This is a genomic window from Marinobacter sp. CHS3-4 (assembly GCF_030053415.1).
GTDB lineage: Bacteria > Pseudomonadota > Gammaproteobacteria > Pseudomonadales > Oleiphilaceae > Marinobacter.
Map to the genome: position 1 here is coordinate 1 of NZ_JASGBJ010000002.1, position 57,671 is coordinate 57,671.

48 protein-coding genes and 1 tRNA gene (1 of these 49 running past the window's edge) are annotated in these 57,671 nt (G+C 54.9%); 40 read left to right on the forward strand and 9 right to left on the reverse strand.

Features of this window, described 5'->3' with window-relative positions:
- Positions 1-183 precede the first annotated feature (183 nt).
- A complete protein-coding gene (locus QLQ17_RS08000) occupies positions 184-783 on the forward strand; it encodes a hypothetical protein (RefSeq protein WP_283209066.1) in 600 nt (199 codons plus the stop codon).
- 425 nt (positions 784-1,208) lie between these two features.
- On the opposite strand, the gene QLQ17_RS08005 is transcribed toward QLQ17_RS08000, so the two are convergent.
- A complete protein-coding gene (locus QLQ17_RS08005; RefSeq protein WP_283210133.1) occupies positions 1,209-2,255 on the reverse strand; it encodes a LysR family transcriptional regulator in 1,047 nt (348 codons plus the stop codon).
- On the opposite strand from QLQ17_RS08005, the gene QLQ17_RS08010 reads away from it, so the two are divergent.
- Together QLQ17_RS08010 and QLQ17_RS08015 are read left to right on the forward strand one after the other, a co-directional pair.
- Positions 2,227-2,640: a DUF2000 domain-containing protein gene (locus QLQ17_RS08010; protein WP_283209067.1), complete on the forward strand. Its 414-nt coding sequence runs from the start codon at positions 2,227-2,229 to the stop codon at positions 2,638-2,640. The genes QLQ17_RS08005 and QLQ17_RS08010 overlap by 29 nt on opposite strands.
- Positions 2,641-2,655: 15 nt before the next feature.
- Entirely contained in the window at positions 2,656-3,255 is a 600-nt protein-coding gene (locus tag QLQ17_RS08015; protein WP_283209068.1) for a LysE family translocator, read from the forward strand.
- 179 nt (positions 3,256-3,434) lie between these two features.
- Here the strand turns inward: QLQ17_RS08015 and QLQ17_RS08020 are convergent, their stop codons facing one another.
- Positions 3,435-3,851: an MAPEG family protein gene (locus QLQ17_RS08020; protein ID WP_283209069.1), complete on the reverse strand. Its 417-nt coding sequence runs from the start codon at positions 3,849-3,851 to the stop codon at positions 3,435-3,437.
- A gap of 369 nt (positions 3,852-4,220) precedes the next feature.
- On the opposite strand from QLQ17_RS08020, the gene QLQ17_RS08025 reads away from it, so the two are divergent.
- The gene (locus QLQ17_RS08025; protein WP_283209070.1) at positions 4,221-5,186 is read left to right on the forward strand and encodes a universal stress protein; all 966 of its coding nucleotides are present in this window, start codon (positions 4,221-4,223) and stop codon (positions 5,184-5,186) included.
- Between the two features lie 5 nt (positions 5,187-5,191).
- Complete coding sequence (locus QLQ17_RS08030) at positions 5,192-13,696, forward strand: glycoside hydrolase family 94 protein (protein ID WP_283209071.1); 8,505 nt, start codon at positions 5,192-5,194, stop codon at positions 13,694-13,696.
- A 69-nt stretch (positions 13,697-13,765) separates the two neighbouring features.
- Here QLQ17_RS08030 and QLQ17_RS08035 read toward each other — a convergent pair whose 3' ends face one another.
- Positions 13,766-14,461: a TSCPD domain-containing protein gene (locus QLQ17_RS08035; protein WP_283209072.1), complete on the reverse strand. Its 696-nt coding sequence runs from the start codon at positions 14,459-14,461 to the stop codon at positions 13,766-13,768.
- 29 nt (positions 14,462-14,490) lie between these two features.
- Entirely contained in the window at positions 14,491-16,629 is a 2,139-nt protein-coding gene (locus QLQ17_RS08040) for an adenosylcobalamin-dependent ribonucleoside-diphosphate reductase (protein WP_283209073.1), read from the reverse strand.
- Between the two features lie 707 nt (positions 16,630-17,336).
- On the opposite strand from QLQ17_RS08040, the gene QLQ17_RS08045 reads away from it, so the two are divergent.
- Complete coding sequence (locus QLQ17_RS08045) at positions 17,337-19,004, forward strand: AMP-binding protein (protein ID WP_283209074.1); 1,668 nt, start codon at positions 17,337-17,339, stop codon at positions 19,002-19,004.
- 75 nt (positions 19,005-19,079) lie between these two features.
- Positions 19,080-19,565 (forward strand): thioesterase domain-containing protein, encoded by a 486-nt coding sequence (locus tag QLQ17_RS08050; RefSeq protein ID WP_283209075.1) that lies wholly within the window; start codon positions 19,080-19,082, stop codon positions 19,563-19,565.
- Positions 19,566-19,570: 5 nt separating this feature from the next.
- Here QLQ17_RS08050 and QLQ17_RS08055 read toward each other — a convergent pair whose 3' ends face one another.
- A complete protein-coding gene (locus QLQ17_RS08055) occupies positions 19,571-21,259 on the reverse strand; it encodes an ABC transporter permease (protein WP_283209076.1) in 1,689 nt (562 codons plus the stop codon).
- 120 nt (positions 21,260-21,379) lie between these two features.
- Positions 21,380-22,396: a Fe(3+) ABC transporter substrate-binding protein gene (locus QLQ17_RS08060; protein WP_283209077.1), complete on the reverse strand. Its 1,017-nt coding sequence runs from the start codon at positions 22,394-22,396 to the stop codon at positions 21,380-21,382.
- A 162-nt stretch (positions 22,397-22,558) separates the two neighbouring features.
- Here QLQ17_RS08060 and QLQ17_RS08065 point away from each other — a divergent pair, with 162 nt between their 5' ends.
- The 3 genes from QLQ17_RS08065 (at position 22,559) to QLQ17_RS08075 (ending at position 24,948) form a co-directional block, all read left to right on the forward strand.
- The gene (locus tag QLQ17_RS08065) at positions 22,559-22,831 is read left to right on the forward strand and encodes a PilZ domain-containing protein (protein WP_283209078.1); all 273 of its coding nucleotides are present in this window, start codon (positions 22,559-22,561) and stop codon (positions 22,829-22,831) included.
- Positions 22,832-22,845: 14 nt separating this feature from the next.
- Entirely contained in the window at positions 22,846-23,436 is a 591-nt protein-coding gene (locus tag QLQ17_RS08070; protein ID WP_283209079.1) for a hypothetical protein, read from the forward strand.
- 201 nt (positions 23,437-23,637) lie between these two features.
- Positions 23,638-24,948 (forward strand): HD-GYP domain-containing protein, encoded by a 1,311-nt coding sequence (locus QLQ17_RS08075; protein ID WP_283209080.1) that lies wholly within the window; start codon positions 23,638-23,640, stop codon positions 24,946-24,948.
- Here the strand turns inward: QLQ17_RS08075 and QLQ17_RS08080 are convergent.
- On the reverse strand, positions 24,938-26,029 hold the full coding sequence (locus QLQ17_RS08080) for an organic solvent ABC transporter permease (RefSeq protein ID WP_283209081.1): 1,092 nt from the start codon (positions 26,027-26,029) through the stop codon (positions 24,938-24,940). The two genes, QLQ17_RS08075 and QLQ17_RS08080, sit on opposite strands and share 11 nt — an antisense overlap.
- A 277-nt stretch (positions 26,030-26,306) precedes the next feature.
- Here QLQ17_RS08080 and QLQ17_RS08085 point away from each other — a divergent pair, with 277 nt between their 5' ends.
- From QLQ17_RS08085 to queF, 3 genes are read left to right on the forward strand one after another with little or no spacing between them, the layout of a single operon-like run.
- Positions 26,307-27,257: an ABC transporter ATP-binding protein gene (locus QLQ17_RS08085; RefSeq protein ID WP_283209082.1), complete on the forward strand. Its 951-nt coding sequence runs from the start codon at positions 26,307-26,309 to the stop codon at positions 27,255-27,257.
- Positions 27,254-28,027: an ABC transporter permease gene (locus QLQ17_RS08090; RefSeq protein ID WP_283209083.1), complete on the forward strand. Its 774-nt coding sequence runs from the start codon at positions 27,254-27,256 to the stop codon at positions 28,025-28,027. The genes QLQ17_RS08085 and QLQ17_RS08090 overlap by 4 nt, the downstream gene beginning before the upstream one ends.
- A 23-nt stretch (positions 28,028-28,050) precedes the next feature.
- A complete protein-coding gene (queF, locus tag QLQ17_RS08095) occupies positions 28,051-28,872 on the forward strand; it encodes an NADPH-dependent 7-cyano-7-deazaguanine reductase QueF (protein ID WP_283209084.1) in 822 nt (273 codons plus the stop codon).
- Position 28,873: 1 nt separating this feature from the next.
- On the opposite strand, the gene QLQ17_RS08100 is transcribed toward queF, so the two are convergent.
- Positions 28,874-30,316: an adenylate/guanylate cyclase domain-containing protein gene (locus QLQ17_RS08100; RefSeq protein ID WP_283209085.1), complete on the reverse strand. Its 1,443-nt coding sequence runs from the start codon at positions 30,314-30,316 to the stop codon at positions 28,874-28,876.
- 267 nt (positions 30,317-30,583) lie between these two features.
- Here QLQ17_RS08100 and QLQ17_RS08105 point away from each other — a divergent pair, with 267 nt between their 5' ends.
- From QLQ17_RS08105 to secF, 18 genes are all read left to right on the forward strand, one after another.
- Positions 30,584-31,138 (forward strand): nitroreductase family protein, encoded by a 555-nt coding sequence (locus QLQ17_RS08105; protein WP_283209086.1) that lies wholly within the window; start codon positions 30,584-30,586, stop codon positions 31,136-31,138.
- Between the two features lie 206 nt (positions 31,139-31,344).
- On the forward strand, positions 31,345-31,743 hold the full coding sequence (gene flgB / locus QLQ17_RS08110) for a flagellar basal body rod protein FlgB (protein ID WP_283209087.1): 399 nt from the start codon (positions 31,345-31,347) through the stop codon (positions 31,741-31,743).
- 35 nt (positions 31,744-31,778) lie between these two features.
- Entirely contained in the window at positions 31,779-32,228 is a 450-nt protein-coding gene (gene flgC, locus QLQ17_RS08115) for a flagellar basal body rod protein FlgC (protein ID WP_283209088.1), read from the forward strand.
- An 18-nt stretch (positions 32,229-32,246) separates the two neighbouring features.
- Positions 32,247-32,921 (forward strand): flagellar hook assembly protein FlgD, encoded by a 675-nt coding sequence (locus QLQ17_RS08120; protein ID WP_283209089.1) that lies wholly within the window; start codon positions 32,247-32,249, stop codon positions 32,919-32,921.
- A gap of 27 nt (positions 32,922-32,948) precedes the next feature.
- On the forward strand, positions 32,949-34,847 hold the full coding sequence (locus tag QLQ17_RS08125; protein WP_283209090.1) for a flagellar hook protein FlgE: 1,899 nt from the start codon (positions 32,949-32,951) through the stop codon (positions 34,845-34,847).
- Positions 34,848-34,945: 98 nt separating this feature from the next.
- Complete coding sequence (locus QLQ17_RS08130; protein WP_283209091.1) at positions 34,946-35,698, forward strand: flagellar basal body rod protein FlgF; 753 nt, start codon at positions 34,946-34,948, stop codon at positions 35,696-35,698.
- An 84-nt stretch (positions 35,699-35,782) separates the two neighbouring features.
- On the forward strand, positions 35,783-36,571 hold the full coding sequence (gene flgG / locus QLQ17_RS08135; protein WP_283209092.1) for a flagellar basal-body rod protein FlgG: 789 nt from the start codon (positions 35,783-35,785) through the stop codon (positions 36,569-36,571).
- 37 nt (positions 36,572-36,608) lie between these two features.
- Positions 36,609-37,310 carry a flagellar basal body L-ring protein FlgH gene (gene flgH, locus QLQ17_RS08140; protein ID WP_283209093.1) on the forward strand — a complete coding sequence of 234 codons (702 nt, stop codon included), beginning with the start codon at positions 36,609-36,611 and terminating at the stop codon, positions 37,308-37,310.
- Complete coding sequence (locus tag QLQ17_RS08145; protein ID WP_283209094.1) at positions 37,307-38,404, forward strand: flagellar basal body P-ring protein FlgI; 1,098 nt, start codon at positions 37,307-37,309, stop codon at positions 38,402-38,404. Before flgH ends, QLQ17_RS08145 begins: the two co-directional genes overlap by 4 nt.
- Positions 38,405-38,412: 8 nt before the next feature.
- Positions 38,413-39,408 (forward strand): flagellar assembly peptidoglycan hydrolase FlgJ, encoded by a 996-nt coding sequence (flgJ, locus tag QLQ17_RS08150; protein WP_283209095.1) that lies wholly within the window; start codon positions 38,413-38,415, stop codon positions 39,406-39,408.
- A 3-nt stretch (positions 39,409-39,411) separates the two neighbouring features.
- Positions 39,412-41,460 carry a flagellar hook-associated protein FlgK gene (flgK, locus tag QLQ17_RS08155; RefSeq protein WP_283209096.1) on the forward strand — a complete coding sequence of 683 codons (2,049 nt, stop codon included), beginning with the start codon at positions 39,412-39,414 and terminating at the stop codon, positions 41,458-41,460.
- Between the two features lie 30 nt (positions 41,461-41,490).
- On the forward strand, positions 41,491-42,702 hold the full coding sequence (flgL, locus tag QLQ17_RS08160) for a flagellar hook-associated protein FlgL (RefSeq protein WP_283209097.1): 1,212 nt from the start codon (positions 41,491-41,493) through the stop codon (positions 42,700-42,702).
- Between the two features lie 131 nt (positions 42,703-42,833).
- Positions 42,834-42,920: transfer RNA gene (locus QLQ17_RS08165), tRNA-Leu, on the forward strand.
- 43 nt (positions 42,921-42,963) lie between these two features.
- On the forward strand, positions 42,964-44,040 hold the full coding sequence (queA, locus tag QLQ17_RS08170) for a tRNA preQ1(34) S-adenosylmethionine ribosyltransferase-isomerase QueA (protein ID WP_283209098.1): 1,077 nt from the start codon (positions 42,964-42,966) through the stop codon (positions 44,038-44,040).
- On the forward strand, positions 44,037-45,173 hold the full coding sequence (tgt, locus tag QLQ17_RS08175; protein ID WP_283209099.1) for a tRNA guanosine(34) transglycosylase Tgt: 1,137 nt from the start codon (positions 44,037-44,039) through the stop codon (positions 45,171-45,173). Before queA ends, tgt begins: the two co-directional genes overlap by 4 nt.
- Positions 45,174-45,242: 69 nt before the next feature.
- On the forward strand, positions 45,243-45,605 hold the full coding sequence (yajC, locus tag QLQ17_RS08180) for a preprotein translocase subunit YajC (RefSeq protein ID WP_283209100.1): 363 nt from the start codon (positions 45,243-45,245) through the stop codon (positions 45,603-45,605).
- 78 nt (positions 45,606-45,683) lie between these two features.
- Positions 45,684-47,561 (forward strand): protein translocase subunit SecD, encoded by a 1,878-nt coding sequence (gene secD / locus QLQ17_RS08185; RefSeq protein WP_283209101.1) that lies wholly within the window; start codon positions 45,684-45,686, stop codon positions 47,559-47,561.
- Entirely contained in the window at positions 47,554-48,510 is a 957-nt protein-coding gene (secF, locus tag QLQ17_RS08190) for a protein translocase subunit SecF (protein ID WP_283209102.1), read from the forward strand. Before secD ends, secF begins: the two co-directional genes overlap by 8 nt.
- Before the next feature lie 72 nt (positions 48,511-48,582).
- On the opposite strand, the gene QLQ17_RS08195 is transcribed toward secF, so the two are convergent.
- Positions 48,583-49,380: an inositol monophosphatase family protein gene (locus QLQ17_RS08195; protein ID WP_283209103.1), complete on the reverse strand. Its 798-nt coding sequence runs from the start codon at positions 49,378-49,380 to the stop codon at positions 48,583-48,585.
- 183 nt (positions 49,381-49,563) lie between these two features.
- Between QLQ17_RS08195 and trmJ the strand changes: the two genes are divergently transcribed.
- The 9 genes from trmJ to ispG all read left to right on the forward strand — a co-directional run.
- Positions 49,564-50,409 (forward strand): tRNA (cytosine(32)/uridine(32)-2'-O)-methyltransferase TrmJ, encoded by an 846-nt coding sequence (trmJ, locus tag QLQ17_RS08200; RefSeq protein WP_283209104.1) that lies wholly within the window; start codon positions 49,564-49,566, stop codon positions 50,407-50,409.
- Between the two features lie 4 nt (positions 50,410-50,413).
- Positions 50,414-51,187, forward strand: coding sequence for a serine O-acetyltransferase (cysE, locus tag QLQ17_RS08205; protein ID WP_283209105.1), 774 nt, complete (start codon positions 50,414-50,416; stop codon positions 51,185-51,187).
- Between the two features lie 76 nt (positions 51,188-51,263).
- A complete protein-coding gene (iscR, locus tag QLQ17_RS08210) occupies positions 51,264-51,761 on the forward strand; it encodes a Fe-S cluster assembly transcriptional regulator IscR (protein WP_283209106.1) in 498 nt (165 codons plus the stop codon).
- Between the two features lie 27 nt (positions 51,762-51,788).
- Positions 51,789-52,937, forward strand: a complete 1,149-nt coding sequence (locus QLQ17_RS08215) for an IscS subfamily cysteine desulfurase (protein ID WP_283209107.1) — start codon at positions 51,789-51,791, stop codon at positions 52,935-52,937.
- A 68-nt stretch (positions 52,938-53,005) separates the two neighbouring features.
- A complete protein-coding gene (ndk, locus tag QLQ17_RS08220) occupies positions 53,006-53,434 on the forward strand; it encodes a nucleoside-diphosphate kinase (protein ID WP_283209108.1) in 429 nt (142 codons plus the stop codon).
- Positions 53,435-53,495: 61 nt separating this feature from the next.
- Positions 53,496-54,608, forward strand: a complete 1,113-nt coding sequence (rlmN, locus tag QLQ17_RS08225) for a dual-specificity RNA methyltransferase RlmN (protein ID WP_283209109.1) — start codon at positions 53,496-53,498, stop codon at positions 54,606-54,608.
- A gap of 88 nt (positions 54,609-54,696) precedes the next feature.
- The gene (gene pilW, locus QLQ17_RS08230; protein ID WP_283210134.1) at positions 54,697-55,464 is read left to right on the forward strand and encodes a type IV pilus biogenesis/stability protein PilW; all 768 of its coding nucleotides are present in this window, start codon (positions 54,697-54,699) and stop codon (positions 55,462-55,464) included.
- Positions 55,457-56,566: a RodZ domain-containing protein gene (locus QLQ17_RS08235; RefSeq protein ID WP_283209110.1), complete on the forward strand. Its 1,110-nt coding sequence runs from the start codon at positions 55,457-55,459 to the stop codon at positions 56,564-56,566. Before pilW ends, QLQ17_RS08235 begins: the two co-directional genes overlap by 8 nt.
- Before the next feature lie 29 nt (positions 56,567-56,595).
- A protein-coding gene (gene ispG, locus QLQ17_RS08240; RefSeq protein WP_283209111.1) for a flavodoxin-dependent (E)-4-hydroxy-3-methylbut-2-enyl-diphosphate synthase crosses the window boundary here: on the forward strand, positions 56,596-57,671 show its 5' portion. The gene runs 43 nt beyond the window's last position; 1,076 of the gene's 1,119 nt are visible here — the first part of the coding sequence; the start codon lies at positions 56,596-56,598; its stop codon lies beyond the right edge, outside the window.

Consider the following 57,671-nt stretch of genomic DNA (forward strand, 5'->3'; position numbering starts at 1 on the left):
TTCAGGCAGGCTCTGAGCTAAACGTAACCATAAGGGGCAAAGTCTGCTTGGTTGGTGATGGAACGCTGCGACTTCCTAACCAATAGTTCCAGTGCGTTCCGGGCCTGAAGGCCCTCCACCGGACAGCCTTGTCGCCGCTTCGCTATGCCAAGGCTGCCGCTGAACAACGGCGTTAGGCAATAAATGAAAATCATTCTTTATATCGTGGTTTGTATATTTCTTTTGAGTCTTGTGCCTTCAATTGTAGGCACATATAGGCTTATTGAAGATGCGCATGGATTAGTTACGGTGGCTGGTTTAAATAGTGATGAAATAACAGTTAATCCTTATTCCAATAACAGCCTATTTTTCACTCCTCAAATGGCCGTATGGGTTTTGGAAAGCTTTGATTATCCATATGAAAATTGTAGCGATTCAAATCAAAGAATAGATATTTGTAGTGCACCTTTAATACAATGGGCTGGTAGAGGTATAGACCTTAATGGTAATGAATCTGATGAACGTCTCTATCATTTAATAAATGTATTTATATCCAGAGGGTTGCCGATTAATTCAATTCACGAAGGCAGTACATCAGTTCATGAAGCAATATTGTTCAATAATGCTCGATTGTTAAGTATGTTGTTAGCAAATGGCGGAGATGCTTCTATCAAGATGGTAAAACCTGGATCGAAATATCATGGTTTAAATGCTTACCAATTTCTTGAAGTGCTCAAACTAAAGAACAAAAGAGACACAACGGAAGTTGAAAAAGTACTATTAAGGTATAAAGAAAATGCCTAACCAGTGCAGCTTGCCGGACTTGGGTAAACTGTCACCTTTTTCGCGCTGTGCAGCAAAAAAGCCGCCAGTTCACCCAAGCCGCAACTGCAGGCGTTAACTCTAAATCTGAATGTTCGCTTTGCGACCAGACCAAGCTCCTCAACTCTCTGAAATAAAAGCAAGCGTCCGCAGCGATCAAAATTCCGGCTGAGCGCCGTCCGTGCCACCCAAGCTGGCGCGCCCTATACAATCTTTCTTCAAGAATTTGGGTGCGCTGTTCTGCTGGGAGGGTTCGATGGAGAGCTCATAGAACAGCTAGGGGTAGATTCGTGGCAGGCATTGCACCTGCATTGCGTTTGGTCGTCCAGTTACTCGACGACTTTACCCATTCAGGAGTAACGCCCTTGCCAATATCGGCTAATGAATTTAGTCAGTGGTAAGGTCGGCTAGAGCATCAATTGTGTTTCATTCGTCAGAAATTCAATCAATCGATGGCTCAGGCTTGTTCGAGTGGCGTTGCCCGGCCAAACCGCATAAACGCCGAGGCTTTCGATCTCCCAGTCAGGCAGGACCTCAATAAGCCGACCTTGCTGAAGATCATTCTCGATCATGAAGGTCGGCGGCGTCGAGAGTCCCACCCCTGCCAATGTCAGTCTGCGCACGGCATCGAGGCTGTCCACTGTAATCCGGGGCTGGAAATCCACTTTCACTTCCTCCCCGGTCGAGTGGATGAGTACCTTGTGATATGGACGCATTTGAACTCCGATCCAGTCCCAGTCCCTCAGTTGTTCTGGGTGTTTTGGCATTGGTTTTGAGTCGAAAACGGCCTGCGTGGCGACCAGCGTTCTGGGCATGTCGAATAGACGCCTGCATTTGAGCGCGCTGTCCTTAAGGCCGCCGATCCGTATCGCCAGGTCAATACCGTCCCGTATCAGTTCCTGGGCCGTGTCGCTGAAGATAATCGACAACCGGACCTTGCTGAAACGCAGGGCAAACAAGGCGATGGAATCCATTAACGTCGAGTTCGCAAACATCGCCGGAAGCGTCAAGATCAGGTTTCCAGAGGGCTCATCGGAGGCTTCGGTAATCTCACGGAGCCCCCTTTCTGCCGCTTCAAGCATTGATTGCGCGGCATTGAACAGCTTCTTTCCATCATCAGTGAGCGAGAGCCTGCGGGTAGAACGGTACAGCAGAGTTTTTCCCAGTTGTTGCTCCAACCTGGAAATATGATGGCTGATTACCGATGGACTCAGGCCGAGTTTGGCGGCAGCGGCCCGAAAAGAGCCGAGCTCTACCGTTTTCGCGAAAATGGCCAACGCCCGAAGATCATCGATCATTATTCGATTCCGTGAAACAGTGTCTATCAATAATACCATCTTATCGTTGTATGGCGATGCCTCTATTCTGAACAGGATCCGAAGTTCACCAACTGTTTCACTGACCCAACGTAAGAGAAGGCATCCGATGGAAAACCAGAAGTGCGTCATCATCATCAATCAGGATCTGCCTACTGGCATCATCGCCAATACCGCAGCCGTACTTTCCCTGAGTCTCGGGAAACTTCATCCCCAGCTCATTGGTGACGATTTGATCGACAGCAAGAACGAACGCCGGCATGGCATTACAACCCTGGCTGTTCCGGTGTTGAAGAGTAACGGGCCCCAGCTAAGCGAAGTGCGTGAAGCTCTCAGAGCACTTGAGAGTGAGATAACGGTTATTGATCTGACCACCGATACCCAGAGCACAAGAAGCTACCAGGAATACGCTGCGAAGCTCAGGGATACCCCGGTTGACCAGTTGCAGTACCAGGGCGTCGCGCTTTTGGGCAGCAAACAGCTGGTCAAATCAATTACCGGCAACATGGCCTTATTGCGCTGAAGGGGGGGGGCGGCTATGACCGTGTTTATCTCGATGTTCATTTTTGCCCTGATCGGTGCAATCTCTCCCGGTCCGGTCAATATCATTGCCAATGTGGCCGGCGCCAACTATGGCTTAAGGCGGGCGCTTCCCCACGTCCTGGGGGCGACTGTCGCCTACACCCTGATGGTGTTTCTGGTTGGCATTGGACTGAATGAAGTGCTCACGGCACATCCGGGGATTACCAGATTCTTGCAGTATATCGGGGGGGCTTTCCTGCTCTACATGGCCTACAAAATTGCGACGGCGAGACCGCTCGATGATACGTTGGGTGTCGCCATTAATCCGCCTACCTTTATTGAAGGGTCCCTGTCACAGCTTCTGAATCCGAAGGCGTGGTTGGTGTCAATGTCTGGGGTCAGCCTGTTTGTCGCTCCTCATGTGCCAGCCACACTGTATCTTTTGGTCTTCTGCCTCATCTCATTCTGGGTCTGCCTCGTGAGCGTTGGTAGCTGGGCCGCCCTTGGCCATCTCATTCGAAGAGTTTTGGCCAGCAAGCGACATCAGATTGTGTTTAATGTTACGACGGGACTGCTGCTCTGCGGCACTGTTGTGAGCATCTTCACGCTGGGTTGACCCGCCGTTCATGGATCAGTTGTCAACGGTGAAACAGGGAGTGCGGCGGAATGGTTCTGCCCAAGCAAGCGTTACACCCAAACTTGAATGTTCGCTTTGCGAACTTAGCGTTGAATACGCTTCGATGTCGGCCAAAACGGCTAAGTTATGCTTTCAACAACACTGCTCCCAGCCACGGATCATGTGGCCAATTGCCATACCGCCATCCCAAGCATGGCAAGCACCACTACACATCCCACCATGAAAAGCCGCATTCGCATCGGCACGTAGTTAGAGCCCACGTGCACCCAGGCGTGGGCGTACCGGCTTGCCGCGAAAACCCAGGCCAGAACAATGGCGGCCGTTCCTGCTGCGTTGATGCTGTAAAGCACAAAACAAAGAACGTAAAACAGAATCGGAAGCTCGAACTGGTTGGCAATGTTGTTGGAAACCTTCACGACATCTTCTGGCCATACACGGTTATCAAGAGCCGCCTGCTGACGATTAACCTTGCCTGCTTTTACGGCTGCTGCTTTTCTTGCGCCGAGCAGGATGAACATTGCCAAGGTAAGAAACACCTGGGCCAGAACAGGCCAGAAGATGTGAGTGGAATTCATCCGTGGTTCCTCATTTCGATGACCGAAAGCGTCATTGTGTTTTGCTTCTTTTGATTCATTAAAGCAGTTACCGGTATAAAAACTCCAAACGTGATTTTGTCACGATGATTTTCACCAAGTATCTCTGTGGTTCCGCAAGCGCCAGTCTCGCCCGCCAATTGGCCAAGGCCTCACTCTGTGCAATTGGTGTAAACATTGACTGCTGTCAAACCACATTTCCGACCTGCCTGCTACAATTCATTAAAGCGGTTTCACTTAAACTTCGAAGAAAAAAACAAGGAGAGGCAGGAAACAGGACGTGCTGTCTTTAAGGCCTAGGCCTGATGTCTCCTGCGCCTGTGCGCTCTCTGCTTAAAAGCGGAGGACATGATGTTTCAGCGTATTGTTGTGCCATTGGATGGTTCGTGCCTGGCTGAATGGGCACTTCCTCATGCCATAAACCTTGCCAAAGCACTGGATATACCATTGGTGCTGGTCAGAGTCATACAAAAGAACGGCGATGAGACCAGTCAGTATCCAGCAGATCCGGTTGAACTGGATGCCATTCAGGCGGAATCCAGCGCCTACCTCGATTCAATCGCATCACGCCTCAGCATATTCGATCTGAATCCTGAAACCGTGACGCTCGAGGGTGATGCCGGTGATCAGATAATTGACTTCGTAAGGTCGGACGGACGAACGCTTCTGGTCATGACCAGCCACGGGATCGGTGGCATCAGTCATTTCACCCTAGGAAGTGTCGCCCATAAATCCATTCTTCAGGCACATGTATCTTTCCTGCTGGTGCGTGCCTTCAGCGATCAATGCGGGATGCTGGAGGAGTTTCACTACAACAGGGTCGTGGTTCCGCTTGATGGTGGACGACGGTCCGAATGCGTTTTGCCGGTGATTGAAATGCTGGCCAGGCATAACGAATGCACCTTGAAGCTTGTCTCAATCGTTCCTTCCCTGGCCCATCAATACGAGGTCGCGCCCGATGATCCGAGGATGACGATGATTGCCTCATTGGAGGAAGAGCAACGAAAACGGCTGGAGGTCAATGTGGGCCGTATCAGTGACCGCCTCAAGAACGAGGGTTTAAGGGTTGAGACGCAAGTCGAAACTCGTGATTCCCCGATATCCGCTATCTGGCAATTGACTCGAAAAGGTCAGGCTGACCTGGTTGTTATGGCTGCTCACGGCCAGACCTGCGTCAATCATTGGCCTCTCGGAGCCTTACCGCTGAATGCCATGGTATATGGCGAGACGCCACTTCTGGTGCTTCAGGACCTTGAACCAGATGAGATCGAGCTTACGTTTGCCGAAAAGGTGTCACGTGAAATGCGGGGACACTGAACATAATGGAAGCTCCTAAAGCCGATACAACTGACTCTGGTAGGTCCGAAAAACGGTTGCGTAGTGCCGAATTGGTAGCGATTGGCCCTGGCTCAAAATCGGGTTATCTGACTATTCGCGACACGCTCACTCAGTTTTCCAATTCGTTGGATGATATTCACGAAGATCTGAAGAAGCTACGTGCTAACCCCTCTGCGGCAGGGCCGTGGATGGACTGGTACAGCGACAACGAGTACCTCGTCCGTCGGGTTTTGAAAATGTTGCGGCGGGATCTCACCGCCGATTTTGTTCAGCAACTTCCGATTCTTACGGCTGGAGATGCAGCAAGCCAGATCAGAGTACAGGAAGTGGCAGGCATTGCGATGGATCGCTGCGAACAAAGGTTCGACGACTGGATACTCGAAGCGCTGGTTCTTGAAAACAAGGAGTCGGCGCCTTTCAACACGGCCGAGCTCTGGGCGCTGCCGCTGTTCGTGCGGTATCAGGTTCTGGTTCAGATATTTAACGCAATTAACTCACGTATTGAAGGCCTTGCTTCTGCAGAGTCCCTGGAAGGGATGGTGGATATTGAGCGCCGTGATGTCGTTGCGGATGGTGTCTGGAGCCTGCATCAGTTGGAGCGAACGGATTGGAAAGGTTTTTTCGAACGGACGTCGCAAGTTGAAGCGTTTCTGCGAGAGGATCCAGCTGGAGTCTATCCGAGGATGGACTTTGAAACCCGCGACAGATACCGGCGGCAGATTGAGTCTTTAGCAAGACTTAGTCGGCACAATGAGCTGGATATTGCCCAGCTCGCTATCGAACTTTCCGAACAGGGCAGGAGTTCCCAGGCAGAGAATGTCTCGTCAAATACCCCTGCACATGTAGGTTATTATCTGATCGGTGATGGCAAGGAATTGCTTGAGCAACGAGCCGGCTATCAACCCGGCCCCGTGAGGCTCGCCGCACGCTGGTTCGCAAGGCGCGTGACGGGTATCTATTTCAGTGGCCTCGCCGCGTTCGCTTTGCTTCTTATCCTGATTCCGACGGTCTACGCCACGCTTCTTGGTCCCTGGTGGCAAGGGGTTTTGGTGGTTTTTTTGGCTCTGGTGCCGGGAATCGCCATCGCTTCCGTGCTGGTTAACTGGTTAGTAACGTTGGCTCTACCTCCACGGGTTTTGCCGAAACTCGATTTCACCCGCGGGATCGACCCGGACCATAAGGCCGTGGTCTGCATGGCCTTACTGATTTCCAAAGAAGAGGATGTTGATCAGGCTATCCGGCAGATTGAGCGGCACTACCTGGCCAATGTGGACCCAGCTCTGCGGTTTTGCCTGTTGACCGGCCTCTTCGATGCGGAAGAGGAGAAAACCGATCGGGACGCCTCTCTGACCGATCGCTTGAGGGCGGGCATTGAACGCCTGAATGATCGATATTCGGGGGCTGGTGAGCCGCCTTTTTTCTGGATGCATCGTGGAAGGACATGGAATCCGCAGGATGCTTGCTGGATGGAGTGGGAGCGTAAGCGTGGCAAGCTGAGAGAATTTAACGACTTCCTACTTACCGGGAATGAGGGCACCTTCATCGATGGCGCAGGGGATAGAGAAAGGCTTCGAGACGCCCGTTATGTGATTACGCTGGATGCCGATACCTTTTTACCCGTCGGGGCTGCCAAGCGCCTTGTGGGCACAATTGCACACCCGCTGAATCAGCCGGTATGGGATATCCAAACGGGCGAAATCAAAGCCGGATACAGCATTCTTCAGCCAAGAGTCGAGATAAATCCACTCACATCGACGCTGAACATTTTTACGCGGATCTTTTCAGGTGACCGGGGGCTGGATCTATACAGCCTGGCTGTGTCTGACGTTTATCAGGATCTGTTCGGCGAAGGCATTTTTACTGGCAAAGGGCTTTATCACGTCGCTGCCTTTGAGGCCAGCCTTGCTAACGCGATCCCGGAAGGGGCGATCCTCAGTCACGACCTGTTCGAAGGTATTCATGGGCGCACTGCGCTGCTGAGTGACGTTATCATGTATGAGGACTACCCACCTGAGTATCTGTCTTTCGTTCGTCGCCTTCACCGCTGGGTTCGCGGTGACTGGCAAATTTTGCCCTGGCTGTGGCCGAGCGTCCCGACCGAAGACGGTGGTCAACGCCCAAACAGGCTGGATCTTCTGCACCGTTGGCAGATTGCCCATAACCTGATTCGAAGTCTCCAGAGCCCCTGGCTGATCCTGCTTTTACTGATGGGCTGGTTGAGCCTCCCGGGATCACCCTTGCACTGGACCGCGTTGGCACTTCTTACCTTGTTGGTGCCAACCTTGACGGGGGTTGTCGGTTTGGCCCACGCGTCCGTAAAGCGGCGGCGCTCCGCCGAACACATCCGTAATCTGAGAGGCGATCTGAAGCGCTGGCTATTGGCAGTGGCTTTTTTGCCAGTAGAGTCAAGCGTCACGGTCGATGCCATTGTTCGTTCATTGTACCGTAACTATTTTAGCCACAAGCATCTGCTTGAATGGACGCCGGCCGCCATGGAAGCCGGGCGTAGTTCGGGCCTGAGCGTGCGGCGTTATTGGCGCGTCATGTGGGTCGGCCCCGCATTGGCATTCATTGTAGGCGCCGCCCTGGCGTTGACTAAGCCGGCAACGCTTCTGTTCGCGGCTCCGGTACTGGTGCTCTGGCTGGTGTCGCCTCAGCTGGCCTACCTGGCCCGGCGTGAACGCCGCCCCGCGGTAGAGAAGATAAGACCCGAAGACCGAACCCACCTGCGAAGGATTGCTCGCCGTACATGGTATTTCTTTGAGCGATTTGTTGGTCCGGAAGATCATTGGCTACCACCGGACCATTTTCAGGAGGACCCGAAAGGTGTCGTGGCTCATCGCACATCGCCGACTAATATAGGTTTGCTGCTGACCGGAAACCTGACCGCCTACGACATGGGCTACATCGATGCTCAGGAGTTGGTCATCCGCTCGCGCAACACACTGCGATCAATGGATAAGCTGCCGCGTTTCAGGGGACACATTTTAAATTGGTGCGATACCCACCATCTAAGTGTGCTGCCGCCGGCCTATGTATCGACCGTAGACAGCGGAAACCTGCTGGGTTGTCTGGTTGCTTTAAAACAGGGAATGATCTCCCTGGGAGCCGAAAAAGTATGGGGATTCAGCCATTTTGAGGGGCTACTCGACACCGTTGGTGTTCTGGAAGATACCCTGGGGGACTCTCCGCCCACGGGACCACGTCAGGGCCTGGCACAGGAACTCGTTCAGTTGCGCAAAATTGTTATGGATGCGCGCAATAATTCCGCTCAGTGGCCCTCGCTCATCGGTTTGATCAATCAGCGTTTGCTGGATGGCCTGGATCCAGCCCTTAAACAGGTACTTCGTGAGCCCCAGTCGACACCAGCCGATACCCTGGCAGACATGCGGCTCTGGCTTGAGCGGGCCCATCACCATTCGGATCGACTCGGGCAGAGCGCTGATCGTTTCTTGCCCTGGTGGAAGGCGCTGCCTGAGGTACCCGACGTTCAAAGCTCCGATTTGCTGGAGGGAAAGTTTGACCAGTGGTTAACGTTACGAGAGCAACTCTCTGGAGTGCCCACGTTTGAAGAACTGGCAGCCTTTCACCAGCATTTGTCGCCGTTGGTTGAGGGTCTTGTTGGAGGCGAGCAAGGTACCACCGGGCACGAAGCGCTGGATCGGTGGCTGAAGCCACTTGCCGAGCAGCTTGAGAAAGCTTCTTCTGCCGCTAAGGAGCTTCTTGTGTCCGCTCATGATCTTGCAAACAGCTGCGAGCGCTGGTTTACAGAAACGGACATGGCGTTTCTTTTTGACCCCGATAAACAGGTGTTCTGCATCGGCTATAACGTTGATCAGGGAAAGCTCGACGACAATGCCTATGATCTATTGGCGTCAGAGGCCCGGCTGGCCAGTTTCCTTGCGATCGCAAAGGGCGATGTGCCCGCCCGTCACTGGATTCATCTCGGGCGGCCGTTGACGAAAGAGGGCCGCTTTTCGGTGTTGTTGTCCTGGAGTGGCACCATGTTCGAGTATCTGATGCCTCAACTCCTTATGCGTGAGCCTACCAATACCTTGTTAGGTCAGAGCGCGCTGGGGGCCATCGCAAATCAGATTCGTTATGCATCAGACCGGGGCATTCCCTGGGGCATCTCCGAATGCGGGTATTATTTGCTTGATGGCGCTCAGAATTATGCCTATCACGCATTTGGCGCTCCGGAATTGGCACTTCGGGCCGAGAAGGGCGAAGAAGACTGCGTGGTTGCGCCCTATGCAACCTTTCTGGCCATGCTCTGCAGACCTCAGGCAGCGTTTGACAATCTCAAGCACCTGGAGGCTCTGGGCATGCTCGGACGTTACGGTTTTTTCGAAGCGATCGACTTCACCCAGCGCCGGATGGAGGTGGGTCAGGACCACAGCATCGTCAGAAGCTATATGGCACATCACCATGGTATGTCCCTGGTAGGCCTCGGTATTGCCCTGGAACGCAGGCACGCCGTCAGCCGCTTTACATCCGACCCACGGGTGCAGGCATGCGAACTGTTCTTGCAGGAGAAAGTAGCGTCTGAGGTTGAAATAGAATTCCCAACCAGCTTTGTGCAGGAAACATCCGCGCAGGCGGCTGAGGATGCCCCGATTATTGTTCCCTGGTCCGTTAATCTGGATAGTCCTACACCCCGCGCGCATCTGTTGTCGAACGGACGCCTGAGCGTTCTGGCCTCAAGCTGGGGTAGCGGTCAGACGACCTGGAACGACTCCGCAATTACGCGCTGGCACCAGGACAGCACGACTGAGCGTTGGGGAAACTGGATTTATCTGCAGGATGAGAGCAACAACGATTTGTGGTCTATCTCGCGTTCTCCGGTAAAAAGCCAGGGTCAAAATGAGCGGGTCAGATTTCACGGCCATTGCGTTGAGTACAGACGGCAGGATGGTGATCTTATACAGACTCTGGAGGTTTCGGTTTCGCCCTGGCATGACGTGGAATTGCGTCGGCTCACGCTGACAAATCACGGCGAAAGGACTCGAACACTCAGACTTACCAGTTATGCGGAAATCGTCCTTGCTGATCCGAAGGCCGACGCGCAGCATCCTGCCTTCAGCAATCTTTTTGTTCACAGTGAATGGCTTAAAGATAGATCTCTTTTACTTTTCGAGCGCCGGAGTCGGGAGGTAGATGGAGAGGCGCCCGTTGTTGGAGAGCTCCTGATGGACATGACCGGGGTGCTAAAGCCTGATGGGGTGGAAACGGATCGAGCCGCGTTTCTGGGGCGCGGCGGTTCGCTCAGTCGGCCGGAGTCGCTGACGAAAAATCGGTCAATGGAGGGAACGCCCGGTTATTCGCTCGACCCGGTGTCGGCACTTCAGAAGACGGTGGTTGTTAAACCGGGCGTGTCGACCCAACTGGCATTTTTGCGAATAGTCGGCGACAGTCGGGAAGACGTGCTGGCAACGGCGGAGCGTTTCACCTTCTGGCCACGAGTGCGGAGAACCTTTGAAGAGGGTCGTATTCAGGTCAGTCGTGATTTGTGGCGCGCACAAATCAGCGGTGAGGATCTCCAGGCCGTGGCGGCACTGACCTCCGCCGTTCTGTTCCCGCATCCGAGACTGCGTGCTGCTGTCTCGACATTATCAGCGAATCAGCTCAGGCAAGAAAACCTCTGGGGTGTTGGCATATCAGGCGACTTTCCCATCGTTCTCCTGACCATAGGCCGGGATAGCACATTAGAGACAGCCAGGTCGCTGCTAAAGGCGCATGAATTCTGGCGCAAGCGCAATTTTAAAGTCGATCTGATCCTGTTGAATGTTGGCGATACCGGCTATCAGGGTACCACACAGGATACGATTCGCAGGTTGCTGGCCAGCCAGAACGCCGAACCCTGGGTGGGCGGGCGCGGCGGTATATTCCCGCTGACAGCCGATGCCCTGGGTCAGGAGGAAGTCATACTGCTGAAAACCGCGGCCAGTGTTGTCCTCGATGCTTCTTCACCGTCGCTTACTTCGGCTTTACGTGCTCTCGATCTTTGGACGTCCACGCTGCCTCGGCTGCCGGTGAGGCCGTTAAACGCCTTTCCACCAGATTGCCGTGTTCCCATGACAAGGCCGGATGATCTTCTCTTTGATAACGGACATGGCGGATTCACCAGGGATGGCCGCGAATATGTGATCGACGTAACGGGTGAAAAGCCAACGCCAGCGCCCTGGAGCAACGTCATCGCCAATGAGCGATTTGGCTGCACGGTGTCGGAGTCTGGCGCCGGCTTTAGCTGGTTTCTGAACAGTGGAGAAAACCGCCTCACGCCCTGGCACAATGACCCTGTCCTGGATGAACCGGGCGAGTGTGTTTATGTCCGTGATGAAGAAACCGGAGCGCTCTGGTCTCCGACGCCAGGCCCCGTTCGCCACGACTCGAATTACATTGTCCGTCACGGCGCGGGATACAGCAGGTTCAAGCATCACCGTCACGGCATAGAAACCCAACTCACCGTGTTTGTTGCGCCGGACGACCCGATCAAACTGGTTCGGATAACAATACGCAATCACTCCAACCGTGTTCGACGGCTTACGTTTACCTACTATGCAGAGTGGGTGATGGGGACCCGCCGGGAAGCATCGCAGGCCTTTATCAAGCCGGCGTTCCTGCCAGAGAAAAGAGCGCTAATTGCCAGTAATCCATTCAATCCCGAGTGTCCGGAACAGATTGCGTTCCTAGGCACTTTGGAAACCGTGCACGGCTACACCACTGACAGAAACGAATTTCTGGGGCGCCGGGGTGGAATCAGCAATCCGGCAGCCCTGAAGCGGGTTGGCCTGGCCAATCGTGTTGAGCCTGGCGTGGACCCCTGTGCCGCTTTGCAGGTCCATGTGGATCTGGCCGTTGATGGTGAGCAAACCATCGTCTATCTGCTGGGTGCCGAGACAAGCTACGATCGGGCGTTAGAGCTGATCGGACAATATGACTCCTTGAATGCTGTCGAGGAATGCTGGCAGTCAGTTCAGGATTATTGGGACCGGATTCTGGGTGGGCTTGTACTCAGTTGCCCCGATGACTCCGTGTCTTTCATGTTTAATCGCTGGTTACTCTATCAGTCACTTTCCTGTCGTATGCATGGGCGTACGGCGTTGTATCAGTCCAGCGGCGCGTTCGGCTTCCGCGATCAGCTCCAGGATTCCACGGCGCTATTGCAGACCGCGCCGGAAGTGTGCAGAGCACAGATATTGAAAGCGGCTGCGCACCAGTTCCCCGAGGGCGACGTACTGCACTGGTGGCATCCCCCCAATGCCAGAGGGGTTCGCACCCGGATCTCGGATGACCTGGTGTGGCTACCTTACGTTTTATGCGACTACCTTGCTGCGACCGGAGACGCTTCGGTGCTGGATGAACAGGTTTCGTATCTGGAAGGCGAACCTTTGCGGCCGGACGAGGCAGAACGCTATGCACCTTTCGGTCTGTCTGAAACGGTCGGCTCGGTTTATGAACATTGTCTGAAGGTATTGGAAAGGGCGAATCGGCGAGGTGCACACGGTGTTCCGTTGATTGGCGGTGGCGACTGGAACGATGGAATGAATCGTGTCGGGGTGGAAGGCAAAGGAGAGAGCGTATGGATGGCGTGGTTCCTTTGCCTGACATTGAATCGGTTCGCGCCGATCTGTGAGCAAAAGGGGGATCATCGTCTCGCGGACTTGATTCGCAGCCGCTCAAGAGAGATAGCGCTGGCGGCGAACCAGCAGGCCTGGGATGGCGAATGGTTTCGGCGAGCTTACTATGATAATGGCCAGCCTCTGGGAAGTGCCGGCCAGAACGCCTGCGAAATCGACTCCATTGCCCAATCCTGGGCTGTTTTGTCAGGGTTAGCCGAAGGGAACCGCGCAAGACAGGCAATGGATTCGGTCTGGCGCAAACTGGTAAAACCGGACCCTGGCATTGTTTTGCTGTTTACACCCGCGTTCAGAGGAAGAGGTGCGAATCAAGCGGATCCCGGATACATTGCGGCCTACCCACCGGGGGTTCGCGAGAACGGCGGGCAGTACACTCATGCCGCCTGTTGGGCTGGGCTGGCTTTTGCAAAGCTTGGCGATGCGGAAAAGGCCGCAGCGGTACTCAATTGCCTGAACCCTGTAAGACACGGAGATACCCGTGAAGCGATTGAGAAATATAAAGTGGAACCCTATGTGATTGCTGCAGATATCTACGGTGAGGAACCACACACCGGACGCGGGGGATGGACCTGGTATACCGGATCCGGTGGTTGGCTGTACCGATTTATTCTTGAGGGTATTCTTGGTTTTGAGCGTGATGGCAACCAGCTGTCAATAACACCCTGCGTACCGCCGGAATGGCCGGGTTTCAAGCTAAGCTATCGCTACGGTGACGCGGTCTATCACATTGACGTCGAGCGAAGAGCGCCGTCTGATGTGCCGGAGGGCGTGATGGCGGCACCCTGCGAGTTTATGCTTGAAGATGATGGCGAAGAGCATGTGATCAGGATCGCGATCATCGAGAATTAGCGGGTGAACGGCCGTCAGGCCCGAAGCTTTCACTCCGGGCCCATTGTCTAGCCTGGCTGATTAGTCACTTCAGCCGCACTTGCTATCGCCACAAGACAGGCAGGTAGCACAGCCGTCCATCACGATCACGGCTTTGGTGTTGCACTTGCCGCACATGGTGGAGTTTGGCGGATAATCGCCGGCCTTGTCATCGTTGGTGGCGGTGGTGTGGCTGGCTTCGAATTCCGCACGCTTTTCCGCCAGGATGCGCTTGGTGGTCTCGCTCATTTCTTCGCTTTCCAGCAAGCCGATGGCCTTCAGGTGCTTTTCGATCACGGCGCCGATTTCAGCAACCAGTGATGGCATGAACACGCCGCCTTTCTTGAAGTAGCCGCCGTTGGGGTCGTACACGCTGCGCAGCTCTTCCACCAGGAAGGTCACGTCGCCGCCTTTGCGGAATACCGCAGAGATAACGCGGGTGAGAGCGATAACCCACTGGAAGTGCTCCATCGATTTGGAGTTGATGAACACTTCGTACGGCTGCCGGCTTTCGTGGTCGGTGTCTTCGTTCAGCAGGATGTCATTGATGGTGATGTACATCGCGTGCTCGGCCACCGGCGGCTTGATCTTGTAGGTGGTGCCCAGCAGGAAGTCCGGGCGCTCGATGGTTTCGTTCATCCGAACCGGCTGCATTTCCTGCGGCTGTGCAGGTGCTTCCTGGGTGGCTTCCGGGTCAGCCTTGGTGACCCGGTAACCGACGATTTTGTTGCTGATTTTAACGGTCATGGTGTTTGTCCTATGTCGGTTGTTCCGGTTCAGTATTTTCCGTAAGTGCCTTCTTTCAGGGCGTCGAAGAGGTTCGCGGCGGAATGCAACTCGCCGTCGTACTCAACTTCTTCGTTGCCTTTCAGAGTCACTTTACTGCCGTCGTCCAACGTAAATTCGTACAGGGTGTTTTCCAGGTCTTTCTCTTTAACCAGCACGCCCTGGAAGGCCTCCGGGTTAAAGCGGAAAGTGGTGCAACCCTTCAGGCCCTTGTCGTAGGCGTACATGTAGATGTCTTTGAAATCCGGGTACGCGAAGTCTGTAGGCACGTTAGCGGTTTTGGAAATCGAGGAATCTACCCATGCCTGCGCGGCCGCCTGGATGTCCACGTGCTGTGCCGGGCTGACGTCGTCGGACGTGGTGAAGTAATCCGGAAGCTGCTTTTCAGCGTCTTCGGAGAACGGCATGGCACCTGCGTTTACGAGGTGGCGGTAGGCCAGCAGCTCGAACGAGAACACGTCCACTTTCTCTTTGGTTTTGCGGCCTTCGCGGATCACGTTACGCGCATAGTGATGCGAGAAACTTGGCTCGATGCCGTTACTGGCGTTGTTGGCCAGCGACAGGCTGATGGTACCGGTCGGCGCGATGGACGTGTGGTGCGTGAAGCGGCCACCTTTCTCGGCCAGCTTCTCGATCAGCTCTGGCTCTACGCTGGCAATTTTCTGCATGTACTTGCTGTACTTGGCGTGCAGAACCTTTCCTTTCAGCTTGTCACCCAGCTTGTAGCCGTCTTCTGAAAGCTGCGGGCACTTGGTCAGCATCTTGGGTGTGACCTCGAACTCGTCGTCCATGATCGGTGCCACGCCTTTTTCTTCGGCCAGGGCCAGAGATTGCCTCCAGCCTTCAACGGCCATTTCACGTACGACGTCTTCGGTGAACTGTACGGATTCTTCAGAACCGTAAGGCATGCGCAGCATCGCAAGGGTGGAACCCAGGCCGAGAATGCCCATGCCGTGACGGCGCTTGTAGGTGATTTCGTGGCGCTGCTGTTCCAGTGGCAGGCCGTTTACTTCTACCACGTTGTCCAGCATGCGGGTGAAGATGCCAACTACTTTGCGGTATTTCTCATAGTTGAAGCTGGCCTTTTCGGTGAACGGATAGTCCACGAACATGGTCAGGTTCACAGAGCCCAGCAGGCAGCTGCCATACGGGGGCAGGGGCTGCTCGCCGCAGGGGTTGGTGGCCCGGATGTCTTCGCAGAACCAGTTGTTGTTCATCTGATTGACCTTGTCGATCAGGATGAAGCCTGGCTCGGCGTAGTCGTAGGTGCTGGTCATGATGGTGTCCCAGATGAACTGGGCTTTCAGGGTGCGGTAAATCTTGCACGCCACTTTGCCTTCATCGTTGACCACGTAGCCTTTCTGGATTGGGAAATCGCGATATACGAACTGGCTTGGGTCGTTCAGGTCCAGGCCTTCGTCTGCGGCTTCTTTTTCAGTGACCGGGAAAGACAGATGCCAGTCGTCGCCGTTGCGCACGGCTTCGATGAAGTCTTCGGTGATCAGCAGCGACAGGTTGAACTGGCGCAGGCGGCCGTCTTCACGCTTGGCCTGGATGAAGTCGATCACGTCCGGGTGATGCACGTCGAAGGTGGCCATCTGGGCACCGCGACGGCCACCGGCAGAGGACACCGTGAAACACATGCGGTCGAAGATGTCCATGAAGGACAACGGGCCAGAGGTCGTGGCGCCAGCGCCAGCCACGTAAGCACCTTTCGGGCGCAGGGTAGAGAACTCATACCCGATGCCGCAGCCGGCTTTGAGGGTCAGGCCGGCTTCGTGGTTCTTCTCCAGGATGTCGTTCATGGAATCCTGAACAGAACCAGACACGGTGCAGTTGATCGTGGAGGTAGCAGGCTTGTGCGCTTCGGCGCCGGCGTTGGAGGTAATACGGCCAGCCGGAATGGCACCGTGGCGCAGGGCCCACAGGAAGTCTTTAACGTGTTTCTCACGATCTTTCTTGTTTTCGACCTGGGCGAGGGCGGTGGCGACCCGGTGATAGGTTGCTTCGATGTCTTTATCAACCGGCTCACCGGTTTTGGTCTTCAGTTGGTATTTGCTGCTCCAGATATCCAGCGAAGCATCCTGCATTGGAATTGTTGTTATCACGGCCTGTGCTTTAGCGTTCATTGCCACCCTCTGTTTCATCAATTCAATCGTTCAGTTCTTTGTGGCCTGTTGGTTGGACCGGCAGGCCACGCCCCTTGTTTCAAAGATTCTTTAAATACGTAAGTCTGGTACGTCTTTCCAAACCACTAGATCTGGTGTTTGACCACCCCGGCATTACCCACGCTGCGGCGGGGCGCCAGGTGCGGCGGAATGCGCTTTTCGCGGCCATATACAGCGCCGGGTCCTGATGTTGATTGTTCTGATTGTGTTCAGGAAACCCTACATATGGGCGAATTAGCAACGAGTATAACAGGATATAGTGTTCTGTGAAGAAGGAGAGAAACTATGAACTGGCGGCCATCTACAAAGAAAATCAATCACTGATGGCTTGCATTTAGCATAAGCCCTGACAAATCCCCGCGTTGGGGCATTTTCAGAGAAACCACAAGATGTAGTGTTCAGAAATTGTGCAAAAAATGAGGCAGGGTGGTGCCGGGGCGACGATAAACTGGCAACTACGCGCCATTTTGTGAAACTGTCTTACAAATTGGCGGTTTAACGTCAGTATGCTTATGTATCAAATAACAATAATCGCGGGTAATGTGAGAAAGTGAATTAGTTAGATCGGGTACCGCTCGATGGTTTAGAATACTACCGCTTATTCGACTAAAGTCGTATATCGACGTTTGATACACATAAAAATAGATAACAGCAAGCAAGGAAGGTACATGGACACTACCAATAAATTACCTCTAGATATGGTCTACCACTGGGAAAAGACCATACCTGACTCCCTCTATATGACGCAGCCCATCGGTAATGGCCAGGTGGTTGAATACACCTGGAAGCGTGCTGTGGATGAAGCGCGCCGAATGGCATCCTATCTGAAATCGCTGAACCTGCCTGAAAAGAGCCGGGTCGGCATTATTTCCAAAAACTGCGCTCAGTGGATCATGTCCGACTGGGCAATCTGGATGGCCGGCCACATTTCCGTGCCGCTGTACCCAACCCTGAATGCTGACACCGTGAACTACATCCTGAACCACGCCGAAGTCGAGGTTCTGTTTGTTGGTAAGCTGGACGACTGGGACATGATGAAATCGGGCGTGCCTGAATCTGTGCGCTGCCTGTCATACCCGCTTAGCCCGCCCAACGATTTCGAGTCCTGGGACGACATTGTTGCCAAATATCCGCCGCTTGAAGAGAACGTTCAGCGCGATCCGGACGAGCTGGCCACCATTGTGTACACCTCTGGCAGCACGGGCCGCCCGAAGGGTGTCATGCTGAGTTTCAACAACATGGCGTTTGCCGCTGTCGGTGGCGCGGAAGTGCTGGGTGTTGGCCCGGAAGAGCGCATGCTGTCGTATTTGCCGCTGGCCCACGTGTTCGAGCGTACCTACGTCGAGCTGGGTTCGATTTATTCCGGCTTCCAGCTGTATTTCGCGGAATCCCTGGACACCTTTGTTCAGGACCTTCAGCGTGCCCGTCCCACCTTGTTCCTTTCGGTTCCCCGTCTGTGGGTGAAGTTCCAGCACGGCGTGCTGCAGAAACTGCCTAGGGAAAAGATGGAAAAGATGATGAAGATTCCGGTAGTTCGGGGTCTGATCAAGAAGAAGGTGCTCAAGAACCTGGGCCTGGACAAGGTCAAGCTGGCTGGCAGTGGTTCGGCACCTTTGTCCCACGACGTTCTGGACTGGTACCGCAACCTGGGTCTGGAGCTGCTTGAAGGCTACGGCATGTCCGAGAACTTTGCTTACTCGCACATGAACAAGCCAGGCCGTTCGCGTACCGGTTATGTAGGCGAAGCAGCGCCGGGCGTTGAGGTGAAGATCAGCGACGAAGGCGAAGTGCTTGTGAAGAGCCCGGCCACCATGATGGGCTATTACAAGGACGAAGAGAAAACCAAAGAAACCTTCACCGAAGACGGCTTCCTGAAGACCGGCGACAAGGGTGAAATCGACGAGATGGGCCGACTGAAGATTACCGGCCGCATCAAGGAGATCTTCAAGACCAGCAAGGGCAAATACATTGCGCCTGCGCCGATTGAGAATCGCCTGATGTCTCACGATGCCATCGAAATGGTCTGCGTATCTGGTGCCAACCAGACCCAGCCACACGCGCTGGTGATGCTGAGCGAGGAGATTCGTCCAAAGATGGCCGACGAAGAGTTCCGCAAGGAAATTGAGGAAAGCTTCAAAAAGTTGATCAGTGACGTGAACAAAACCGTTGATCCACACGAACAACTGGCGTTCATCACGGTAGTCAGCGACGAGTGGTCCATCGAGAACAGCTTCCTGACCCCAACGCTGAAACTGAAGCGTAATGTGGTAGAGGATGCTTATCAGGATCAGGTGGATAACTGGTACGCGAAACGCAAGCCTGTCATCTGGCAGTAAGTCCTGAATGCCGACATAAGTCGCATAGGGAAATGCTTTTGCAATGCCTAAACTGGGTCAGTTTCAGGAGGAAATATGACCCAGTTAGGTCGTTTTCAAAAACGCATTCATGAAATGATTCCGCTGTCTGAGGCTCTGGGCGTCCGTCTGGAGTCTTATGACGGCCATGCGCTGATGGTCAGCGCACCTCTCGAGCCAAATCACAATCATCAGGGTACCGGATTCGGTGGCAGCGTTTATTCCGTGGCGGTGATATCTGCCTGGGGGCTGGTAGAACTGGTTCTGTCCGACCTTGGCCTTGAGGGTAATGCGGTCATTCAGGTCGGGGAAATCGAACACATTGAGCCAGTAAACTCCCAGTTCTTTGCGCTTTGCCGTCTGCCCGGTGGCGAAGTGCCGGATCGTTTCCGGAAGAGCCTTGCACGACATGGGAAGGGAAGGATGTCGCTGATCGCTGAGGTCTACTGCGGAGAGCCGACGCTGGAACCTGTGAAGGAACCTGCTGCGGTGTTCCAGGGCCGATTTGTGGTGCAGGACGTCCGTTCTAAGCTGCCCATCTGAGGGCCTCAGCCGATCGAGCGGGTTTTTGAGATCGACCGGCTCATCAGGATGATCGGAATAATACCCGCCAATACAATCACCAGCGATGGCAGGGCACTGCGCGCAAGCTGCTCGTCAGACGCGTACTGATAGACATAGGTTGCCAGGGTATCGAAGTTAAAGGGCCGCAGTATTAACGTCGCCGGAAGCTCCTTCATGACGTCGACGAACACCACCAGCGCTGCCGTCAGCAACGTGCCTCTCAACATCGGCAGATGAACGCGGATCAGTGTCCCACCGGGCGTGTGCCCCAGAGAGCGTGACGCCATGTCCATACTGGGCGTGATTTTCTGCAGGGCGCTTTCCACACTGCCGGCGGATACCGCCAGAAAGCGTACCGTGTAGGCGAAAATCAGCGCGAACGCCGAGCCACTAAGTAGCAGGCCAGAGCTGAAACCAAAGGTTTCCCGCATGATGCTGTCCAGCCAGTTATCGAACCCGGCCAGCGGAATGATGACGCCAACCGCCAGAACGGCTCCCGGCATGGCGTACCCCAGACTGGATAGCCGCATCATGACCTGCATGCCTCGGGTGTCATGGAGGCGACGGCTGTAGGCAAGCGTGACACCAATAATCAACGTGGTCATGGCGGCAGCGCTGGACAGGAACAGGCTGTTCAGGGTATTGCGCACAAAGGTGTCGTTCCAGCTTTCATCAAAGTATTCCCAGGCAAACTGGCCCAGTGTGAACGCTGGGATCGCGAAACCAAAAATGACGGGTGCGGCGCAGACCAGTATGCACAGTGCCTGGCGAGGCCCAGACATTTTGAATCGGCGAATGGGGTCGCGGTTGTCTCTGGCGGCAAATTGTTGCTGTTTGCGCCGGGAGTAGCGTTCCAGAGTCACCAGAATCACTACGAACGCCAGCATGGTCGTCGCAATCTGTGCCGCTCCACCCAGGTTGCCGAGGTTCATCCAGGTGTCGAACAGACCGGCGGTGAGCGTCTGTACTGCAAAGAAATCCACTGTGCCGAAGTCATTGAGGGTTTCCATCAGAACCAGCGAGAGGCCGACCGCCACGGCTGGCCGTGCGATGGGCAATACCACCCTGAAAAAGGTGCTGATGGCAGAGTGCCCCAGACTCCGGCTGACGGCGAATAACGATGGTGACTGTTCCAGGAAGGCGGCTCGGGCCAACAGGTACACATAAGGGTAGAGCACCAGCCCGATCATCAGTGTGGCGCCTTCGACACTGCGGATTTCCGGGAACCAGTAGTCTGCCGCATTTCGCCATCCAAACCATTCCCGCATTGCCGTCTGCACCGGGCCGGCGTAATCAAGCAGGCTGGTGTACACATAGGCGATGACGTAAGCCGGTACCGCAAAGGGCAGCAGCATCGCCCATTCGAAAAAACGCCGCCCCGGGAATTCGCACATGGTGACGGCCCAGGCGGTGGACAGCCCAAGCACCAGGGTAATGATGGCGACGCCGAGCATTAACTGAAGCGTGGTAGCCAGGTAACGGGGCAGGGTTGTATCGATAAGGTGTGGCCAGATGTTCTCTTCCGGGAACAATGCCAGGAACAGTACCGAGATGACCGGCAGGGCAACAATCAGGGTTATTAGTGCAGCGGAGACAACCCAGCGTTTCGAGGTTCGCCTGGCCAGCAACGCCGGTGGGGCGCTCTGTTGGGTGGCGTTGATCACCTCGGACATGTCGTTCCTCTGGTTAGGAAATTACATCTTATGCAAATAAGAATGAGAAAGAGTAAGAAGGGGATTCTAGTGCGGGGAGGCAAAGCCCGCAATGATTTGCGGGCTTTTTACAACGTTGGATCAGTTGTCGTAATCGACCCGATCCACCATTTTCACGGCTTGATTACGGTGGTCAGCGATTTCCTGAAGTGAGAGTGAGTCCGGGTTGATATCGCCCCACTCGGCAACAATGCCCGCAGGCTCTACCGATGGGTTTGCCGGGTACTCGGTGTTTGCTTCGGCGTAGATACGCTGCGCTTCCGGTGTGCTCAGGAACTCCATTAGCTTGATGGCGTCTTCCCGGTTAGGAGCGCTCTTGGTCAGCGCAATGCCGCTGATGTTGATGTGAGTGCCACGGCCATCGTTGTTTGGGAAAATCAGGCGCACTGATTCTGCCGCTTCGCGCTGATTTTCGTCCATCAGCATGTTGCCGTAATAGTAGCTGTTACCGATGGAAAGGTCGCACTCGCCAGCATGGATTGCTTTGATCTGGTCGCGGTCGCCGCCTTGTGGCTTGCGAGCGAGGTTGTCTTTCAGGCCTTCCAGCCACTCTTCAGTGTACTCAGCACCGTGGTGCGCAATCATGGAAGAGAAGAGGGCGATGTTGTAGGGGTGCTTGCCACTGCGGGTGCAGATGCGGTCGTCCCATTTCTCGTCAGCCAGTTCTTCATAGGTGGTGATTTCACCTTCTTCGACGCGCTCTTTGGACGCGTAAATCAGACGGCCACGGGTGGTCAGGGCATACCATTTGCCTTCCGGATGACGCAGGTTTTCAGGAATGTTGCTTTCCAGCTCGTCGTTCTGCAGGCCTTGTACAAGGTCGCGGTCGACCAGTTCGCTCAGACGGGAAATATCCACCGTCATTACTACGTCTGCTGGGCTATTGCGGCCTTCGCGCTCGAGGCGTTCTGCAAGGCCTTTCTTGGCGAATACCACGTTGGTGTCAATGCCGGTTTCTTCTTTAAAGGCTTCAAGAAGCGGCTCGAGGAGGTAAGCCTGACGATAGGAATAGATGTTCACTTCGCCTTCGGCCTGGACAGCCATTGGGGCGAGAAGGGCTGCGGCTGAAATCGCCGTCGTCATTTTCTTGAGATTCATAGTCAACTTTCCGTCATGGTTGAAATAAAATATATTGATAACCGGAACCATTCTCATTTGTGTTAATCGCAGTGTCAACTGGTAGGGCGAACTTCTTTCAGAAATAGTGCTATGCTTCGGAAGACTATAAAAACTATGCGAAAAGTGGTGAGTGCCGGGACTATGGCTGGTAATGAAAGAAGGATACATTCTCGAACCGCGATGAGCGCCAAGGTAAAGGTTGTGCACGATTCGCAGGGTGAGTTTGTCTTTTCCACGAGAGATATATCCGACGGGGGTGTGTTCATCGTTGTGGATGCAGAACCCTTCGAGCCCGAGATTGGCGACAAGCTGACGGTCCAGGTGCAGGGCCTGCCCGTTCCGGCGCCAGTGCTGGATATGGTGGTCGTTCGCAAAACCAACGATGGGTTTGGTCTCCAGTTCGAAGATGAATGAGGTTTTTCAACACAATGAATCCTGGTCTCGCAAAAGGACTATTTGCTTCAATTCCGCTGCTTCTGTCAGGTTGCGCCTCTTACTACACGCATTACGCGGTGTTTCCTGCTGAAAATTCGACAGGCGAGCAGCGGCAGGTCAAGGTGACATGGCAAACGGCTGACTACCCGGATTGGTGGATCAGCGACGATCAGTCGACACCAATAACTCTGGAAACCCAGTGCAGCACCAGAACCTGGCGAATCGTGGATCGCACTCACACGGGCGCTGATGATCAGGATTGCGCCCCTGGCATTCGAGCCTGTGGTGCGTCGGGTCAGGACCATTTTGCGGATGATATGGGACGGGAATTCGATGAACGCGCCTGCATTCGAGTGAACCCCTCGGATCCGGATGCGCTGGTGACCGATATTTCCACGTCGCTGAAGTTATTGGTCAGCTGCCGCCCCGTCGAGACTAGCCGCCAGATAGGCGATGAAACGGAAAATACTGATTACCTGCGGGCGTCTCCGGTTCCTTATACCGTTCACAGTCGTAAAGGCGTCCGGGGACGACTCGATAGTAAACCCCCGGAGCTTGATGACTCGATTTGCGACGACGAATAGACGGCCTCCGTTCCATTAGAATTCGTCTATAATGAATAAAGCGGTGTGACCAGGGTCACGTCACTACATTTTGTTGCTCGGTGATAGTCTTGGTTACTGTTTGTGTTGTTCGGGTTACTCGACTCAACATAAATGTAATGGACTCTGTCGGTCTATCCTGCAAAATGGAATCATCTCGAAGTATAGATGCAGAGGTGCTCCATGGGCTTTCAGACAAAAAAAGTGTTTGTACACGATCTCGAAATCGGCATGTTTGTGTCTGATCTGGATCGTCCGTGGCACCAGACCCCTTTCCCCATCCAGGGTTTTCCTATCCGTTCACAGGATGACATCCGTGCGTTGACCTCTTATTGCAAGTGGGTTGCAGTGGATGTGGCCGAGGCACGCCAGGCGATTGAAGAGACCGGCTCAGGCGGCAAACTGGTGTTTGGCCGCCAGAAGAAAAGTAAGGACAGGGCGCGGCAGGAAGTAAAACTTCCACCTTTGAATATTCGCGAGCCGGTAGCCCATCAGAAGGTCACCTCGTTGAGAAAGGAACTGAAGGTTTCCCGCCGGTTGATGGCCGATGCAGACAGGTCATTGACCAAGGTGTTCGAGTCCATCAAAAGCAACCAACCGCCTGATCTGACGGAGATTGCCCGGGCAACTCAGAGTATGGTGTCCAGTGTGGTGCGTAACCCTGATGCCATGCTGTGGTTGAGCCGCACCCGTCAATACGATGATTTCACCTATCAGCATTCGGTCAACACGGCCGTGTGGGCTTTGGTCTGTGGTCGTGAACTGGGGCTGAACGAAGGGTTGCTTAATCACCTCGGTATGGGATGCCTGCTTTCTCAGGTCGGTAAACTCGCATTGCCTGAACGTCTGGTGCAAAACGAAGGTCGGTTGGAGTCAGACGACTTTGAACTGTATCGCACCTACGTTGAGAAAGGTGTCCAGCGTCTGTCGGATTCAGGTGTTTCCAGAGCGGTCCTGAGCGTGGTGCAGAATCACCGGGAGCGTCACAATGGTTCCGGTTTTCCTGAAGGCGTGCGCGGCGACCGCATTCCGCTACTGGGGAAAATTGCTGGCCTGGCTGAATACTTTGAATCGCTCGTTGGACCGCGGGAAATGTCTCAGGCAATGACTCCGGCCAGGGCGGTCAGCATGCTTTATGAGCTGCGCAACATTGAATTTCAGGAAGACCTGGTCGAGAAGTTCATCGCCGCTGTAGGGGTGTACCCCACGGGCAGTCTGGTTGAGCTGAATGATGGCCAGCGCGGTGTCGTGGTGTCCCATTCGTCAGAGCGTCGTTTGTGGCCGAAGGTCATGGTAATGGCAGATCGCACTCACAAGCCCCTTAAGACCGCCAAGATCATTGATCTGGCGAAGTACAATGAAGGCAAAGACGCGCACGACACGATGTCCATCGCTGAGTGTTTGCCCTCCGGCACTGAGGGCCTGCATCCTGAGCACTACGATGTTACCGGCGCCGAAAGCCGCTGGGCGCTTTCTCAGATGATCAGGGTGTAATCACAACCCTCAGAGACTTTTTGATCCAGCGATAGGTGTCGTCGGGTTTAAAATTAACCAGAATCTCTGCCTCACCGCCTGCCTCGCCGTCGAGGAAGTATTCCACCGAAGCCGTCTGCCAGCTGAATGAGTGCACGACGACGTCTTGATCCCGGGTACTGATTGCCTCCAGATTTGCCAGTGAGGGCTCGCCGCCTATCTTCTTGATGTCTATGCTCTTGATGGCGGTATCGGACTGTGGAAAGTCTGCGACGAATTCGTCCAGATAGTACTCGATCGCTAGATCGGTACTGATGATATCCAGTTCGCGAGTCAGAAAATTCTCTGCCGTAGTGATTTCAATATCAGCTATCGTTCTGATGGACTTCAGTATCCGATCCCTGAGGTTTTCCTTGTCTTCCTTGTATTCGACATCTTCGTCCCGATCTTCCGGATCTTCTGGGCGGGGCGGAGCATTATCGATGGCTTCCTGGGTGGGAGGTTCCTGGCAAAGCTCATTGTCCGGCGGGTAAAAACAAATCTCTGCCAAAAGTTGATTGGCAGGGGACAGGCGATCGTCATCGTCCAGGGCAAATTCTCCACGCGGCACGTTGAAGTCGATTGGGTCAGTCAGAGAGGGCAGAGTGGCATTCAGCTGTTCAATAACACGCTCCCGGATTTCAATACCCTGACCATCTGCGGTTCTCATCCGCCAGTTCAGCGTCAGCAGGAAACGCGTTAAATTAATGAGCGGGTCGGATGTTTGCACCAGCTGTTGCTCGGTAATCCGGTGGCTTTGCAGGCCTTCCTCGGTGGTGCCGGCGATCTTCAGGGCTTCCCGCTCGTCGGTAAAAAATTCGAGCGGCGTCACAACCGGCTCTACTGGCACACCGCTGATCAGCTGAAGATCTCCTACCCACAGGGTCAGCTCCTCGCCAGGGTAGTATTCGTATTCGCCCTTTTCGTTGGTTTTGCCGCGTTGACTGGCTGTTTGATAGGTCAGGCCGGAGATCCCCGTCGGGGTGATTTGACCCACCTCTGCTCCATTGCTGCCACCGTTTTTATCATCGTCGAGACAGCCCGCCAAAAGGAGAGCGGACATCAGTAATGGAGCGCCTGTCTTGAGGTGAACGGATCTCATGGTTGTGGGAACATCCTTGCTTCAGGTCAGCCTGTTGCCCCCGGTTTTAGCGGGCCGCAGCAATGTTTGTAAATTGTTGTAACCGGCATTATAGGGATCGTTGGCGCCCTATATCGGGAAACCTGTCGCAGTTTGGGGTTTTCGTCACTGCTATCTGTCCGGGACGACACCTTGAAATTTTCGGTCAGGGCCGCCATTGAATGAGCTTCCGCCCGATCCGCTTCAATATGGAATGGACATGACCAACGCTTTAGAAATAGAGAATCTTGTCAAAACTTACGGCGACGGCTTTGCTGCGCTGAAGGGCATTGATATGAACGTCAAAGAGGGTGACTTTTTTGCCCTTCTTGGGCCAAACGGCGCCGGAAAATCCACTACCCTGGGTATCGTTTGTTCCCTGGTTAACAAGACGTCGGGCAAGGTCAGGGTGTTTGGCTCAGATATTGATACCCACCTTTCTGACGCCAAGCTCAATTTGGGCGTGGTTCCCCAGGAGTTCAATTTCAATCAGTTTGAGAAGGTTTACGACATCGTCACCACTCAAGCTGGTTACTACGGAATACCACTTCGCAAAGCCGCAGTATCGGCTGAGAAATACCTCAAGCAGCTGGGCTTATGGGATAAGCGTAACACTCCCGCCCGCATGCTCTCAGGCGGCATGAAACGTCGGCTGATGATCGCCCGTGCGCTGGTTCATGAACCAAAACTGCTGATACTGGACGAGCCGACCGCCGGCGTGGACATCGAGCTGCGGCGCTCCATGTGGGCCTTTCTTGAGGAGATGAACCGCCAGGGCACCACCATTATCCTCACTACCCATTATCTGGAAGAGGCCGAGGCGCTTTGCAGAAACATTGCCATCATCGATCACGGCAAGATCCTGAAGCACACCAGCAAACGGGATCTGCTGCAGCAGCTGAGCGTTGAGACCTTTGTGCTGGACACTGACAAGCCACTGGAAGCGGTTCCAGAACTGAAGAATTTCGATTGTCGGCTGGACGATGAAGGTGCGTTGTTGGTCGAAGTACAGAAAGGGCACAGCCTGAACGGCATGTTCATTGAACTTGAAGCAAAAGGCATTCGCGTCGTCAGCATGAGAACCAAAGCGAACCGCCTGGAGGAGTTGTTTATCCGTATGGTCGAAGAGAACGCGGAACAAACCCGGGTAAGTCAGGAGGGCGCGGCATGAGAACCGATGCCATGATGACCGCGTTCAATACGATTGTGGTCCGCGAAGTGCGACGCTTCATGCGGATCTGGCCGCAGACACTGCTCCCACCGGCCGTCACCATGACGCTCTATTTCATTATCTTCGGCAATCTGATTGGGTCTCGTATTGGCAGTATGGGTGGCTTCGATTATATGGCCTTCATCGTGCCTGGATTGATCATGATGTCGGTGATTACCAGCTCATACGCCAACGTGGTGTCTTCGTTCTTTTCGATGAAATTCCAGCGAAGTATCGAAGAATTGCTGGTGTCCCCGGTGCCAAACTGGATTATTCTTTCCGGGTACGTGGCCGGCGGCATGGCGCGAGGTCTGGGGATCGGGCTGATCGTCACCCTGTTATCGCTGGCCTTCACCCGATTGTCGATTCACAACCTTCCGATGGTGATCCTGACGGTCTTTCTCACGTCGGCGCTGTTTGCCGTTGGTGGTTTCATCAATGCCATGTTGGCCACCAAATTTGACGACATTTCAATTGTGCCCACGTTTGTGCTGACGCCGCTGACCTATTTGGGGGGCGTGTTCTATTCAATCGATCTGTTGCCGGCCTTTTGGCAGGGCGTCTCAATGATCAATCCCATTCTTTATATGATCAATGCGTTCCGCTTTGGCATTCTTGGTGTATCGGATGTAAACCCCTTTATTGCTCTCGGGATGATTCTGGTGTTTATTACGCTCCTTTCGGCGGTGGCCTTGCGTATGCTGAACAGAGGCAAGGGCATTCGCAGCTAACGCTGTCTTTAAAAGGTTTGGCTATGTCACTTATCGATGCACCGCTGGGCAAGTCCAGTGAATACCCGGACAGCTACGATCCAACGCTACTATTTCCCGTTGCTCGTGACGTGAATCGGCGCCGTATCGGGCTCGAGGATGGCCGTTGGCCCTGGTTTGGTGAAGACCTGTGGCAAGGTTGGGAGATTTCGTGGCTGCGACCGAGTGGGGTGCCGGCAGTGGCCTGGGCGGAGATCTCGGTTCCCTGCGCCTCGCCTTCCATCGTCGAATCCAAGTCGATGAAGCTGTACCTCAATTCACTGAACCAGGCGGTGTTTTCTTCTCCTGACCGGGTCAGGGAGGTCATCGAGCAGGACCTGTCCAGTGTCAGTGGCGGGGCGGTGTCCGTCACTTTGCATTCCGTAGACGACAGCGGCCGTCTTGCCGGTAGGCCGGATGGCTTCGTGCTGATTGACGATGAGCCCGTCGAGGGCGTTGAGTACCACTATCAGCCCGAAGTGTTGCGTGCCGATGCCGATCGTCAGATCTCCGAGCGTCTCTGTTCCCACTTGTTGAAGAGCAACTGTCCCGTGACCGGGCAGCCCGATTGGGCGTCCGTTTTAATCGAATATACCGGAGCGGCAATTGATCGGGCGTCACTACTGAAATATGTGGTCGGGTTTCGGCAGACTCAGGATTTCCACGAGCACTGTGTGGAAACAATGTTTACCGATCTGATGGCACGTTGTGCGCCGGAGGCGCTGACAATCTGTGCGCGTTACACGCGTCGCGGTGGGCTGGATATCAATCCGTTGAGAAGCACGCAACCGGATGCCAGCCTGGGCCCCCGGCTAATACGGCAGTAGATTATTCTTCGCGCCTCAGCCGGTCTGCGGCGTCTTCAAGGGCGGAAAGAATGGACTCGCGTTCTTTCTCGGTGATCTTGTCGGAATCCAGGTACATGGCAAAGCCGCTGTGTTCATGCTCCATGAAGCTTCGGTGTGGCCCCATGTCCCGGCGGAAATCGACCACTTCGTAGATCGGTACCGGCCGTCCAAAGCCTTTCACGGTAATTTCACCTTTGTCCCGGCACATGATCCGGTCTTTGATCAACGAGAAGGTTTCGTAGGAAATCAGGATCTCGCCAGGCTCGGCCAGGGACTCAAGCCGGCTGGCCAGGTTCACCTCTTTACCGATGATGGTGTAATCCATGCGGTTCTCAGCGCCGAAGTTCCCCACGGTGGTGTAACCGGTGCTGATGCCCATGCGGATTTCCAGGGGCGTTTTGATGCCCTGGCTACGCCACTTCTGGCGCATGATCTTCATGTGCTTTCTCATGTCTATGGCCATCGATACACACGACAGGGCATCCTGCTTCTGGCCCTGACTGGTGGGATCACCGAAGAAAATCATGATGGAATCGCCAACGAACTTGTCGATGGTGCCGCCGTATTTCAGGGCCACTTCAGACATCTCATTGAAGTAATGGTTGAGCAGCTCTGTCAGGGCCTCGGGCTCCATTTCTTCAGACAGCTCGGTAAAGCCCTTTATATCGGAGAAGAAAACCGCGAGCTTTTTGCGCTGGGTTTCGAGACGTACGTCCCGTTCGCCGGTGAAGATCGACTGCCAGACCTGTGGCGACAAATATTTGGAAAGCTTGTGAGAGAGTGCAATGGATTGCTCACGCTGGTTCTGAATCTGGGTCTTCGCCATCATGAGGGCTCGCGCCTGCTGATGGGAATAGAAGGCGGTCACACAGATGTAGCAGCCGGTCGCCAGGATCGAGACCACACTGGTGGCGAGTGGCGAATAAGGAGACGGAGCCAGGCCAACAACGGAAATCGCTGCGCCGATGGATGCACCGGTAATCAGCGTGCCGAAAAACCACTGTCTGACACCGCCTATGATCAGGCAGCTGAACATCAGCATCAGCAAAACGGAAACTGAAGGAATAACGACCAGGCCAATCGTTCCGATAAACCCGCCTCCAATGGCGCAATCGACCAGCAGCATTTTCTGACGAACGCGCGGGGAATTACGGAGGAAGGTGCGACGAGTAAGCTGATGGGCAATGTGCGGCCAGAGAATGGCGGCCACGAGCGTCCAGGTCATCCAGGTGGGAAACAAATCCTGAGCAAGACCCGAGGCGATGACACTGCCTGTGGCGGTGTAGGCAAGAATACGCCCGCTATAATCCGGCATCGGCGGAATAGCCACCGGATTGTTCTGGGAGTCCAGAACAGCACTTTTGCTGGAGGCGCTCTTGTTAGGCGAGGCCGAGTTCCTTAAATCAACAGGTGCGTTCATCATTCAGAATCTGATGCGGACCGCAGCACGCTGCGACTGATTGCTTCGATAGGCTCGCCGGGAAAGCAGCCATTGACTCTGGTAGACTCCCGAAAGAGCTGTTGTCGGCTTATTGGCATCAGCGGTACACGTTTATTGTTGGTAATAATTACGACCAAAGACTAACAGCAAACCGTGTGTGTCACAATTCACACAATTGGTTTCAAGAACCGGTTGGCCTCTTTGGCTATTCAGGTTTCATTGGAAACAGTTATTGACCGATGAGGCAGTATGACAAACGTCATTGACGCACTTTTGAATCGTTCTTCGGAGCCGCGCCTGCAAGCGCCCGCACCGGATCCGGAGACACTGGACAAGGCCTTTGCCTGTGCAGCAAGAGCGCCAGACCATGCCTTGCTGAGGCCCTGGCGTTATCTGGTCATAGAAGGGGGCGGCCTCGAAAGACTGGGCGAGTTGTTTGTTTCATCTTGCAGTGACGCTGCCACAGAGCAGGAAGTAGAAAAGCTTCGTCGAGCGCCGCAAAGAGCGCCGATGGTCATTGTGGGCATTGCCTGCCACCAGTCTCACCCGAAAGTGCCAGAACTGGAGCAGACAATGTCTGCTGCGGTCGGCATGGGTTACTTGCTGATGGCACTCCAGTCTGCCGGTTATGGTGGTATGTGGCGAACAGGTGCCATGGCCCACAACGAGTCGGTTGCCAGGGGACTTGGCCTTCAAGACAACGAGTTGATCACCGGCTTTCTTTATGTCGGTTCCGTCGCCAGCGAGAAACCGGCAGTACCTCGCCCGGATAAAGATTCGTATGTGAGCAGGTGGCCCGTCTGATCGGTGCGATCTCATTGCCCCATGGCGGCAAGGGGAAATCTCTTGCCGCATCGCCATTGCCCCTGCTGGTCGCAAATCGGCCAAACCCGCTCCCCACGCCCATTTCAGCGTAACTTCTCCAAACTGGCATTCCGATTGCTTTGACCCTATCAAAGCGAAGAACCGGCAAAACAGACTGACCGGTAAGCCAAGATTCTGGAGGCGTTATGGCTCTATCCCTCGACAATGCATTGGGGATTCATCAACAGGCCCTCGAAGCCCGTGTAAAACGTGCAGAAGTGTTGGCCAATAATCTGGCGAATGCCGACACACCGGGATACAAAGCCCGAGACGTTGATTTCGGCGCGATGATGGAAAAAGCCAAGCAGGACATGACCGGTCTGGGCATGAACAGAACCCATGAGAACCACATGGACACCTCAGCGTCGGGACCAAACGGTGAACTGATGTATCGGGTTCCGCATCAGCCGTCGGTGGACGGCAACACGGTGGATGCCCAGCAGGAACAAACCAGATTTATGCGTAACGCGATGGATTATCAAGCCAGTTTTCAGTTTCTGAACGGCAAGATTACCGGCATCAAAAAGGCGCTTTCCGGTCAGTAACCGGGCCGCGATCTAACGAATAGGGGAGCAGGAATATGTCTCTGGGAAGCATTTTCGACATCGCAGGATCCGGTATGACAGCGCAGTCGCTGCGTCTGAATACCACGGCGTCAAACATCGCCAATGCGGAAACCGCCAGTTCCAGCATTGACCAGACCTACCGGGCGCGTAAGCCGGTTTTTGCGGCCATTCAGCAGTCCATGTTGAATCCCTCGCAGCAGGGCTTGGCATTGCCAAGTGATCAGGGGCCGGGCGCAGGTGTCAGAGTTGAAGGTGTGGTTGAAAGTGATGCGGAGCTTCAGATGCGCTACGAGCCTGACCATCCCGCTGCCAACGAAGACGGCTACGTGTTTTACCCGAACGTCAACGTTGTGGAAGAGATGGCAGACATGATGTCGTCCTCCAGAAGTTTTCAGATGAATGTCGACATTATGAACAGCGCCAAGTCCATGATGCAGCGCATCCTGACCCTGGGTCAGCAGTAATCGAGTGAGGGAATCCTTATGAGTGTTGTTAACCCGACAAACGTCCAGGATGTGCTGAGCCAGTATCGGTTGGAGCAGGAGAAGACCGGCAGTGGCGATGAGCTCGGCAAGAACGAGTTCATGGAGTTGATGCTGGCGCAGCTTAAAAACCAGAACCCGCTGGAACCTCAGGACAATGGGGAATTTATATCCCAGCTTGCGCAATTCAGCTCACTGGAAGAGATGCAGAGCCTTTCTGGCAGCGTTGATGACGTGGTCAGCCAGTTCCGCTCGACCCAGGCCTTGCAGGCTTCCGCCATGGTGGGTCGTACCGTTCTGGCACCCTCCAATTATGGCGTCCTGGGGGCTGACGGCGAAATCTCCGGCAACATTGAAGTACCGGCCACCACGTCAGGGCTGAGAGTGTCTATCGAAAACGAGTCCGGTGAGCGGGTCAGGCAAATGGACCTTGGGTCTCAGCAGCCGGGCGTAACCGGCTTTAACTGGGATGGCAAGGATGGAAACGGCAATTCTTTGCCACCGGGCCGATACAAGGTAGTCGCAGAGGCATCATACCCGGAAGGACAACAACAGCTGGGCACCATGGTCAGTGCAAACGTGGATAGCGTTTCCCTCGGCCAGGGCGGCAGCGTCACTCTGAACCTGGCTGGCATGGGCTCCATCGCATTGTCAGACGTTCAGCAGATCAATTAAGACCGGAACACAGCAAGGGGTAGAAGTATGGCTTTTAACACGGGTCTCAGTGGATTAAGGGCATCGCAGGTTGACCTGGACGTGACCGGTAACAACATTGCCAATGCCAGCACGGTGGGTTTCAAAGGCAGCAGGGCGGAGTTTGGGGACCTATATGCCAGCGGTTTTCTCAGCGGTGGCAGCAACACCGTCGGTGATGGCGTTCGGGTGCAGGACGTCAAGCAGTCGTTCGGCCAGGGTAATATCAGCTTTACCGACAACGGCCTGGACCTTGCCATCAATGGCGACGGTTTCTTCGTCCTGAATAACGGTGGTGAAATCCGTTATTCCCGCGCTGGTCAGTTCGGTGTCGATAAAGACGGCTTTATTACCAACAATCAGGGCATGCGCGTGCAGGGCTTTATCGCGGACGACGACGGCAACCTGTCGGGCATTCGTGGGGATTTGCAGATCGAATCCGGCAATCTGGCACCACGCCGCACCACCGAATTGCAGTCGGACCTGAACCTGGACTCGCGCGAGCCGGTGCTGGAACGGCGCGTTGCCGATATGGGAGATTTCTCAGTGGCTCCTCCGGCAACCGGATTCCCGCAGGAAACCTTCGAAATCACCTATGACGACGGTTCGGTGGTGACCACTACCATCAATCCCACCAACGTCGGGGACTATTCGGCGGCGGACGTGGTGGATGTACTGAACGGCCCGGACGGTCTGTCAGCGTCTGCCACCACGCAGTATGAAGGCATCAGTGAAGCGGATCTCGACGCCGCGATAGCGGCGGGCAACTTCTCCTTCGACCTGTCAGTGGGAAATGTTAATGTGCCGGTTGATACCGTCAGTGTGACGGACGCTGCGTCTCTGGTGACCGCGATCAACGCGGCTCAGGCGCCAACGGTGTCTGCGTCCCTGGTCGGTGGCAACCTAAGACTGATCGATAACCGGGGCAACAACCTTACCGCCGGTTTTTCCAGTGACGGTCCTTCCCAGGCACCGGAAACAACCGTAGGTACCGTGCGGCCCCAGGCTGACCGGGAAATCACCGATATTGCATCGACAGGCGGCGGCACGAACCTGACGGCGTCCTGGACCTCCCGTTCGATCAATATCACCAATCAGTTCACCCCGGACGATCAACGAACCTACAATCACGCAACCACCACGACCATATTTGACAGCCTGGGTAACTCCCATGAAATCACTCAGTTCTATGTCAAGCAGCCAGCTCCCGGTGACGGCGTCGGTGTGAGCGAGTGGTCTGTCTATCTGCAGATTGACGGCGAATTCGTGGGCGGTACCGGAACCAACCCATACCAGGCCCGGTTCGATCAGGACGGCAACCTTCAATCCATTAATGGTGACCCCAACGGGCAGATCCTTGTGGACGACTGGACGCCGAAGGCCGCCGACGGCACACCTAACGGCGCCGACGGCCCGCCTGCACCGGGAACAAATATCACCACGCCCATCCCGGAACCCCCGACCACTTCAGCATTCGTGCTGAATCTGGCGGAAACGACGCAGTACGGCAGTGATTTTGGTGTTACCGACCAACAGCAGAACGGTTTCACCACCGGGCGGCTGTCCGGTCTGGATGTATCAGACGAAGGGGTGTTGTTTGCCCGGTATACCAATGGCCAGTCCCAATCCTTAGGCCAGGTAGCTCTCGCATCGTTTAGTAACACGAACGGGCTGTCTCCCGTGGGTGAAACCACCTGGGTGGAAACCTTTGATTCGGGACAACCGATCATAGGCGCGCCGGACACCGGAACTTTGGGTGCGATCAAAGCGAGTTCGGTCGAGGAATCCAACGTGGACCTGTCTGCCGAGCTGGTGAACCTGATCATTGCCCAGCGGAACTATCAGGCCAACGCCAAAACTATCGAAACCTCTGATGCGGTCACCCAGACCATCATCAACCTTCGGTAATCCTTAAAGAAAGTCCGAAAATAGGCAACATGGCATAACTCCTGCAGCAATACGGAAAACCGACTGAAAACAGTCAAAATTCCGGCAGGAGTTTTCCCATGGACAAAGCCCTATTTATTGGAATGTCTGGCGCAAAGCAGAACATGCTCTCGCAGCGCGCCCACGCCAACAATCTGGCCAACGTCAGCACGACCGGTTTCAAGCGCGATTTCGCGCAGGCCCGCAGCATGCCGGTTTTTGGTGAGCACCATCCCACACGAGCCTATGCCATGGCCGAGCGACCCGGGACCGATCTGTCCGCCGGAGCGCTTATGGACACCGGCCGCAAACTCGACGTTGCTGTTGACGGTGACGGTTGGCTGGCGGTTCAGAATCAGCAGGGTGAAGAGGTCTTTACCCGTTCAGGAAGCTTGCAGATTGATGTCAACGGCCTGGTACGTCTGTCCAGTGGCGAAATGGTCATGGGCAACGGTGGCCCGGTGGCGCTTCCACCCTTCGATAACGTTCAGGTTGGTTCTGACGGAACCATTTCCGTTGTCCCTGTCGGTGGCCCGCCGGATCAGCTGGTGGAGGTCGATCGACTGAAACTGGTGAATCCGCCGCGAGACGCTCTGGAGAAAGGCGTAGACGGGTTTATCCGCCGCAAGGAAGATCAGGCTATCGACGGTCCAGAGCCTTTTGACGCGACTCAGCGAGTGGCGTCCGGTTTTCTTGAAAGCTCGAACGTGAACGCCGTGGAAGAAATGATTTCCAACCTTCAGCTCTCTCGTCAATACGAAATGCAGGTCAAAGTAATGACCACTGCGAACGAGAATGCTGAGGCATCGGCACGACTGTTGCAAAACCTCTAACAAAGTCCCTGAACATTGGCCTTGGGCGGGCTGAAGCGGCAAATTCTGGCCGCTATAAGAACGCCCCGGCAAGGAGAAAGCACCATGCATCCAGCATTATGGGTCAGTAAAACCGGGTTGGCCGCGCAGGACACCAACATGTCCACGATCTCGAACAACCTGGCCAACGTGAACACCACCGGCTTCAAGCGTGATCGCGCGGTGTTTCAGGATCTGTTGTATCAGATCGACCGTCAGCCGGGTGGTCTGAATACTCAGAACTCCGAGCTACCGTCGGGTCTGCAACTGGGCACGGGTGTGCGGGTTGTGGGAACGGCAAAGCAGTTTTCCCAGGGCAATCTGGAAGTAACAGAGCAACCGCTGGATATGGCGGTTAACGGACGCGGTTTCATGCAGATCCTGTTGCCTGATGGCCAGATTGCCTACACCCGTGATGGCGAATTCCAGCTGAATTCCAATGGCGACATTGTGAACCCCGATGGCTACACACTGGAGCCGAACATCAATGTTCCGGAAAACGCTACCAACATCACGATCGGGAAAGACGGCACGGTAACGGCCGTGACTGATGATCAGCAGGCGCCCCAGAATCTGGGCCAAATTACTCTGGTGGATTTCATCAATCCGCAGGGCTTGCAGGCCATCGGTAACAACCTGTTCAAGGCGACAAATGCCAGTGGTGACCCGACAGAAGGTGAGCCTGGCCTGGCCGGCCTGGGCTCGCTGGAGCAGGGCATGGTGGAGTCTTCCAACGTGGAGGTGGTTGAGGAACTGGTCAACATGATCACCACTCAGCGTGCCTACGAGATGAACTCCAAAGTGGTGTCTGCCACGGACCAGATGCTCCAGTTCATCACCAATAACATCGGCTAACTCTGATCGTTGATATAGAGAACGCCAGGAGAGGGTTATGTCACGCTCACATCAGCAAAACAGCAGGTTGTCACGTATCGGTACATCGGCGTTGGTTGCCGGTTTGGTGCTGCTACAGGGCTGCACGGCGCTGAACCGTGAACGTCCTGTTCCGGATGATCCGGCCTATGCGCCGGTTCGTCCTGACACCATGATGCAGCGTGATCCCAATTCCGGTGCCATTTTTCAGTCCTCACGCAATTACAGCCTGTATGGGGATACCGTCGCGTTGAACGTGGGTGATGTTCTGACCGTCACGCTTGAGGAATCCACCCAGGCGAGCAAGAACGCCGAGAGCAGCATTACCAAAGACAATGAAATCTCAATGCCGAGCCCTCAGATTCTGAACAAGAGCTTTGATCTGGCCACCAATGTGGACGCAGAGCGAGACTTCGAGGGCTCTGCCGAAGCGGACCAGAGCAACAGCCTGAATGGCAGCATTACAGTCACCGTAACGGAAGTCCTGCCTAACGGAGTGCTGCGGATTCGCGGGGAAAAATGGTTGTCCTTGACCAATGGCGACGAGTACATACGCCTGACCGGTCTGGTACGCCCCCAGGATATCTCCCCGGACAACGTGGTGGCCTCGAACCGAATCGCCGATGCCCGTATTGCTTATGGCGGCACCGGGGATTTCGATCAGGCTAATCAGATGGGCTGGCTGGCCCGATTCTTCAACAGTGAGTGGTTCCCGCTATGAAAACGCTTCGGCTAGTGATTGCGTTGCTGGTGTTGTCGGTTGTCGCCGCTCCTGTGCTGGCGGACCGCTTGAAGGACCTTGCTCGAATCAAGGGCGTACGTAACAACCAATTGGTGGGTTACGGCCTGGTGGTTGGCCTGGACGGTACCGGCGATTCCGCACCGTTCACCAATCAGACGTTCCGCAACATGATGAACCAGTTCGGCATTACCCTGCCGCCCGGCGTGAACCCCGGATTGGCCAATGTGGCCGCGGTGACGGTGACGGCCAATCTGCCGCCGTTCGCCAAACCGGGCCAGGAAATGGACATCACGGTGTCTTCCATCGGCAATGCGGATAGCTTGCGCGGTGGCACCCTGCTGATGACTCCGTTAAAAGGCGCGGACGATCAGGTGTATGCCATGGCCCAGGGGAACCTGGTGGTTGGCGGATTTGGTGCCGGGGGCTCGGATGGTTCGCGTATTACCGTTAATGTTCCCAGCGTCGGCCGTATACCCAACGGTGCAACCATCGAGCGTCAGGTGAACTCGCCTTTCTCTGAAGGGGACACCATTACGTTCAACCTGCTGCGCCCGGACTTCACCACGGCTCGCCGGGTAGTCGAAGCAATCAACAGCGCTCTCGGGCCAGACATGGCTTACGCCCATGACGCCACCTCGGTGTCTGTACGTGCGCCCCGGGATCCGTCTCAGCGAGTCAGCTTCCTGTCGATTCTGGAAAACATGACGGTGGATCCCGCCGAGGAGGCGGCCAAAGTGGTGATCAACAGCCGCACTGGCACCATCGTGGTGGGCAAAAATGTTCAGGTGAGTGCCGCGGCGGTCACCCACGGCAATTTGACGGTCACGATTCAGGAAAACCCGGACGTGGAACAGCCGAATCCCTTTACCGATGCGGAAGCAGCCGTTGAGCCCAACACCCAGATTGCCATCACCGAAGATCCTGCTCGCATGTTCCAGTTTGGTCCTGCGGTGACGCTGAACCAGATTGTCCAGGCAGTGAATCAGGTGGGCGCTGCCCCCGGTGATGTCATGGCGGTTCTCGAAGCATTGAAACAGGCCGGCGCGCTGCGCGCCGAGCTGATTGTTATCTAGGTGTCGCGATGCAGGATGTGAGTCTTCAGCAAGCACAGGTTTACACCGAATTTGAGGGCCTGAACGCCCTCAAGGCGCGCGCTCGCACCGATGAAAAAGGCGCTTTGCGGGAAGTGGCGAAGCAGTTTGAAGGCCTGTTTCTGCAGGAAATGGTCAAGTCCATGCGCAAGGCGGGTGATGTGTTCGCCGAGGGCAACATGCTCAACAGCAAGCAGTCTGAATTCTATCGGGAGATGTTTGATAAGCAGCTGTCGCTGACTCTGTCCCAGAAACAGGGAACAGGCCTGGCTGAAGCGCTGGTACGGCAGCTTAGCCGTCAGATTCCCGGCATGGATCCGGAAGGCGAGCCACTGGCCGCTCATAAGTCGGGATTGTCGGATTACGACCGCAGTTTGCCGGTCATTTCCAGGCGCCTGCCTGAGCAGGTTAAGCAGGTAGACGAAGTGATGAAATCGTCGAAGCCGGTAGAGCAGCCGAAGCCCCTTGAAAGCCTTCCGTCGCAGTTCCAGAGCCCGCAGGAATTCATCAGCCACCTTCTGCCGTTGGCGGAGAGGGCCTCCGAATCGAGCGGCATCGATCCAAAAGTGATGATTGCTCAGGCAGCTCTCGAAACGGGTTGGGGCAAGCACATGATCGAAGGCGAAGGCGGTAAGCCCAGCTTCAACCTGTTTGGTATCAAGGCTGATTATCGCTGGTCCGGCCATTCTGTGGACATCGCAACGACGGAATTCCGGGAAGGCGTGCCCATGAATGAGCGGGCAGCTTTCCGTGCCTACCCGGATTACGAGGCCAGCTTCCGCGACTACGCGGAATTCCTCGAATCCAACCCGCGGTACCGTGATGTGCTGGCGGCCGCAGATGAGCCGGACGTTTTCGCTGACCGATTGCAACAAGCCGGGTATGCCACCGATCCGAACTATGGCGAGAAAATCCGCCGCATCCTGAACAACGACGTTCTTGATATTGGCTCAATGACAACCTTGTCTGGCGGGGCTGAGGAGTAAGATATGGCAGGCTTAATCAATATTGGTCTGACCGGTATCCTTGGTCACCAATCGGCGTTGAATACCACGGGCAATAACATCACCAATGCCAACACGCCCGGCTACAGTCGCCAGGAAGTCCAGTTTGAAACCCAGCCGGGTCGTAACACCGGTGCCGGGTACATTGGATCTGGCGTTCAGGTGACGGATATCCGTCGTCTGGCCAATGAGTTCCTGACCCAGCAGGTGAGGGAAGATAGCTCATTGGTGGGCGAGCAGGATGCGTTGAATTCGGAACTGTCGAGGTTGGACAACCTCCTCGGTGGCAACGCCACAGGGTTGAGTAATGCCCTGAATAATTTCTTCTCAAGCCTTCAGAATGCGGCTGAAGATCCAACATCGCTGCCGCAGCGGCAACTGGTACTCAGCGAAGCCCAGCAAATCGTGAATCGGTTTCAGGGCCTCAACACCGAGTTTATCCAGCAGCGAGAGTCCATCAAGACTCAGATGCGGCAGGGTGTTGAGGATGCCAATGCGTTAATACAGAGCATTGCAGAACTGAATAAGGCAATTGCGGAGTCTCCGGGGTTGGCACAGGGCCGTGAGCCAAATGCCTTGCTGGATCAGAGGGATGAGAAACTGCGCCAGCTGTCTGAACTGGTCAGCATTCGTGTGGTACAGACCGAGGGCAGTCAGGTCAATGTCTCCCTTCAGAATGGCCAGTCTCTGGTGCTTGAATCGACGGCGGCAACGCTGGGCGTTCGTGACAATTCAGAAGATCCCAACTACCTGGAATTTACGCTGACCAGCGGTGGCCGGACACTTAATGTGGATGAGCAGATCGTGGGCGGCAAGCTCGGGGGTCTTCGTCGTTTTACGGAGCAGGGTCTTCGGCCGGCTGAGGCTGAACTGGGTCGTATTGCCCTGGCACTTGCGGATACCGTCAACCACCAACACGAAATCGGTATGGACCTGGAGGGTGATCTGGGTGGTGTGTTCTTCACAGACATCAATAGCCAGGCGGCTCAGAGCGGTCGGGTAATACCGAACGCCAACAACGCGGCGCCTCGAAATGCCCAGCTGGCCGTAGAAATCATCGATAGCTCCGAATTGCTGGGTGGGAGCTGGTCCCTCAGATTCGGTGGCGACGGGCGCGACTTCGAGCTGGTTGACCGTTCAACGGGCGAAATCGTGAACCAGGGACGCCTGCCGGACCCGGTTCAGTCAGAAATCTCCATGCCCGGATTCAATATTCGCGTCGAGGGCGGCACCTTCAATGCCGGCGATAGCTTCCTGATAGAACCGACCCGCCAGGCTGCTGCAAGTCTGGAGCTTGCGTTGAATCGGGAGGAAGACATTGCCTTTGCCAGCCCCGTCAGGGCGGAAGCCAATAGCGCCAACGGCGGAGACGGTGTGATCAGCCAGGGCACGATGCTGAACGTGAGAGACCCGTTCACCAATGCACTGTTACCGAATTTCAGGCAACAAGGCCAATTGTCTCCTCCGCTGGATATCCAGTTCCGGGATGATGGCGGGCAGCTGGTATTTGATGTGGTGAATGCCAGCAACGGCACGGTACTTCAGGCCGGTGATGCGGCGGCAGTTCCGCCGGTTAATGTGTTCCAACCCGGCGTGTCCAACAAGCTGTTTACAGAAGACCCCCGTTCGGCCAATTACTACGGATTCCAGTTTGAAGTGTCCGGAGCGCCCAGGCCGGGTGATTCGTTCAGTATCGGATACAACACCAATGGCATTTCAGATAACCGGAATGCGGAATTGATGGCAGCGCTTGGCACCAAGAACACTCTGGACGGTAGCAGTCAGAGCTTTTCGGAAGCTTATGCCAGTCTGGTGGGAGAAATTGGAGTGAAAACCCGTCAGAGCCAGCTCGATAAGGATTCGGGGCAGACGCTGCTCGAGCAGTCCACGAACCAGCGGGAGTCGGTGTCTGGCGTCAACCTTGATGAGGAAGCGGGGCGGTTGATTCAGTACCAGGCGGCTTACAACGCGTCCGCCCAAGTGATGAGTGTGGCGCAGGATCTGTTCAATACGTTGCTACAGACGTTCCGGTAACGCGCCGGGTATCAGGAGAGGTGATCTGACATGATCAGAATATCATCGCAGCAGATTTTTCAGGGCGGTATTAACCGCCTTCAGGATCTTAACAGCAATCTGAACAAGACCCAGGAGCAGATCTCCACGGGCCAACGGGTCAATCGTCCATCGGACGACCCGGTTGCTGCGGCTCGTATTCTGAAGCTGGATCAAGAGCTGCAGCGTATCGAGACCTATCAGCGCAACACGGACCTGGCGGAGAACAGGCTGGAGCAGGAAGAGAACGCCCTGGATCGTTCTATCGACGTTATTCAGAGAGTTCGCGAACTGACGGTTCAGGCTGGCAATGGTTCACTGTCTGCCAACGACCGAAGGTCGATCTCGGCCGAAATCAAGGAAAGGTTGGGCCAGCTGGCGGACATTGCCAATACCCGAGACGCATCGGGTGAATACATCTTCAGTGGTTTCCAGGGCGCGCAGCCGGCGTTTGTTCAGGATGCGAACGGCAGTTGGGTGTATCAGGGCGATGAAGGCCAGCGGTCGCTGGAAATCGATGATGGCGTCAGTGTGCCGATCAGTGACCACGGCAAAGGCATCTATTCCGACGTTCGCGCTTCAACCTTCGGAGAAAGTGATCCCGGCAATGCGCCGGGTGCGCGTATCAATAGTGTTGAGGTAATCGACGAGTCGGCCTTTTCGGCGGTTTCTCCGGATGATATCGAGATTACCGTGGACACGGGGGCAGGCACACTGACCGCGACCAATAGCCGTACTGGAGCGGTTCTGACCGCACCGCCCATCGCATACACCAGCGGCGAGCCTTTTGAGATTGCGGGTGTCAGGGCAACCATTACCGATGCTGGCAACGGTGATCAGTTTTCGATACGGGCCGGAGAGAAACAATCGGTCTTCAGCACTATCGAAAACCTGATCGACGGTCTGGATAACATCGACAAGGGCAACCCGGCAGGGATGGCCCAATACAACGACCTGATCGCCAATAGCCTGAATAACCTGGACAACGCCCAGGAAAGTATTGTGCTGACCCAGACTGAACTGGGTGGGCGCCTGAACGCAGTGGAGTCTACAAAGCAGTTTCTCGAGGATTCTTCAGTTTACAGCGAAGAAATCCGCTCCGAATTGCGAGACGTGGATTATTCTGAAGCGATCAGTAACCTGAGTTTCCAGAGTTTCGTGCTGCAGGCGGCCCAGCAATCGTTTGCGCAGGTATCGCGGCTTTCCCTGTTTGACCGGTTATAACGATTATTTGAGGGTATGTTGGTGGATGATCCCGTTGCTTTCGTACGCGACGTCAGTATAATCGCCACCACTTCTTGAACGGTGACTCGCTCATCGTTGAAGGCTCTTCAAAAGCTGAAGACGTTCCAAGTGGCGGTGTGGTGAAATTGGTAGACACGACGGATTCAAAATCCGTTGCCTTCACGGGCGTGGCGGTTCGAGTCCGCCCACCGCTACCATTTAAGGCGAGCGTCTTTCCGACGGCGTACCAGAAACCTGCCAATGAACGTCTCAGACTTCCATTTCGATCTTCCTGATGAACTCATCGCCAGATACCCACTCGAGCAACGCAGTGGTTCCCGCTTACTGACATTGGATGGCGCTACCGGCGCAATCGAGCATCGTCATTTCAGGGATGTGGTTGATCTTCTGAATCCCGGTGATCTTCTGGTTTTTAATGATACCCGGGTGATTCCAGCCAGACTGTTCGCAAAGAAAGAAACCGGTGGCCAGGTCGAAATATTGATGGAGAGGCTGTTGGGCGACCAGGACATGCTGGCACATGTGAAAGCGTCCAAAGCGCTGAAACCCGGCCAGCTTGTAATTCTGGAAGACGGCTCGCGCCTGACCATGGAAGGCCGCGAGGGTGCGTTGTTTCATCTTCGCTCTGATGGCGAGGAAACACTGCTGTCGCTTCTGGAACGTATTGGCCACATGCCTTTGCCGCCCTACGTGGATCGCCCCGATGAGTCCACCGATCGCGAGCGGTATCAGACCGTCTACGCAAGAGAAGCAGGCGCCGTGGCAGCCCCAACTGCCGGTTTGCATTTTGACGACGAAATTCTGAGACAGTTGGCGCAGCGTGGTGTTGAGCACACCTTTGTCACCCTTCACGTGGGCGCAGGTACCTTTCAGCCTGTGCGCGTTGATGCCATCGAAGACCACGTTATGCACAGTGAAGTCGTGCGAGTTCCAGAACAGGCGGTTGCAGCGGTTCGCTCTGCCCGTGAGCGTGGGGGAAGAGTGGTCGCCGTTGGAACCACCTCGGTACGCTCCCTCGAATCTGCAAGTCAGAACGGAGAGCTTCGACCTTTTGAGGATGAGACCGACATTTTCATCCACCCCGGCTATCGGTTTCAGACCGTTGATGCCATGGTCACCAACTTTCATTTGCCGGAATCTACGCTGATTATGCTAGTCAGCGCGTTCGCCGGGCATCAACACATCATGAATGCGTACCAGGCAGCGGTAGACCAACGATACCGGTTTTTCAGTTATGGCGACGCCATGTTTATCACCGGGCAACAGTCCAGTCTTGCGGCCGAATACGCCTCAAGTGACCAGGGAGTTTCTTCATGAGTGCATCCTGCTTTATGTCGTTCGAGAAGCTGGGCGAAGACGGCCGTGCTCGCCGTGGTCGGCTCAACTTCCCGCGCGGGACGGTCGAAACGCCGGCGTTTATGCCGGTCGGTACCTACGGTACGGTCAAGGGTATGTTGCCCAGAGACATCGAGGCCATTGGTGCACAGATCATCCTGGGTAATACCTTTCACCTGATGCTGCGGCCGGGGACAGAAGTGGTGAAAGCCCATGGTGACCTACACGACTTCACGCAATGGCAGGGGCCAATTCTGACGGATTCCGGCGGCTTTCAGGTGTTCAGCCTCGGGGAAATGCGAAAAATCACAGAGCAGGGCGTTACTTTCCGTTCGCCGGTTGATGGGTCGCCAGTGGAGCTGTCTCCGGAAATCGCCATGCAGGTCCAAAGAGATCTTGGTTCCGACATCGTCATGATTTTTGACGAATGTACCCCGTATCCTGCTACCGAAACTCAAGCACGAGAGTCGATGGAAATGTCTTTGCGCTGGGCTCAGCGCAGCAAAGATGCCCATGAAGGGAACCCGGCCGCATTGTTTGGCATCGTTCAGGGCGGGATGTACGAAAGCCTGCGAGACAGGTCGTTACAGGGGCTGACCGACATCGGGTTTGATGGATACGCCATTGGTGGGTTGTCCGTCGGTGAACCCAAGGAAGACATGATTCGGATTCTGGATCACCTGCCGCCCAGAATGCCGGAAGACAAACCCCGGTACCTGATGGGAGTGGGGCGCCCAGAGGACATCGTTGAAGCGGTGCGTCGTGGGGTTGATATGTTTGATTGTGTGATGCCAACCCGGAACGCGCGCAACGGATATCTGTTTACCTCTACCGGCATCGTGAAAATCCGGAATGCGCGTCATCGTCACGATACGCAGCCTCTGGACGATCAATGTGATTGCTACACATGCGAGAACTTTTCTAGAAGTTATCTGCATCATCTTGATAAGTGTGGCGAAATGCTGGGTGCACAATTAAACACTATTCACAACCTGCGCTACTACCAGAACATCATGGCTGGATTGCGTGGGGCCATTGAAGCAGGTACATTGTCGGACTTTATCAGCGACTTCTACGCGCGCCGGGGTGAAACCGTACCGCCACTTGCGGATTAACGAGTGTCGCCCGCTGGTGATCGTGCTAGCCGAACTTCTAACCGAATGACGACAGACGGAGTTTTGTACATGAAATCTATCAAGCTGCTTGTAGCCGCTATTCTTGCCACCATGCCGGCACTTGCATTGGCGCAGGCCCCTGCTGAACAGGGTATGGGCGCCATGGGCCAGATCATCTTCTTTGCTGGCTTTATCCTGATTTTCTATTTCCTGATCTGGCGTCCACAGTCAAAGCGCACCAAAGAGCACAAAGCGCTGATGGAAGGTCTCAATAAAGGTGATGAAGTGGTTACCTCTGGTGGCGTTGCTGGCAAGATCACCAAAGTGGCCGATGATTTCATCGTTCTGGAAATCTCCGACAACGTTGAAGTGAAGGTCCAGAAGGTCGCGGTTGCCGCTGCGCTGCCAAAAGGCACTCTCAAAGACATCTGATTCCGCACAGGCGGACAGACGCTTCTTCGCCAAGTTGAGAAAGACAGCCGGCCTCCCGGTCGGCTTTAAAGGAACCCCATGCTGAACAAGTATCCACTTTGGAAGAATCTGGTCATCGTGTTCGCACTGCTGATCGGATTTGTTTACGCCTTACCGAACCTTTTTCCTGATGATTTTGCTGTTCAGATCACCGGTGCCCGAAGCAGCACACAGGTAGATCAGCGCATACTTGACCGCGCACTCGGTGCCCTTGAGGCGCAGGGAATTGAGGTCAAGGATTCGGAGCTGCAAGAGCGTGACGCTCTGATTCGGCTTAACAGCGCTGAAGACCAGTTGAAGGCCCGCCCTGCGGTTCAGGAGGCATTGGGCCGTGACTATCTGGTGGCACTGAATATGGCAGCGTCGACCCCTGATTGGCTGCGCTCGGTAGGCGCCGGGCCGATGAAGCTGGGTCTTGATCTGCGTGGTGGCGTACATTTCCTGCTTGAAGTGGATATGGAAACGGCGGTTGATCAGCGGCTCGAAGCCATGTCGGGCCAGATCAAGCGCGAGCTCCGTGATGAGCGAATTCGCTACCGTGGTGGCGACGTTGCCGGTGACCGTTCGATTGCGCTGACCTTTCGCGATGAAGAGTCCCGGTCAGAAGCCGAAACCCTGATTCGCGGACAATACAACCAGTTTCAGATCCGTAACGAAGAGCCGGAAGAGGGCGTTTTCCAGCTGGTGCTGACCATGTCAGAACCGGAAATACAGTCCATTCAGGACTACGCGCTCCAACAGAATCTGACAACCATCCGTAACCGTGTGAACGAACTCGGCGTGGCCGAACCTTTGGTGCAGCGCCAGGGTGCCGATCGCATTATCGTAGAGCTTCCGGGTGTGCAGGACACAGCTGCCGCCAAGCGGGTTCTCGGTGCTACCGCGAATCTTGAGTTCCGTCTGGAGGCGCCACAGGATGCGGCTTCTGCGGACGTGGAAACCTTCCCGTTCCGGGACAATCCCAACCGGACGGCTCGTTTGCTTCGGGAAGTCATTGTGACGGGCGACAACGTCTCCAACGCCCAGCAGGCGTTTGATGAAAACGGCCAGCCTCAGGTCAATATCACCATGGATTCGGTGGGCGGTGACCTGATGAACCGGGCCACCCGCAATGCCATTGGCCGTCGTATGGCGGTTCTGTTCATCGAATACCGGACCGAGACTGAAGAGGTAATGGTCGATGGCGAGCCCAAGATCGTCGAAGAGCGCGTTGTGGAAAAAGGGATTATCAGCCTTGCAACCATCCAGTCAGCGTTGGGTGCAAGCTTCCGGATTACCGGGCTTGACTCGATTCCTGAGGCCTCGGAGCTTGCGCTGTTGCTGAGGGCAGGTTCGCTCGCAGCGCCCATGTATTTTGTGCAGGAACGTACCATCGGGCCTAGCCTGGGGCAGAAGAACATCGATGCCGGCATGATGTCGGTGATGCTCGGCTTTATTCTGGTGCTGGTGTACATGGTCTTCTACTATCGGGGCTTTGGTCTGATTGCCAATGCCACCCTGACCCTGAACCTGATGCTTCTGATCGCGTGCATGTCGATACTGTCGGCAACGCTTACGCTTCCGGGCATCGCCGGTATCGTATTGACGGTCGGTATGGCGGTAGACGCCAATGTATTGATATTCGAGCGTATAAAGGAAGAACTGAAGACGGGTGTGCCGCCACAATCTGCGATTAACGCCGGCTACTCACGCGCATTCGTATCCATTCTTGATGCCAACATCACAACCTTGCTGGTTGCCATCATCCTGTTTGCGATGGGATCCGGCCCGGTGAAAGGTTTTGCGGTTACCCTGTCCATCGGTATTTTGACATCGATGTTCTCCGGGTTGATGGTCAGCCGAGGTATTGTCAATCTCGTGTATGGCGGCCGTACCATCAAAAAGCTCTCGATCGGAGGGAAGCAAGCCAATGTCTGAAGTTGCCAAGAAACCCATTGATTTCATGGGCTTTCGGAAAATTGCTTCCGTTCTGTCCATTGCGTTGATCGTCATCTCCATCGGGCTTCTGGCTGTGCGCGGCCTGAATTTCGGTCTTGATTTCACCGGTGGCACCTCGGTAGAGCTGGAATACCAGCAGGCGCCGGAGCTGGACGAGATCCGAACCGCTCTCGCTGATGCCGGATACGATCAGTTTGTCGTTCAAAACTTTGGCGCCGACACCACGGTGCTTGTTCGAATGGCAGAATCCAGCAACGACGAGCTGGCACTGCAGATAACAGAGGTGCTGTCTGCGGGCGGCGACGAGCTGCAATTGGTCAGTTCTGAATTCGTTGGTTCCCAGGTTGGGGACGAGCTGAAAGAGGACAGCGGCCTGGGGCTACTGATCGCGCTGGCCGTGGTGCTGATCTACGTCGGCATGCGCTTCCAGTTCAAGTTTGGTATTGCCTCAGTGGTGCCATTGGCCCACGACGTCATTATTGTTCTGGGCGTCTTTGCGCTATTCCAATGGACCTTTGATCTCAGTGTACTGGCAGCGCTGCTGGCCGTTATTGGTTACTCGCTGAACGACACCATTGTTGTTGCGGATCGTATTCGGGAGAACTTTCGCAAGATGCGCGAGGGCGATTCGGAACACGTGATCAACGAGTCGATTCACCAGACCATCAGCCGAACTATCAATACGTCTGGCACCACGCTGGTAGTACTGGTGGCTTTGTTTCTGCTGGGTGGCGAGGCCATCAATAACTTCGCCATTGCATTGATCATTGGCGTGGTTGTTGGTACCTACTCATCCATCTACGTGTCAGCGAACCTGCTCGTTATTCTGGGTGTTGATCGGGAAGATCTGATCGTGCCGCCCAAAGAAGGGTTGGCCGGCAGCGAAGAGGAAACCGAAGAGCCCCCGGAATGGCTCAACCGGATGTAAATCCGGAGCAGACACGAAAAAGCCGCTATCCGATCAGATAGCGGCTTTTTTTATGCTGAATGAGAAAGCGCTCTAGCGAGGGAGGCGACCGCGAAACGGGTGGAGCGTTTTCAGTACTTCTTTAAATAATTTCGGGTTGGCAACCACCAGCTGCTTGGCTTTTTCGGTGGAGGGGTTGCCAGAGAAATCGCCGGTCAGTGCGCCGGACTCCAGTGCCAGGGTGACGCCGATGGCCAGATCAACAGGCTCTGGCTTGAAAATGACGGCCGCATCCAGGTGGCCAGATGCAACCCTGGCAATGTCCAGAGCAACGCATCCAGCGGTGCGGAACAGGCCGCTGTCCTTTGCCAGGTGTGATGCCATTTCACCCCACATCAAGGCATCGTCGCCATTGCGGGTCTGATCCAACAGATTGCTGACAATCGCCGCCTGTGAGCCATGTTTGACCTCACTGGTGCGCACACGACGGCTGTTCAGCGCAGCGCCGTGGCCTCGACTGGCCGAGTATTCCTCACCGGTAATCGGATTGATCAGCAACAGGTTTTCTGTGCGGTTATTGCGCTTTTGAAGCAGCGCCAGTGCGAAATCCGGTATGCCCCGGAGGAAATTTTCGCGACCCAGAACCGGAAAAATGTGCCAGCTTTTATCGCTGTCACCTGCCTCTGCCTGGTTCAGCTCGGCAATGGAATGGTCCTTGTAGGCTTTTTCCAGCTGTTCCTGGAAGTTGCCATAGATGGACTGCTCGACGCGCTCGAGTTGTTTTGCTCGATCTTCTTTGTCGCCATTCGGTTCCTGGCGTTCAAAATGCGCTTTGAGGTAATCGGAGCCCTGTCTTGCGACTCGCAGGGCCATTTTAATCGCTGGTTGCATCTGAGTGATCATTTCCCAGGTGTATGAAGGGCGCATAGCATAACAAAAACTGAAACGGCATGTGTGTTTTTAGCATGAGCGTTAACACCGATATCCCGCAGCTAGGGGTAATCCGCGGGACAGACCAGGTTTCAAATCTGGTATGATTTGTTTCTTTAACTGATTAACAGAGACTCGGGCGTCATGCATAAATCGGCAATGCCACAGGAAGAAGGTGGCGGATTCGGGGAGAACATTCGTATCGTTCTCGTGGAAACCTCCCATTCCGGTAATATTGGCGCGGTTGCTCGTGGCATGAAAAACATGGGGCTGGGTAATCTGTACCTGGTGAACCCGGTGTCTTTCCCGGACGAGGCTTCGTATGCCCGTTCTTCCGGCGCATCTGATGTGCTGGACAATGCGCACGTCGTTTCCAGCCTGGATGAGGCAATTTCAGATTGTGTGTGCGTTATGGGTACCAGTGCTCGCGGGCGAAAAGTGCCTTGGCCGGTCATCGCACCGCCGGATGCTGCGGCGAAAGCCGCCGAACACGCTCAGGCGGGGCCGGTAGCGTTGGTCTTTGGTCGCGAGAATCATGGTTTGAGCAATGAGGAACTTCAGCGCTGCCACTTTCATATCCATATCCCGTCGAACCCGGATTACAGCTCTTTGAATCTGGCCATGGCTGTGCAGGTTGTTTGTTACGAGTTGCGGATGCACTTCCTCAGAGGCATTGACGGTGTAGAAGCGAGCCCCTATCTGAAACCGATGGTGGCGCCAGGCGACCCTGGCTGGGACGTACCGCCTGCGCCCGTGCAGGATGTTGAAGGTTTTTTCAGTCATCTTGAAGACGTACTGGTGGATGTGGATTTTCACCGCAGGGATAACCCGCGCCAGTTGATGACACGATTGCGCCGGCTGTTTCAGCGGGCCCAGCTGGACCAGATGGAAATAAATATACTCAGGGGTATTCTGACGGCAGTGCAGAAATCAGCCGGCACGACGAATGCGACCAAGAAGGTCGATACAACTGAAAGTGAGCAGGACTGACATTATGTTTAAGCGTTTGAGGGAAGACATCGGGAGTGTGTTTCACCGTGATCCGGCGGCCAGGAATACGTTCGAGGTTTTGACCAACTATCCCGGCCTTCATGCGCTTCTTTGCCATCGATTTGCCCATTGGCTCTGGAATCTGGGGCTCAAGTGGCTGGCCCGTACTTTCTCGACCCTGGCTCGATGGGTGACTGGCATCGAAATCCATCCCGGAGCGACCATTGGCCGAAGGTTTTTTATTGACCATGGCATGGGTGTCGTCATTGGTGAGACGACGGTCATTGGTGACGATGTCACCCTTTATCAGGGCGTTACTCTTGGAGGTACCAGCTGGAATAAAGGCAAACGTCATCCCACATTGGGAAATGGGGTCGTTGTTGGCGCCGGTGCCAAAATTCTGGGGCCATTTGAAGTAGGTGCTGGTGCAAAAATTGGATCCAATTCAGTGGTCACCAAAGCGGTTCCCGAAGGGGCAACGGTCGTTGGTATCCCGGGCCGTGTCGTCGCCAAGCGCAAGGGTGAAGACGAACAGCGCAGGAAGGAAATGGAAGAGCGCATGGGCTTTGACGCCTATGGTGTCACCGAAGAAATGCCGGATCCCGTCGCCAGGGCCATGCGAAGCCTGCTGGATCACATGCATGTGGTCGATGATCGCATCGAGAACATGTGCAAGGCGCTCAGAAAGGTGAGCAGTGAGTATCAGAATGGCGCTTTACCACCGCTCAAGGAAGAGGATTTCGACTGCGTGCGGGAGGACGAGCCGCCGCAACGCTGAATACTTGACTGAAATACTTGGTCAATTCATACTCATCAAGTAATTCTGCGATAAAACCCTGATCGGTGCTGACTGTATGAGATTGACCACCAAAGGCCGCTATGCGGTGACTGCGATGCTTGATCTGGCGCTGCACGGCGATCAGGGCCCTGTTAGCCTGGCTGACATTTCCGAGCGCCAGGGAATATCCCTGTCTTACCTAGAGCAGTTGTTTTCAAGGCTCCGTAGAAAAACGCTGGTCTCAAGCATTCGTGGGCCCGGCGGAGGCTATCAGCTGGGTCGAGGTGCCGACGCTGTTTATATCGCCGAGATAGTGGATGCCGTCAGTGAGTCTTTGGATACAACCCGATGTGGCAACAAGGGCGACTGCCAAAATGGCGAGAAGTGCCTGACACACCACTTGTGGTCTGACCTGAGCGACCAGATACATCAGTTCCTGAGCGATATCAGCCTGGGCGATCTGATGAAAAAGCGTGAAATCCAGGTTGTTGCCGCTCGGCAGAATCATCGCCAGGCAGACGGCGACTCCGAGACGATCAACACTGAACGACTCACAGATCAGGCAACAGCCTGAAAGTCTTAAACAAGTCCTGACACCCCTATGAAGAAACCCGTTTATCTTGACTATGCGGCAACAACGCCCGTAGACCCAGTTGTTGCTGATGAAATGATCAAGTTCCTGACGCCGGATGGCGTGTTTGGAAACCCTGCATCACGAACCCATGGTTTTGGCTGGCAGGCTGAGGCTGCGGTCGAGAAAGCCAGACACCAGGTTGCCAGGCTGATACACGCAGACACTCGCGAGATCGTATGGACGTCTGGGGCAACAGAATCCGACAACCTGGCAATCAAGGGGGCAGTGGAGGGGCGTGACCGTCCGCATATTGTGACGTCTCTGATTGAACACAAGGCTGTGGTTGACACTTGCAAGTGGCTGGAAAGCCGGGGTGTTGAAGTGACTTGGCTTGAGCCGCAGAGCGACGGCCGGATAAACGTCGATCAGGTTTCCCAGGCTTTGCGTGAGAACACCGCGCTGGTCAGTCTGATGATGGTTAATAACGAGCTGGGGTGCGAAACCGACATTGCCAGCATTGGCAAGATGCTCCGCGAAAAAGGCGTGATGTTTCACGTTGATGCTGCCCAGGCGGCGGGCAAGGTAGAGGTCGATGTCGAGGCATTGAACGTCGACTTATTGTCGCTATCCGGACACAAAGTCTATGGGCCTAAAGGCGTTGGCGCTCTTTACGTTCGGCGCTCTGCAGACGTACGTGTTGCCTCCCAGATCCACGGAGGAGGGCATGAGCGCGGTATGCGATCAGGAACGCTGCCAACCCATCAGATCGTTGGCATGGGGCGGGCATTCGAGCTGGCCAGTCAACAGCTGGATGAAGAAAGGGCCAGCCTCGAAAAACTGAGAAAACAATTTCTTGAGAGTCTGTCAGATTTGGAGGGCGTGTCCCTTAATGGCAGTGAAACTCATCGAGTCCCCGGAATTTTGAACCTCGCCTTTGAAGGCGTGGACGCAGAGTCGTTGATGCTGGGTCTGAGAGATCTTGCGGTGTCGTCAGGCTCTGCCTGTTCCTCGGCGACGGTGGAGCCGTCTTACGTGCTTCGAGGGATCGGGCTTTCGGATAAGCAGGCTCATCAGGCGCTGCGCTTCTCTCTGGGGCGTTTCACCACCGCGGAAGAGGTTGAATTTGCAGGCTCCCGGATTGTGGATGCCGTGACACGTCTGCGTTCGGTGCGGTAGGCAGTTGCCCCCGGACTGCGTATAATCCCAACCCTGAAATTTTATTGGAAACCAACTGGAGAGAAATCATGGCAAACGAGCGCACGCTCTCGATTATCAAGCCTGACGCGGTGGCAAAAAACGTGATCGGTGAAATCTATACTCGTTTTGAGAAAGCCGGTCTGAATATCGTCGCTGCCAAAATGATGCATCTGACTCAAGAGCAGGCCGAAGGCTTCTATGCTGAGCACAAGGAACGCCCGTTCTTCAATGACCTCGTTGCCTTTATGACTTCTGGCCCGGTTGTTGTGCAAGTCCTGGAAGGCGAAGGTGCGATCCTGAAAAATCGCGATCTTATGGGTGCGACTAACCCGAAAGAAGCCGAAGCCGGCACTATCCGCGCGGATTTTGCCACGTCGATCGACGCTAACGCTGTCCATGGCTCGGACTCTGCCGCGTCAGCCGAACGCGAGATCGCTTATTTCTTTAACGACAACGAAATCTGCCCACGCGGTTGATCTTGTCGAACCGTGCCGGGCGTTTCCCGGCACGGATTGGTTATCTGATCGAGGTTATTGAATGACAGATGTTGCGGAAAAAACCAACCTGCTGGGGATGCCGAAAGCCAAGCTTGAAGCATTTTTTGATTCCCTGGGAGAGAAGCGTTTCCGCGCAACCCAGGTGTTGAAGTGGATTCACCAGTGGGGTGTGGATGACTTCGATCAAATGACCAATATGAGCAAGTCGCTCAGGGAAAAGCTTAAGGCCGTGGCAGAAATTCGTGGCCCTGAGGTCGTCTATGACGAGTCGTCCAAAGACGGTACCCGAAAGTGGGTAATGCGCATGGACAACGGCAATAGCGTGGAAACCGTGCTGATACCGGATGGTGAGCGCGGAACACTCTGTGTATCGTCACAGATTGGCTGCAGCCTGGATTGCACGTTTTGTTCGACGGGCAAGCGCGGATTTAATCGAAACCTTACGGCAGCGGAAATTATTGGCCAGGTTTGGGTGGCAAGAAAAGCGTTTATGCCGTTTGAACCTGGCCCGGATCGACCTATCACCAACGTCGTTATGATGGGCATGGGCGAGCCTTTGCTCAATTTTGACAACGTCGTAGATGCCATGAACCTGATGATGGAAGATCTGGCCTACGGGATTTCCAAGCGCCGTGTGACAGTAAGTACGTCAGGCGTGATTCCGGCAATCGATCGGTTGGGTGAAGTTACCGATGTTTCACTGGCAATCTCTCTTCACGCCCCGAATGATGAGTTGCGGAATCAGCTCGTGCCACTTAACAGGAAGTATCCGATAGCCGACCTACTCGCAGCGACTCGTCGATATCTTTCTGGGTTGCCGGACAAGCGCAAGGCAACCATTGAGTACACGGTGATCGAGGGCGTCAACGATCAGCCCGAACACGCCCGTGAATTGGCGGTGATCCTTAAAGGGCTGCCCTGCAAGATCAATCTGATTCCCTTCAACCCGTTCCCTGAAAGTGATTTCCGTCGGCCCAGCATGAATGCAACCCGGCGTTTTCAGGATGTCCTCAATAAGGCGGGCTATATTGCAACAATCAGGACCACTCGGGGCGACGACATAGACGCGGCCTGTGGCCAGCTCGTTGGGCGGGTAGAGGATCGCACCAAACGAAGCCAGCGCTACATCCAGGTACAGCAAGTTGCACCGTGAATGGATGGATGTGCCGAACGCGCGAGACACACAACTGGAGAGGTTTAGAACGGTGACTGACAACACAGTTCGCAAGGTTTACCTTTGGATGGCGGTGTTGCTGTCAGTGTTTGTCGTGTCCGGTTGTGTGACAACAACGGATAGCCGCTTCAAGCGCGAAGCGGACAAAGAACAGGCCGTAAAGAATTACGTCCAACTTGCCACGGCCTATATCGGTCAAGGCAACCTGGACCGTGCTCGAAATCACATCGACCGGGCAACGGAAATTGCGCCGGATGAAGCGTCAGTGCTTGCCGCGAAAGGGTTGCTGCTTCAGGCCGACAGCGAAATGGAACTGGCTGAGCAATCTTATCGCCGGGCGTTGGCCGACGATGAAGGTTACACCAGAGGCCGTGTGTATTACGGTGCTTTCCTTTATGGTCAGAAGCGGTTCGAGGAATCCCGCGATCAGTTCGCAGCTGCGTCCCGTGACACAGACTACAAAGACCGTGCATCGGTCTTTTTCAATCTGGGCCTGACCGAGGAGCGACTGGGAGATCTCGACGCGGCTGCCCGTGCTTACAAACGCTCGGTAGAGCTATCACGCGGCAGTGCTGAATCCCTGTTGGCGTTGTCTCGCGTGCTTGTGGCTAACAATAATTATTCTGCTGCCTCTCGCTATTACGGGCGGTTGACCGGGATGATGCAGAGGAACAGCAATCTTCGTCATTCCCCGGAAAGTTTGCTTACCGGTATTCGTATTGCCCACCATTTTGGTGATATCGATCGTGAGGCTAGCCTTGGGCTGCTTTTGAAAAGCGATTTCCCTGACTCCTTAGAATACCAACAATACAAGGCGTTGAAATCTGATGGATAGTGATGAGCCAATACAGCCAGAAGTGGGTGAACCTGCAGGGCAACAGCTCAAGAAAGCCCGTGAAAAGCACGGCCTTAGCCAGAAAGACGTGGCAGACGCTCAGCATTTGCGGGTGTCCATCATTCAGTCCATTGAAGATGGCAAATATGAAGATATTGCCAGCGAATTGTTTCTGAAAGGCTATGTGCGGGCGTATGCAATGCAGGTGGGTGCCGACGCGGACGCATTGATTGAAACGCTCGATGTGGAGCTGGAACCACTTCGCGAAGAGCGTAAAAAGCTTGAGCGTGAGAATCCGCTGATTGATATTGAACGCCGTCGCCGTCGTAAGCGCCAGGTTGCCAAGACTCTGGTTTGGATCCTGATTCTGGTTGGCGCCGCCTACGCAGGCTGGACCTTTTTCATCGAGCCTCGTGTTGCGACAGAAGTCGGAACCTCTGAGGTTGAGGCAGTGGAGGATCAGACTGATACCACCCTTACCAGTCAGCCTGAATCGGAAACGCTCCAAAGTGAGGTGGTTGAGCCTGCTGTTGATCAGCAGGAGGAGGCCGAGGCCACGGCTGATTCCGCTGGCTCTGGCGAATCCGCTGTGTCTGTGACCACGCCAGAGCAGACGTCGGAGCCAAATTCAGCCTTTGAATCGCAGGCAGTCGTCGAAGAGAACACCACATTGGAGCAAGAGCCGTCACCGGCAGTAGAGCCGGAAGAGGTCCCGGATACGGCATCCGAAGAACCGGTTGTGGCCGAAGCAGGTCCGGAGACGGAATCTTCCAACCTGGAAACGGTCAATGTAGAACCCGTCGTACAACCAGACCCGGTTTTCGAAGAAAGTGCTCAGCCTGAGGCGGTTGTTGAGCCCGCTAGGCTGGAAATGACATTTGTGGCAGATTGCTGGGTCCAGATCACCGATTCCTCCGGAGCCAGACTTGTTGCTTCCCTTCAAAGGGCTGGAGAGCAGGTGAGCGTGACAGGAAGGGCACCGCTCAAAGTCATCATTGGTGCCGTGGATGCTGTCGGGGACGTGAGTTTCAGCGGCGAGGCCGTCAATCTTTCAGACTACAGGGTGGTGAATAATCGAACCGAATTCACCCTGTCGCTCTGACCATTTTACTATTGCTCGGTTAGAAGGTTATGAATCAGGAATCTCCAATCGTCAGACGTAAATCCCGTCAAATCATGGTGGGCAACGTGCCTGTAGGAGGCGATGCGCCCATCGCTGTGCAGAGTATGACGAATACCAACACCTGCGACGTTGAGGCAACGGTGAATCAGATTGCCGCGATGCAAGAGGCCGGTGCCGACATTGTCCGGGTGTCTGTACCAAGTATGGATGCTGCAGAGGCGTTCGGCCGTATTCGGTCGCAGGTTTCGGTGCCCCTGGTTGCGGATATTCATTTTGATTACAAGATCGCTTTGCGCGTAGCCGAGCTGGGCGTTGACTGTTTGCGGATAAACCCCGGTAACATCGGGCGTGACGATCGGGTTAGCGCAGTGATCAGTGCAGCAAAAGATGGCAATATCCCGATTCGTATCGGTGTCAATGCAGGGTCGCTCGAAAAGGCGCTTCAGCGTAAATACGGCGAACCAAATGCCGATGCGCTGGTCGAGTCTGCCATGCGCCACATCGACATTCTGGACCGTCATAATTTTCAGGACTTCAAGGTCAGCCTGAAAGCGTCAGAAGTGTTCATGACGGTAGAGGCCTATCGCAAGATTGCCCAGCAGATTGAACAGCCTCTGCACCTTGGCATTACCGAAGCCGGCGGCTTCCGTTCCGGCACGGTAAAATCGTCTATCGGGCTCGGAATGCTGTTGATGGACGGAATTGGTGACACCATCCGGGTATCACTGGCCGCCGATCCGGTTCAGGAAATCAAAGTGGGCTTCGATATTCTCAAAAGCCTGCGGTTGCGCAGCCGAGGTATCAATTTTGTGGCCTGTCCGAGCTGCTCACGCCAAAACTTCGACGTCATCCAGACCATGAACGATCTTGAAGCCCGCCTTGAAGACGTCAACGAGTCCCTGGACGTGGCCATCATCGGGTGTATCGTAAACGGTCCCGGAGAGGCAAAAGTGGCGGATCTGGGCTTGACCGGAGGCAGCCCGAAAAACCTCTTCTATATGTCTGGCAAACCTAACCAGAAGCTGGATAACGCGAACCTGACAGACGATCTGGAACGGTTGATTCGTGAAGAAGTGGCGCGCCG

Bases quoted from the DNA above. Each gene is read 5' to 3' on its own strand.
- QLQ17_RS08000 (WP_283209066.1), top strand. From the start codon at position 184: ATGAAAATCATTCTTTATATCGTGGTTTGTATATTTCTTTTGAGTCTT.
- QLQ17_RS08010 (WP_283209067.1), top strand. From the start codon at position 2,227: ATGGAAAACCAGAAGTGCGTCATCATCATCAATCAGGATCTGCCTACT.
- QLQ17_RS08005 (WP_283210133.1), bottom strand. From the start codon at position 2,255: ATGATGATGACGCACTTCTGGTTTTCCATCGGATGCCTTCTCTTACGT.
- QLQ17_RS08015 (WP_283209068.1), top strand. From the start codon at position 2,656: ATGACCGTGTTTATCTCGATGTTCATTTTTGCCCTGATCGGTGCAATC.
- QLQ17_RS08020 (WP_283209069.1), bottom strand. From the start codon at position 3,851: ATGAATTCCACTCACATCTTCTGGCCTGTTCTGGCCCAGGTGTTTCTT.
- QLQ17_RS08025 (WP_283209070.1), top strand. From the start codon at position 4,221: ATGTTTCAGCGTATTGTTGTGCCATTGGATGGTTCGTGCCTGGCTGAA.
- QLQ17_RS08030 (WP_283209071.1), top strand. From the start codon at position 5,192: ATGGAAGCTCCTAAAGCCGATACAACTGACTCTGGTAGGTCCGAAAAA.
- QLQ17_RS08035 (WP_283209072.1), bottom strand. From the start codon at position 14,461: ATGACCGTTAAAATCAGCAACAAAATCGTCGGTTACCGGGTCACCAAG.
- QLQ17_RS08040 (WP_283209073.1), bottom strand. From the start codon at position 16,629: ATGAACGCTAAAGCACAGGCCGTGATAACAACAATTCCAATGCAGGAT.
- QLQ17_RS08045 (WP_283209074.1), top strand. From the start codon at position 17,337: ATGGACACTACCAATAAATTACCTCTAGATATGGTCTACCACTGGGAA.
- QLQ17_RS08050 (WP_283209075.1), top strand. From the start codon at position 19,080: ATGACCCAGTTAGGTCGTTTTCAAAAACGCATTCATGAAATGATTCCG.
- QLQ17_RS08055 (WP_283209076.1), bottom strand. From the start codon at position 21,259: ATGTCCGAGGTGATCAACGCCACCCAACAGAGCGCCCCACCGGCGTTG.
- QLQ17_RS08060 (WP_283209077.1), bottom strand. From the start codon at position 22,396: ATGAATCTCAAGAAAATGACGACGGCGATTTCAGCCGCAGCCCTTCTC.
- QLQ17_RS08065 (WP_283209078.1), top strand. From the start codon at position 22,559: ATGGCTGGTAATGAAAGAAGGATACATTCTCGAACCGCGATGAGCGCC.
- QLQ17_RS08070 (WP_283209079.1), top strand. From the start codon at position 22,846: ATGAATCCTGGTCTCGCAAAAGGACTATTTGCTTCAATTCCGCTGCTT.
- QLQ17_RS08075 (WP_283209080.1), top strand. From the start codon at position 23,638: ATGGGCTTTCAGACAAAAAAAGTGTTTGTACACGATCTCGAAATCGGC.
- QLQ17_RS08080 (WP_283209081.1), bottom strand. From the start codon at position 26,029: ATGTCCGCTCTCCTTTTGGCGGGCTGTCTCGACGATGATAAAAACGGT.
- QLQ17_RS08085 (WP_283209082.1), top strand. From the start codon at position 26,307: ATGACCAACGCTTTAGAAATAGAGAATCTTGTCAAAACTTACGGCGAC.
- QLQ17_RS08090 (WP_283209083.1), top strand. From the start codon at position 27,254: ATGAGAACCGATGCCATGATGACCGCGTTCAATACGATTGTGGTCCGC.
- queF (WP_283209084.1), top strand. From the start codon at position 28,051: ATGTCACTTATCGATGCACCGCTGGGCAAGTCCAGTGAATACCCGGAC.
- QLQ17_RS08100 (WP_283209085.1), bottom strand. From the start codon at position 30,316: ATGATGAACGCACCTGTTGATTTAAGGAACTCGGCCTCGCCTAACAAG.
- QLQ17_RS08105 (WP_283209086.1), top strand. From the start codon at position 30,584: ATGACAAACGTCATTGACGCACTTTTGAATCGTTCTTCGGAGCCGCGC.
- flgB (WP_283209087.1), top strand. From the start codon at position 31,345: ATGGCTCTATCCCTCGACAATGCATTGGGGATTCATCAACAGGCCCTC.
- flgC (WP_283209088.1), top strand. From the start codon at position 31,779: ATGTCTCTGGGAAGCATTTTCGACATCGCAGGATCCGGTATGACAGCG.
- QLQ17_RS08120 (WP_283209089.1), top strand. From the start codon at position 32,247: ATGAGTGTTGTTAACCCGACAAACGTCCAGGATGTGCTGAGCCAGTAT.
- QLQ17_RS08125 (WP_283209090.1), top strand. From the start codon at position 32,949: ATGGCTTTTAACACGGGTCTCAGTGGATTAAGGGCATCGCAGGTTGAC.
- QLQ17_RS08130 (WP_283209091.1), top strand. From the start codon at position 34,946: ATGGACAAAGCCCTATTTATTGGAATGTCTGGCGCAAAGCAGAACATG.
- flgG (WP_283209092.1), top strand. From the start codon at position 35,783: ATGCATCCAGCATTATGGGTCAGTAAAACCGGGTTGGCCGCGCAGGAC.
- flgH (WP_283209093.1), top strand. From the start codon at position 36,609: ATGTCACGCTCACATCAGCAAAACAGCAGGTTGTCACGTATCGGTACA.
- QLQ17_RS08145 (WP_283209094.1), top strand. From the start codon at position 37,307: ATGAAAACGCTTCGGCTAGTGATTGCGTTGCTGGTGTTGTCGGTTGTC.
- flgJ (WP_283209095.1), top strand. From the start codon at position 38,413: ATGCAGGATGTGAGTCTTCAGCAAGCACAGGTTTACACCGAATTTGAG.
- flgK (WP_283209096.1), top strand. From the start codon at position 39,412: ATGGCAGGCTTAATCAATATTGGTCTGACCGGTATCCTTGGTCACCAA.
- flgL (WP_283209097.1), top strand. From the start codon at position 41,491: ATGATCAGAATATCATCGCAGCAGATTTTTCAGGGCGGTATTAACCGC.
- queA (WP_283209098.1), top strand. From the start codon at position 42,964: ATGAACGTCTCAGACTTCCATTTCGATCTTCCTGATGAACTCATCGCC.
- tgt (WP_283209099.1), top strand. From the start codon at position 44,037: ATGAGTGCATCCTGCTTTATGTCGTTCGAGAAGCTGGGCGAAGACGGC.
- yajC (WP_283209100.1), top strand. From the start codon at position 45,243: ATGAAATCTATCAAGCTGCTTGTAGCCGCTATTCTTGCCACCATGCCG.
- secD (WP_283209101.1), top strand. From the start codon at position 45,684: ATGCTGAACAAGTATCCACTTTGGAAGAATCTGGTCATCGTGTTCGCA.
- secF (WP_283209102.1), top strand. From the start codon at position 47,554: ATGTCTGAAGTTGCCAAGAAACCCATTGATTTCATGGGCTTTCGGAAA.
- QLQ17_RS08195 (WP_283209103.1), bottom strand. From the start codon at position 49,380: ATGCAACCAGCGATTAAAATGGCCCTGCGAGTCGCAAGACAGGGCTCC.
- trmJ (WP_283209104.1), top strand. From the start codon at position 49,564: ATGCATAAATCGGCAATGCCACAGGAAGAAGGTGGCGGATTCGGGGAG.
- cysE (WP_283209105.1), top strand. From the start codon at position 50,414: ATGTTTAAGCGTTTGAGGGAAGACATCGGGAGTGTGTTTCACCGTGAT.
- iscR (WP_283209106.1), top strand. From the start codon at position 51,264: ATGAGATTGACCACCAAAGGCCGCTATGCGGTGACTGCGATGCTTGAT.
- QLQ17_RS08215 (WP_283209107.1), top strand. From the start codon at position 51,789: ATGAAGAAACCCGTTTATCTTGACTATGCGGCAACAACGCCCGTAGAC.
- ndk (WP_283209108.1), top strand. From the start codon at position 53,006: ATGGCAAACGAGCGCACGCTCTCGATTATCAAGCCTGACGCGGTGGCA.
- rlmN (WP_283209109.1), top strand. From the start codon at position 53,496: ATGACAGATGTTGCGGAAAAAACCAACCTGCTGGGGATGCCGAAAGCC.
- pilW (WP_283210134.1), top strand. From the start codon at position 54,697: ATGGCGGTGTTGCTGTCAGTGTTTGTCGTGTCCGGTTGTGTGACAACA.
- QLQ17_RS08235 (WP_283209110.1), top strand. From the start codon at position 55,457: ATGGATAGTGATGAGCCAATACAGCCAGAAGTGGGTGAACCTGCAGGG.